We start from the raw sequence: 57,671 nt of genomic DNA on the forward strand, positions 1-57,671 counted from the left end.
ACCGCCTAAAAATAACAAAAAGACCTCCTATCATGGAGATCTTCCCGAATGATATATTTATTCTTCAACACCAGTTGACACAGACCCGGAATTGATAGTACCATCGTGAACACCGCCATGCCAGCCATTACCGCCGACCTGCACGGCATCGAACTGATCGGCTGGATCGTCGCCATTTTCCTGCTGGGCACCGCCGTCAGCACACCGCTCTGGAGCAAACTGGGTGAGCGTGCCGGTAATAAGTTTGCCTACCAGCTTGCCGCAATTTTCTTCGTTCTGGGGTCCTTCCTGCAGGGGATGGCGCCAAACATGGTGTTCCTGATTATTGCCCGGGCAATCGCCGGGATCGGTAACGGGGGGATGGTGTCACTGCCCTACATTATCTACGCGCAGCTCTACCGCAACCCCCGCAAGCGGATGCGGACGCTGGGCTTTGCTTCAGCCAGCTACGCCACCGCGACGATCATTGGGCCGCTGTTCGGGGGCTACATTGTGGACACCTTCAGCTGGCACTGGATTTTCTACATTAACGTGCCGATTGGTTTGCTGTCTGCGGTCCTCGTGCAGATTTTCTTCAAAAAGCCGCGGCTCGTCAAACGGCAGGCGCCGGTCGATTACCTTGGGGCAAGCTTGCTGGCAGTGGGGCTTATTCTCCTGCTTAGTGGGACAGAGCTGATTGGTAACGGCAGCGGTTGGTTGATTGCCGCGTTGATGCTTGCTGGGGTCGTGGTATTAGGTATCATGATGCGCTTCGAGAAATCCGCCAGTGACCCGATTATTCCGACCCGTTTATTCAAAAACACCAATTTGCTGGTCGATTTTGCCCTCTTCGCCATCATCTGGGGTGCCTTTATTGGGTTCGTTGTCTACGCGCCAATGTGGGCTCAAGGCCTGCTCGGGACCACTGCGCTGATTGGGGGTGCGACCCAGATTCCGGGCTCCGTGACGAACTTTGTCGGCTCGGGCCTCGTTGCGCCACTGCGCCGGGTATTGACACCACAAAAGGTGATTGCACTCGGAACTTGGACGCTCATTGTGACCTTTGTGATCATGGTGCTGCTCGGGGTCCACGGCGCTTACTGGCTGATTCTGATTGCCGCCGCGTTTGAGGGCTTCGGGAACGGGATGTGCTTCAACGAACTGCAGGTCAAGGTGCAAGAGGACGCGGAGCTGGAAGACTTGCCGGTCGCGACCTCCTTCAGCTTCTTGATCCGCATGCTGAGCCAGACCTTCACGACGGCTATCTTCAGTGTGATCATGAATCATTCGCTGCGGGCCGGCGTTCTACACAGCCACGGCCACATCAGCATGGGCATGCTCAACAAGTTGAGTGATTCGGGCACTGTCGGCAGCTTACCGCAGCACCTGTTGCCGGCAATGCGGGTAATTTTGCACCACGGACTGCACAACATTATGTTCATGGGGCTAATTTTGCTGCTGGTTGCGGCGGCGCTGAACCTCTGGGCGCTGCGGAAAGAGCGGCAAGCAAAAGTGGCCGCGAACTAGGCAAAATATCCTTACATCAAAAATGGTCTTGGCAATGCGGATTTGCTCCGCATTGCCAAGACCATTTTGCTATTTTTGTTGGTGAATCGTGACTGGCCAGGCCGCCGTACCCTTCAACATCAGGGCTTGCAGGCGGGTGAACAGAAGCAAGAGCCAGCCGAACGCGAGTACGAAGGCCTGAATTTCAAAGGAGGTCAGGGATGGGTAACGGAACCAGCGGAAACCGAAGTTCATGATTACAAGAATGGCAGCGATGATGTAAGATACGGCCAAAAACTCGGGGGTAACGTCTGGCAGCAACCATTTAATGCCCACAATCAGGGCGGCCAATAACAGCACTAGCATGCCCGCGGCCTGGTCGTGCAGGAAGTGTGACGCCGCGTTGTTAGGGAAAATACCGACTAGGCCGACATCAATGGCAACTAACGACAGCAAGATGCGAATGATCCATAGACGCCAGTTGCGGGGGTAACGCTCACTTAGGGCCACGAATAGGTAATCTATTAGGGCAATCATGAGTAGTGCCGTAACGATGAGGGTCATGTTGAACTGCCAAGCGTTACTGGCCATGTTGGTGCCTAGAAAACTGAGATTGTGTTGCCACCAGCGCCGGTTACCGTTGGAGGCCATGGCGATGATTGCCCCGGTGACGGTGACCGCTCCGAGCAGGTAGCTGAGCGTGGTGCTGTTGATGGTGATGGCGGCAGCGGTCATGAGCGCGTTAGCGATGAAAGTCAGGGTGAGGAAAATCAGGCTGGCCGTTAAAAAGTCAAAGGCAATGCCAGGAAACAGGGTCCCGAGCAGCCAGAACAAGCCTAACAGAGCGAGACCAAGCATCAGCGCAAAGGAAAACAAAATCACCGGAAAATTACGCCAGTAGATCCGTGGTGAGAAGCGCTCGGTATCTTCATTGCGACTCTTGATGAAGAAGCCCGCGAACAGGAGGGTACCAGAGACAACCCCGAAGCCGATCACAAAACTAGCAATCGATACGCTGCCAGTAAGGGGAATCGAGCGCAAGCGGATGTAATACCAGTAGATGACAGCAGCTAATGACTCCAGCAGTGCCGCACCCAGGGCCCAGACGAGGAATAAGCGCCGACTGCTCAAGCGCTCCGCCGGCCGGGGCTGGATGATCAGTTTGTCATTTTTGACAACCATTTGCATATCAGTTTTGTCATCGATGCCCAGCTGGGTGCAGACCTCTTCCGGTAGCTCAATGTGCATTGTCTTTGTTTCCTTAGCCACGGTGAACCTCCTTAGATAGTTATCTAATTACACTATAACGCTTGGCGGGAGGCGGGTCACGATAAATGGCCGTGGAATTTTATATCTGAAAAAGATAACGTGTGGTTTATTTGCTGCAACAAATAGCGATAGAAACGGTAAAAATCGTTTTAATCGCCATTAAAAATTGATTTGTCGGTAACTGGGTCTTATTCCAAACTTGTTTTGCTCTCGTGCCATAGTTCATATGGCGTGTAGACATCATTTCCGTTCAGAACCACTGTGCCGTCAGCATTGATTGGAGCTTGGCTGCCGAGCCAGATGTCTGTCCCGGTGGTCATTAGTAGCTTATGGTGGCCCTTACCGGTTTTGCCTTGAAAGGACTTAACAAGATCGCGGGCATAGTGCGACTTCAGGTATCTGACCGCACCATTGTCGAATGTTAATTGCAGAATGTTAGCAGCATTTTCAACCTTGGTGACATGTGGCAGAACATTATCCATAATTTCTCCTCCAGATTTTGTGAATACGTATTCAAAACAACGACCAAGTACATTCTATTCCTGAACCAACTATGTTTACAGCCAAATGTTCACTAACACAACTATTATTCAAGACAATTATATTGATGTGTCGATAAGTACCTCCTTTTTGGGCAAACGCGTCATTTTGCCCATTGTTTATCTCTGTAAACGCTTTTACGCTTAAGGCGATAGTTCACTAGAGCTAGTAATGCAAGGAGGTCATCGTGTATGTACTATTCAAATGGGAATTATGAGGCGTTTGCGAAGCCGCAAAAGCCGGCTGGTGTTGAACACAAGTCAGCTTATCTGGTTGGTTCCGGACTGGCGAGTCTGGCCGCGGCCGTATTCTTGATTCGGGACGGACAGATGCCCGGTAAAAACATCCACGTGCTCGAGGAGCTCAGTCTCCCCGGCGGCAGTATGGACGGGATTCTCAATGAGCGTGGCTACATCATTCGGGGCGGCCGCGAGATGGAGCCGCATTTTGAAACCTTGTGGGACTTGTTCCGGTCGATCCCGACGCTTGAAGATCCCAAGGTATCCGTGCTGGATGAGTTCTACTGGCTGAACAAGAAGGATCCTAGCAAGTCGGCGGCCCGGGTAATTGAAAACCGCGGCCACCGTTTGGCCAACGACGGCAAACTGACCTTGTCTAAGAAGGCCATCAACGAGATTATCAAATTGGCCCTGACGCCTGAGTCCCAGCTGAACAACGTCAAAATCAATGACGTCTTTGATGCCGAGTTCTTCCAGTCCAACTTCTGGTTGTACTGGTCCACCATGTTTGCCTTTGAACCATGGGCCAGCGCGATGGAAATGCGGCGTTACCTGCTCCGCTTCGTCCACCACGTTGCCACGCTGCAAGACATGAGCGCGCTGAAGTTCACCAAGTTTAACCAGTACGAATCCCTGGTCAAGCCAATGGTGAAGTACCTCAAGGATCGCGGCGTCAGCTTCCAGTTCGACACCAAGGTCAACAACATCAAGCTTAGCCATGACGATGGTTTGGTCGCCAAGGAGCTTGAATTAACTGTTGCTGGTAAGGAGCAGACCGTGCCCCTCACCACGGATGACCTGGTCTTCGTCACCAACGGTTCAATTACCGAGAGCACGCAGTATGGTGACAACGACCACCCAGCACCACAGAAGCACGAAGTCGGTAGTGCCTGGACGCTCTGGGAGAACCTGGCGGCACAAGAGCCTAGTCTCGGCCACCCAAGTAAGTTCTACAAGAATATTCCGGCGGCTAACTGGGTAATTTCCGCGACCGTGACGCTGAAGGATGACCGGGCTCTGCCATACATCCAGAAAATCACGGGCAAAGATCCGCACAGTGGCTCCATCGTCACCAGTGGTCCGTTGACCATTCGCGATTCCAACTGGCTCCTCGGTATCTCCATCAGCCGGCAACCACACTTCCAGCAGCAAAAGTCTAATGAAACCATCGTTTGGCTCTACGGACTGTTCTCCGACCAACCAGGCAACTACATTCACAAGAAGATCACTGAATGCACGGGTAAGGAAATTTGTGCCGAGTTCCTCTACCACATTGGGGTTCCCGAAGACCAGATTGATGCCATTGCCGCGGATGCGAACACAATTCCGCAGTACATGCCGTACATCACCAGTTACTTCCAGCCGCGCAGTGCCGGCGACCGGCCACTAGTTGTGCCGACCGGCTCCAAGAACCTGGCCTTCATCGGTAATTTTGCAGAGACTAAGCGCGACACGGTCTTCACCACTGAGTATTCAGTCCGGACCGCGATGGAGGCTGTTTACCAGCTGCTAGATGTTGACCGCGGGGTGCCAGAAGTCTTTGACTCCTCCTTCGATGTCCGCACCCTGATGAGCGCACTTTACTACCTGAATGACAAGAAATCACTGGCAGAGTTGCCACTCAATTCTGCAGAACGGCTGGGACTAGACGCCGTTTTGAAGAAGATCAAGGGCACCTATGTTGAAGAACTTTTGCACGACGCAAAATTAGTTTAATCGAGGAGGCAAACGTGATGGAACACAAAGGATTGTTATTGTTACCAGTTGTATTTGCGGTGGGGGCATACCTTGGTCACAAGTATGGTGATCAGGTGGAGCGCGCCTGCTGCAAGCCAGCCGCGACTGCCAAGACCGATGAAGCGGCGCAGCTTGCCAATCAGCCGGTCTATCTCCGGGAGACGCGGACAAACGGCGAAGGCTTGTAAGCAAATAATTCGTTGGAATCGTTAACGCAAAAGGGCGTTCAGACTGCACACAGAGTGCGGCCTGAACGCCTTTTTGTTATCGCCATTTCCCGGGCAATAATGTCATTCTTCAACGCGCTTCGGCCCCAGCCACTGCCCAACCAACTGGCGGTTCTTGAACAGTACGGGCACCAGTAGCAGTAGCGCCAAAATTCCGCAGGACGGGAAACCCCACAGTCCGGTTGCAATGTCCATGATGGCCCCAACGTAGAGGCTGCCAATTGGCGTGGTGCCTTGATTCAGCAGGACGTAGACGCTCATGACCCGGCCGCGCAACTCGCTGGGGATGTCGTACTGGAAGGATGAGTTGGACTGGTTCAGGAAGATCATGTTGCAAAAACCAATGGCGACCATCATCGCGATAGCAAGGTCATAGCTGCGGACGAAAATCATTGCCGCTTGCAGGGCGGCCGTGCCGACCGCCACCATCAGGTAGATGTTGCGTTGCAGGCCGAAGCGAGATAGGTAGCTCATTAGGAAGGCGGCGATGAGGGAGCCGATTCCGGTTGCAGAGAGCAGGTTGGCGTAGGTTTGGGCGCCGGAGTGGAGGACCGTTTTGGCGAAGATGGGGATGATAACGTTGTTGTTGAAGTTCAGGGTGGTGATGATCAGCATTAATTCCGCACTGAGCCGAATCTCCGCATTTTGCCAGACGTAGCGAATGCCGTCCTTGATGTCGCTCCAAACCCGCTGCGTGGAGGGGTGCGCGACCACGTGCTTTTGTTGGATCAGGAACAGGCCCAGCAGAACGGCCAGGTAGCTCACGGCGTCAACTAGGAAGCAGAAACCGACGCTGAACTTGACCATCAGCAGGCCAGCCAATGATGGCCCCGCGATTTTGGCGAGGTTGAAAATGGTCGAGTTCAGGGCGATGCCGTTCATCAGGTTCTTGTGGCCGACGAGCTCGACCACGAATGATTGCCGGGTCGGCGTGTCGAAGCTTTGCAGGACTCCGTAGCTGAGCGCGATGAGGAGGATTTGCCAGTACTGCACGATTTTGGCGTACACCAGGATGGTCATGATGACCCCCAAAACTAGGAAGCCGGCCTGGGTGATGATCAAAATGGTGCGCTTGGGATAGCGGTCAATCAAGGAGCCCGCGACCAGCGTCAGCAGCAAAATCGGCAGAAACTGCGCCGCTGACAGCACGCCCACGAGCAGGGCGGACTTGGTCATCTGGTAGACGAGCCAAGTCTGGGCGGTGCGCTGGACCCAGGTGCCCATGACGGAGACACACTGGCCGATCCAGAAGTAGCGGAAATTACGTGATTTTAGTGAAGCAAACATCGTGTTCAGTACTTGCATGGGGCGCGCCTTCCTTGTCAATGCGGTTACAACTTACTTTAGGTCAATACAATTTGGTATTCAATAGACGTAATTTAGCGCGTGTCGGGACGTTGGGGGTGCAGAGGCTGGTAATCAAAAAGCTCCGCCCCCACATCCTGCTGGATGCACGGGCGGAGCTGGGTTTTAAATCAGACCGTTTTAGTAGTCGCCTGCCGACATCTGGCGATTATCGATCAGGTCACTGTTTAAGAACCAGTGGCGGTGCCAATCGCCGGATAGGGCGGTGAAGGGAACGGGGTCCTGGCCGTTTGCGGCGACCTTTTCCAGCAGGTAGTTGCGCAGGATCCACGGGTCATTCAGGCTCTGCTGATCCAGGCTGAACAAGCGGTCCAATTTAGCCATGCTAATGTGGAGGTCACTTGCGACCTGTTCTTTGCTGAGACCGGTCCGCTCAAAATTGGCTTGCAATTCGTTGCGGGTATTTTGCATTTGTTGTGGGTTTAAACTCATTTGATCATTACTCCTTTACTTAAGGTTGAACAATTTCTCGGCGTTACCGTGGGCAATCAGCTCGCGCTGCTCGTTCGTGATTTTGACGTCACTGAGGAAACTACCAGAGTTTGCTGGGTGCTTGTACGGGTAGTCAATTGAGTAGAGCACGCGCTCGGCGCCGACTTCACTAAGCATGAACTGCAGCTGCGGCTCGGTCAGGATGCCACTCGGGGTGACGTAAACGTTGTGCTTGTAGTAGTAGGAGATCGGGTGCTGCAAGCCCGCGTACTTGGTCAGTTCGTCATCGAGGCGTTCCAGATAGAATGGGACCAGCTCGCCCCAGTGTCCGGAAATCAGCTGCAGGTTCGGCAGCTTGTCGAAGATGCCGGAGACGACCATGCGCAGGAACTGAACGCCGACATCCATGTGCCAGCCATAACCGGCGGAGCCGAGAATACCACTAACAACGTCGTTCCACTCACCCTTGTTGAAGTAGTGGTCGCTAATCGTTGCGGGGATGAATGATGGGTGGAAGTAGATCGGCACGTTCAGGTCGCTAGCCATTTTGAAAATGGGGAAGAAGAACGGGTCGTCGAAGAACTTGCCACCATAGTTACCCTTGAGCATCGCGCCACTGAGGTGCAGCTCGGTAACCACACGTTTCAATTCTTGAGCGGCAGCGTCTGGGTCACCGACTGGCAAAACTGCCAAGCCGGCGTACCGCCCAGGGTGTTTAGCCATGCGGGCGGCGATGTCGTCGTTAGCTAGTTTGCACAGGTCAACCGCGACTTTAGGATCCATGTTTTGCGGCTGGGAATTCCCGTAGGATAGGACCTGCATGTCGATGCCGTTATCATCCATGAACTTGATGCGCTGGTCATCGGTGTCCTGCATGATCTCTGGTGTTGGCAGGGTGTCGTGCATGTACTTTTTCATCTCATCGCTAACGTTCGGGACGAAGGGGTGCCCAACGGCTTTCAGCATTGCGGCATTAACCTTGGCGGATTCAAAATGCTCTTCAACTGCGATAGTTTTCATGGTAGTTGCTCCTTTCAAAGCGGCCTATTTAGCTTCGTTCAGCCAGGCTTCTGCTTCGGCGTAGACGCGCTTGATGTCGTCGGGCCGGTCGGTGCCGAGCAGGTCGTCACTGATCTGACCACCAGCCTTACACCGGGTGTAGCTGAGCCAGCGGTATGATGGCCGCAGACCCTTGAGATCCTCATCCTTGACGTGCAGGTCGGCACTCGGATTGACTGGGTGCAGCTCATCGTTCTCGTTGATGGAAATCATGCTGGCAATACGCCAAACGCCATCGCCGCGGTCTTCAACGCGGTAAATCAGGCGGCGGAAGGAAATGATTTCGGCCGTCACGCCGTTAACATCAAAGTACATCCGGGTCGTTGTTGGCAGCTCCACGTATGCCCGCTTGCCGTTTTGGTGAATAACGGGGGTGCTGGTGGAGCCCACGATTGCGGTGTCCTGCTTCACTTCGGTTGGCTGCGCGCCGAGGAAAGTGTCGATACTACCCTTTTGCCAGGATGTGGCAACGGTAGCGTCGGGGAAGTAGCAGTCGCGGATTTCAGGGTTGTGGCGAGCACGGAAGAGCCGCTCGCGGGCAACTAGTTGTTCGATTTCAGCAAAATTATTTTCAGTCATCTTAATATCCTCCAAGTTCAATACTGTTGCAATTACAACTACAGTCTAATCTGTATCGTAAAAGCTGTCAAGTATAACTGTTGCAAAATTAACTTTGTCTTTTAATTTGGACAATCAAGCGGAATTACTGCGTTGGGAACCCGGCTGCGGTAGAATAAGGGACAAGTCAGGCGGTACCTGTGGGGACGGTCAGGGCAGAAAAGAGGTAATCAATCATGCTTCAACAAGATGCAATTATCGCGGCAATGGGCATTTCCGCGGCCGACCCGATTCAGTCGGTGCAGACCGCATACCGGTTGCAGTTGATTAAGAACTGGAATTTGCAGCCGGGGATGAAGATCATGGAACTTGGCTGCGGGCAGGGCGATATGACCGCAGTATTAGCCGCAGCGGTCGGCAGTAGTGGTTTGGTGCAAGCCTACGACATCGCTCCTGAAGATTACGGGGCACCCGTAACAATCGGGGCGGCACAAGAACGGTTGCAGCAGTCGGTCTTGGGCAAGCAGACCAAGGTAGCGCTGCACACGGACGTGCGGACGGCGAGTCTGGATTTTCCCCCGCAGTTCTTTGACGCTCTAGTTATTACCCACGCCAGCTGGTACTTCAACTCACTAGATGAGCTACAGCAGACCCTGCAGGCCGTGCTGCCGTTTGTTAAGCGGGTTTACTTCACCGAGTGGGACCTGCATGTCCGCGAACTGACGCAGCTGGGCCACCAACTTGCGGCGCTCATTGAGTTCGAGTACGCCGGGATTCACGGTAATCCGGAGGCCAACGTCCGCACCCTCGTCACCGCCAGCAATGCGGGTCAGTTGCTTGCCGAGCTGGGCTTTACCCAGCAGCAGTGCAGCATCCAGCCAGCAGCCAAAATGCAGGACGGCCACTGGGAAATCGATTATGTTTGCAACGATTTAGCCAAAACGGTTGCTAGTGATTCGCACCTGACGGCCAGCGCGCGCGAGTACCTGCAGGCGGAGATTGAGTTGCTTCGGGATTATCAAGGTCGTCAGGAGCAAAGCCTCGATTCGTTTACCATCACTGCAGCTAGGAACTGACAGATGCCGAGGAGGCAAATAATGATTAGCAAAGAAGACCAACAGTTACTCGCAGATACTGAGGATGCACTGCGCGCGGATGGTGTGCTCGCGGATTTTGAACGCGAGAACGGACCGATTCACGCCCACATGGTGATCAACACGGCGACCGTTCCGGATGACGTAACCGCTGAGGTTGAACACGTCGATGGTGCGGTGGCGTTTGAAGCGACCATGGATTTTCTCGACTGCACGATTGGGGTGGTGCTCGAACCGCACTCCATGCACGTGTGTTCCAGTGTTTGGGCCACACCACAACGGGAGGACGCACCGGCCCCGAGCAGCGAGTGGGTGGACTTCTTCCTGCAGACGCTCAGTGGCAACATTGAGGAGGACGGATCATTCGGTGTCCCGATGTGCGTGTTTATGAGCGACAAGGCCAGCTTCACAACGATTCCAACGGCTGATCCGGACGATTCTGATAAATAGCAAAAAATTCCCGCCAGCATTGATAAACTTGCTGGCGGGAATTTTCGATTAGTAGTTGCTGTCAAAAGTTGCTGGCATGCGAGCCGACTTATTCGTCAGGAAGATGGACAGCAGGCCGAGAATTAACATTGCCGCGGCCATCCCGCCCTGACCGAGGAGCCCCGAGATGGATAGCAAGCTGCCGGCGATGATTGCCGCCATTGGCTTGACCGCGCTCGTTGCGCCAGAATAAGCGCCAATGCGCGCGGGATTCATGATGTTTGCCCGGAGCGTTTGGCTTGCGGGGACCGTAAACATCTCGCCAACAGTTAGCACGACCGCCGTAATGACTAGGGGCCAGAATGATTGCAGGAGGAAGGCGGCGGCGAAGCCAATCGTTTGCAGCCCCATGCCCAAGCTGTATTCCTGGCGTAGATTGAGGTGGCGGCCAATTGCCGTGAAGATGGACATTAAGAGCACGATCATGACGGTGTTGATGATTGCAAACAGAGAGAGCATCCGTTGCCCGTAAACTTCGATGCCGAGCATTTTGATGGTGGCGAATTTTTCTTGCAGGTGGACGGCTAGGTAGTAACTCGGCTGATTGGTGATGATCGATGATGCAACGTAGCCAGAAAGAAAGATGACGAAACGCTGGTCAGTCAGTACGCCAAAGTAGGCGTGGAGGGCACTCCACACTGACCCGGACTTGTCCGCAGCGCGCTTCAAGGTCTCATCCATCCCGAAGTTGATAATCATGAGGTTGATGGCGCCACCACAGACGAGCGCTAGCAGCAGCTGGAAGAGGTAGTCCCGGAAGAACCAGCCACCCAGCGCGGTGCCGATCATGACGCCAATATTGTTGACCCAGTAGAGCAAAGCAAACACGAACTGGCGGTTGCGCGGTGTTGAAACGTCGATCATCATGGCCTGTTGGGCCGGGTCGGCGAGCGCCCCACCCACACCGGCGATGAGAAAAGCGCAAAAGGTGATGGCGGGGGACTTGATTAGTTGGGAGTTCATGAGGGCGGCGAGGGCAAAGCCGCCCGTCAACATGCCGTTACCAAAAATCATTAGTGGTTTGCGGCCGTATGTATCCGCGAGGTGGCCGCCGTAGAGTCCGGCGATGAAACTAAGTATTGAAACGATCACTAGCAGCATCCCGGTGATTCCGGCACCAAAATAACGGGTGTAGTAAATGGTCATGTTGGGGAGCACCGAGCTGGTCAGCAGGGTGGAGATGAAGGTTGTAAGTGTCCGCAGCTTCAAGTTGCGGTCGAGGGCCATGAATTCGTTCATCGGATTTACTTAGGTCCCCCTTTCTATGATTGTCACATAATTATACAGCTATTAAAGAACAGCCGATAGCGTATAGTAAAAAGCCATTTTAGAGCGGAGCTGTGCGGAAATATAAAAACGCCACCGAATCTAAACTAGACTCGGTGGCGTGAATAAGCAATCTACTTACGTGGTTCCTGAAGCTTTTTGAAGATCCGCTGCATGTTACCTTCAATGTTATTGAGCTCGTCGGCGTAACTGTGTAGCTGCTGGCCGTATTTTGCGACCTCATCGGCGGGGACGTCGGTTTTGTAGCGTAACCGGTGTTCCAGGCTGGACCACATGTCCATGCCAACGGTGCGCAGCTGGATTTCGACCGGTGTCGCTACTGGGCCGGTACTGCGGAACACCGGCACGGAGACGACCAGGTGGAGGCTGCGGTAGCCACTCGCCTTGGGGTGCTTGATGTAGTCCTTGGCGCGGATCAGGGTGACATCATTTTGCTTGCTGAGTGCGTCGGCAACAGTGTACACATCGTCGAGGTAGTTGCAGACAACGCGGATGCCGCCGATGTCGAAGATGTGGTCTTTGATGCTGGCAAAAGTCCGCGGGTAACCTTTGCGGTCGAGTTTTTCGATTAGGCTGTGGACATCCTTGAGCCGCTCCTCCATGTGGTGGATCGGGTTGTAGTCGTAATTGAGTGAGTATTCGGCGTCAAGGTTCTCCAGCTTGGTGCCAAATTCGTTGGTGGCTGCACGGCAAAGCTGGTAGTAGTCCATTAACTCCTTGATCTGTGCTACGTCTTTGTTACCCAAAATCACGCTCAGCTCGGTAGTGGTTTGACTAAAATTGTGCAGATTGTTGCGTTCAAGTATCATTTTTTGGCTTTATTCCTCGTTTCCGACATGCTGCGATCATGCGTGGTTAATTGTAATTAAGGATACCGCAACGCCGGATTTTCGTCTGAATTCATGTGCAATTATTAGTAATATATCAACACATTTTTGCGTTAACAGGGCCGTGATTGCGAGCGATACTATCTAATAGTAATCAAGGGCTGTAAATGCATAAATGCTTAAAATGCCGTCAGAACGCGCTATAATCAGCATTTTGGACGGTTATAACGGCTCACAGTTAGCACTTCAGATTAAAAAGTGCTAAAAAAGTGCGCCACTTCTCGTGAATGAGACTACAATGAACTTGTTAAGAAAAGAAAACTATTATGGAGGTACCTATTATGACAGCAGAAGAAGCAGAAAAGACACGCCTGATTGATGAGCCTATGAACAAGGCTTTCGACTGGAGCGATGACGAGACACCAGTTCGTGATGCACTCTGGGACTACTACATGGAAAAGAACTCACACGACACCGACAAGACTGTTGTTGACATGAAGCCAACGCTCGACATGAGTGATGACCAGGTTAAGGACCTCGCAACCAAGCTTCTTAAGAAGTAATCTGATCCATCTAACTTAAAATATAGGCGACTCGCATCCGCAGCGGTAAACTGGGGGTGCGAGTTTTTGTGTATACAGAGCGAAAAAATACAGAGCGGAACGGGGCGGTTTGAAGCTGAGCATTAACGGACTCCAGGCAAAATGCCTGCACTTTGGCATTTGGACTGGAGTGTGTTAAGCGGAAGCTTCAGCCCCGTGGAGCTCGACTCGGCACCATAAGTTCGAAGCTCTGCTCCGCGCAGCTCGCCTCAACACCGTAGCCCATAAGCTTCAGCCCTGTAACCCAGACATCTAACGAAGGAGAACCTCATGATCAAACCAATTAACCGTGACCAAAAAAACTTAGCCATCAAGGCCGTTCCAGCCACCCCAGCGGACGCACAAGTGGTTACCGACCTGCTGGACACCCTCGCCGCCAACAGTGAGCGTTGCGTTGGCATGGCCGCCAACATGATCGGTGTAAACAAGGCGATTATCGTTGTGCAGATGGGCCCGTTTGCGGTGCCAATGCAGAATCCCAAGATTATTGCCAAAAGTAGTTCCTACGAAACGCAGGAAGGTTGCCTGGCCCTCGACGGTGAGCGCAATGCTACGCGTTACCAAAATATCGAAGTGACTTTCCAGGACCGAAATTTTAAGCCCCAGCGACAGGCTTTCAGCGGCTTCATCGCCCAGATCATTCAACACGAAATGGACCACTGCGCCGGGATTATCATCTAGCAGAAGCTTAATTTTGCCCCTGAAAGAGGTGAAGCACGCTCAAAGACATTTTACAAGTCTTGCAAGCGCTTCCGATTTTAACTACACTTGAAACAAGAAAGCATAAACCGCGAGCGGACCGTCCGGCGGCCCGCACCATACCAGCGCAATCCGCGGCGAAGGAGGTAGTTATCATGAGTAAGACCGAGACGCACACAAGCAGTGCCAGCACCACACAGCGCACAGAATTCCACAATTTAAACGCAATTATTCAGGCGCCACCGCTAGCTCTCACTAGAGGGTTGCACGAGCTGGAGTTGGACAATCCCTTCCTGAAGGTCAAGGACCCAGTAATCGTTAGTTCTGGGGCTAGCGACATGAACGAGGATTGGCTCAGCCGCAGTGGGGATGAGCACCAGACGCTCGACGATTACCTGCTCGAGCAGATCAACCTTGAGTTCCGCGACGTCCCGCTACGCAAGGTGCTGATTGACTTGGTCTCCTACCTCGATGAAGATGGCTACCTGCGGACACCGCTGGAAGAATTAGAAGCCAAAATGGATTGCAGCCACGAAATGGCAACGGACGCCCTGGCAATCCTGCAGACGCTTAGTCCGACCGGTGTGGGTGCACGGGATTTACGCGAATGCTTGTTGTTGCAGGCGGACGCGGCTGAGCACACCCCAGCGTTGGTGCACCAGATCATCAGTCGGGGCCTCAAGCTAGTTGCCGATAATGATCTTAAGGGTCTGTGCAGTCAGTTTGATGCGAGTCCAGAGGATGTGGTGGACGCGATTGCCCACATCAAACGCCTGTCACCGGCACCGGGCAGCTACTACTCGCAGCAACGGACCCGCGTGGCGGTGCCAGAACTAGTTGTTGAGCTAGTTGACGGCACGCCTACAGTTAGTCCCAAGAAGGGCAGCCGGGTGCACATCTCCTTCGATGAAGAGTACTATGCCGACATGCTCAAGCACCGTGATGGCAGTCTACGGCGTTTCCTCGCCCAGCAGCGGGCCGATTACGAGTGGCTCGACTACAGCTTGAAGAAACGGTACGAGACACTCCTCACGCTGGGTGAATTCATTGTTCAGCGGCAGCAGTCTTACTTCACCGATGGCATGAAATTACGGCCGTTGCTCGTGCGGGATGCCGTTGCGGCAACGCACCTGACTGCAGGCATCGTGAACCGGATGATTAATGGGCACTACCTGGAATGGCGCGGACAGCCCGTTGAATTGCGGCGCTTCTTCAGTTACCGCAAGCAAAACTAACTTTAATGAAACGATGCATATTAGCATTTAAGGACTCGTGAGGACGCTTGCGAGTCCTTGTTTTTATACATGGGGTCAATTATTTATTGGGACAAGTTACCAATCGCAAAATTTTGTGATGTTAACATACTACTTTTACCTAAGCACCTGTATTAACTAGCTGTTTGAAAGAAGTAATAATGTTTGTAGAAAAACATACCAACCATTTACGTGAATAATGTCGCTTTATTTGTTAATTGCTAGTAGAATTAGTGGTGATATGTGGCCACTTCTTTCATGGGGGGTGATTAGGTGAACGCACAGTTAATGAGCCTTGCTTTCATTAACGCTTTGACCAACAACGTGATTATTGCGCTTGGCGCCATCTCCGTTTTCAATTGGGTCAGTTTGACGGACCGGAATAGTTTTATTGCTAATCACCGTGCTGGTGTGCAAACGCTGATTGGCTTCTTGTACTTGGGCTACCTGTTTATCGAGTCCTTAGTCAACACCTATGTTGATCCCCGAACGACCGGCGTTTACTGGACGGCCCTGAACATGATCGTTATCGCAATGTTCGTTCTCAACCTCATGACTAAATCGTTTAGCCAGGTGATCATGTTTGCGGTACTCATGTGGTTGTACCTGATTTTGTTCGCCCGACCAGTGCGGATGGTTGGCTTGTTCGCCTACGTCTTGTTTGATGCTGAATTGATTTTCATGCAGCATTATCGCCATGGTATTATGGCGCACCGGCGTTTTGCGTATTCGACGATGCTCATCTTCGGTCTGACCTGTATGGTGCTGGTTGCCAGCATGGGCAACGCGGCAATCAACGATGGTTTGTTCTGGCTACGGCAGGTGAGTGCACTGATGATTCTTGGCTTCAGCGCTCTGGAGTATAACCGGGTGTTAACCAAGCGTGAACGGCGCGCCGTGGTGACCGCCGAAGAAGCGACGCATGACGGGATGACGGGCCTACGTAATTTTGCCTTCTTCAATAAGGACCTGAAGCGTGAGTTTGCGACCCACAAAAGTGATGGCCACGCGTATTCGCTTTGCGAGTTCGATATTGACCACTTCAAAGATATTAATGACACTTATGGCCATCCCAAAGGCAATGATGTGCTCCGGCGGGTCGCCTTTCGCCTTGCAGACGAGGCGGTCATGTTGCCATATCCAGCGCGGTCTTACCGCCTGGGCGGGGAAGAGTTCTGCCTAGTAATTGAGGGGCAACTCAATCCGGTCGAGGAGCACATGGTTGCTGACCGCGTGCGGAGCATGATCAGTCAACTCGACCTGAGTGGAGTTGCTTGTGGGCTTAAAATTACCGCATCTGTCGGGATCACGCACGTTGGCGATTCCGACAACAACTACCTGGACGTCTATACTGATGTCGATAAGTGCCTCTACAACTCAAAGCGTGCGGGCCGGAATTCAACTACCGTGCGGGCGTTAATGGACGCGGGCGAGAATTAACAATTAAAAAACTCCTTGGCAATTTAAAATTTGCAAGGGAGTTTTTTGATGCTTTTCAGATACCCAGAACGGTCAAGTAATTAGGCAAAATTGAGACGGTAATCGGCAATGTCGGTCCCGGATCGCCATCAACGCGGGTGTCGATGGTGTTGTTGTCCAGCGCGCGCAGCTTGACGGTCTGGGGCGTCAGGTAGGCAACACCGGTGCTGGTCGTGCCAATGGTCCCGGTCCACACGAAATGTAGGTATGGAAGTATCTGCGCGATTCCGATGTTGTGCAGCGCGCTCAGGTGCAAATGTGCTGGTGCCGCGGTTGTGTACTGTTTGCCGCCAATGTTGGGCGTGGTCGTGATGAGGGCCATCCAGGTGCGCATTGCACCAGGCTTTTCACCATCAATTTGGTATTCGATGTTGTAAGAGCGGTGCCGCCCGATTCGCCGCAGGGCCGTGCCAATGTAGGCCAATTTGCCGAAACGCTGCTTGTCCTGTTGGCGCACGTCGTTAGCGATATCAGCCAGACGGCCAAAAGTAAGGGAGCTGACGACTGCTTGGCGGTCATCAATAGCCGCGATGTCGACCGTGTCGCGCTTGCCATTCAGCATTAGTTCTGTGGCGGCGTTGACGTCCAGCGGGATCTGCAGGTGACTGGCAAAATTATTGATGGTTCCGCTGGGAATGATACCGAGGGGGATGGGGCAGTGCTCACTGATCATCGCGGAAACGGCGGTGTTCAGCGTTCCATCACCGCCCAAGACTACCAGCGCGTCAATTCTGTGGACGGCGCGCGCGAGTAGTGCACTAGCGGCAGCCTTGGTGGGTGCATTCAGCATTTGGCCCCGAATACCGTTTTGCTCCAAACCGCGCTTAACCACCGCGGCGTTGGCTGGGCCGGCACCATTACCGGCAGTTGGGTTGTAGAAGATTCCGTAGGTTTGCATGACTGACCCCCTCCGTCCAATTGTAATGGCTGATTGCCTAATCCAACAAGGCCCAGAAGTCTAAATGTGTGGTTTGCGGAGGTCTTAATAATCATTTATGTGGGCAGGACAGATGGGTGTTCAATGCGGTTTTTGCAGTGAGACCAAACAAGCGACCAGATAAACAAGATTGGTATGCCTGCATAAATCAGTTTGAATGATTGATGAAACAAAAGTTTTGGCAGAATTATGGGCAAGTGGTTCGGGCACTAACACTTAGGTCAAACAAATTAAGTTGATTAGGGTCAAAAAGTTTAGGTTCGCCGAATTTACCGTTATAATGTTCTTGTAGGTAAAGCTACATTTCAATGAAGGAGGGTCGCAAATAGGAAACGGACACTGAATAGAGTTTGGAGATGTGAAAAGTATGGATTTTGAAGAAAGCGCAACGAGTCTCAGCGCAATCGATGAGGAAATCGTTACTAATTATGCGCAGTTGAACTGGTACATCACGGACCTCAGGCGCAGGCTGGAGGCAGATGCGCTAGCGGGGACAACGCGGGGGCAGGGTAAGGTACTCGGCGTACTGCAACAGCACCCGCACATCAGTCAAAAGGAATTGGCGCGGATTTTGGATATTCGGGCGGCGTCAGTTTCAGAACTCATCAATAAGCTTAGCACCAAGGGTTTGGTGCGGAGGCAGACCGGTCATTCTGATCACCGGACAACAGTGATCAGCTTAACGCCGGCTGGGCGGGCAACGCTCAAGCATTACCGGCAATTCGGCGCGGCACTACTTGTCGATTTGACAGAGGAAGAACGCAATCAATTGGACCAGATAACACGCAAACTGGTTTCCTCTGTTAAGTCACAATATGCATTAACCGATTAGCAGCAAACGGTGGCGACAGCGCGCGCAGGCGTGACAGCGGCCACCGTGTATAGTAAAATAAGTATCTGTTATCACATCGTTAATGGCGTCCGTGGCACCGGCCACGGCCCGTCAGGCATTCAGGCACCCAATCGTAGGTATGGCTAAGGCCATAAGATGGGGGCAGGGATGCTATTTTTTTAGGATGCGCAGGCTTCTGCCCCGCGGAGCTCAACTCGGCACCGTAATCGAGAAGGCTGCCCCGCGGAGCTAACTCGGCACCGTAATCGAGAAATGCTGCGGGCCGGATCTCAGCTCAGCACCGTCGGCTAGAAAGTTAGCCCCGCGAATTTAAACTCGATTTTGTAGCTTAGAACATACATACTCGAACCGCCAACCATGACGGTCCGCACTCTTGGAGGAAGCTCATGTTAGCAGTATACCTGCGCGGAATGTTAATCAGTATCGCCCTTGTGTCGTCTATCGGCATGCAAAATTTATTTGTGTTCAACAACGCCCTTGATAACCCGTTACGGCGCTCGGTGCTCTACGCACTGTTCATCTGGATTGCAGACACGCTGCTCACGGTGGCCGCATTTTTGGGAATGGGTGCATTGATTAGTGCCAACCATCTGCTGCGCACCGCGGTGATGTTGATTGGTGGCGCCGTCGTTATCTGGATGGGTATCGGAACCATTCGGGGGGCGAATGCCAGCACAATCGGTGGTGGCCACGCCAGTTCCATTCGCCAGGCCTTCGTGGGTGCGTTCATCGTGACTTTTGCCAACCCGCAGGCCATTATTGATACCGGTTTGATGCTGGGCGCGCTGCGCGGCTCACTCGCTAACTGGCAGGTGCTGCCATTTATTCTCGGGGTGATTTCCTCAACCGCACTGTGGTTCTTTGGCATCACGCTACTGCTGGGTCTGCTGCGCAACCGGCTGCCGCGGCGGCTCATGTTGTGGGTGAACATCATCTCCGGGTTGATTGTGAGTGGTTATGGGGTGTCACTGGTCTACCAAGGCGTGATGGCACTGATTTAATTGTTGATACGCAAAATAAAATGCGTCTTCCCACTGCGGGAGGACGCATTTGTTAACTAGCTTATAAGTCCGGGTAATTCAGCTCATCTGGTGTCAGCAGGTACTTTTTGTCGAACTCTGGATCCTGACTGGTCAGGATTTTGGGACCATCATTGGTGATGGCCAGCGTGTGCTCGTACTGGCAGGAGAGGCTGTGATCAGCGCTGACGTAGTATTCCCAGCCGTTCGGCATGTACTTTGTCGCGATTTCCCAGGTGCCTTGGTTGACCATAGGTTCGATGGTGATGACCATGCCAGCCTTTAAACGGAAGCCCTCGTGCGGCGTGCCGTAGTGGTAAATGTCGGGCAATTCGTGGACTGAAGGGCCGATCCCGTGACCGATCAAATCACGGACGACGCCCATGCCGTGCTGGTTCTCGACGTAATCCTGGATGGCAAAGCCGATGTCCCCAACCCGGTTCCCAGGCACTGCCTGTTCGATACCGCGGTACATGGCTTCGTGGGTGATGTGCATCAGGTGGTCAATTTCGTGGTTGCTCTCGCCGATGACATAGCTCCAGGCGGAATCACTCTGGTAACCGTGCCAGTTAACGCACATGTCGACCTTGAGCAAGTCGTGGTTCTTCAGCTTCAGGCCCTTGCGCGGAACCGCGTGGGCAACCTCATCGTTAATGCTGATGCAAGTGGCATAGAGGTAGCCATCAACGCCCTTTTCGGAGGCGGTGGCACCATGGTCGGTGATGTACTTGTCGACCATCTTTTCGATGTCCCAAGTGTCCATCCCTACGTGTAACTTATTCCGCAACATGATGTGGACACCGGCCAAAATCGCGCCGGACTTGGCCATGCCCGCGATTTCGCGCGGCGACTTCAATGTAATCATAAATTAAACACTCTCTTTGCAGTTAATAAGACTAGTATAGCGCTAATTGAGCTGGGTGTTCTCCGCCGTGCTAGTGTCCGTTTTTGTTGGGCGCAGTAGCGCATCGTTTTGCACAAACCCTGCCTTGCCCAGCAGCGTGAGCAGGGACTTGAAGTCTGCGTTTAGCTTGCGCCGTTCCGCACTTGTCAGGACTGCGAACTGTTTGTCGACCTGGCTCTTAAAATACTGCATATGCTTTTCGGCCACGGCGTCACCAGTTGCGGTGCGCTGCACGTTCACGATGCGGCGATTATGCACGTTGTGTTCGCGGTGCACCAACTTGGCCGTTTCTAACTTACTGATTGTCCGGCTTAGCTGGGCGCTGGAGATGCCCACGTCTGCTGCCAAAGCGGACATCTTGATGCCAGGATTCGTGTAGACGGCCATTAGGACTAGCAATTGAATGTGAGTCAGCTTCAGGTGATCGTCACTAGTGTTGCGAAATGCTGTCTGTGCTAAGGTGACGAAAAGTTTACCCAAAAGCTCCGTGTTTTGCTCTTTTTCTTCCATAAATTATTACCCCTACTTATTCTCGCTAATAACATTAGCATAAGCGCAAAATTTTGCAATGGTTAATTGTTGACATTTGCTAAACGTCATGACTATACTGTGGACACAGTTAAAATCGAAAAAAGAAGAGGCAGCCAATGCTTGAACTAAAACACATTAAAAAGTATTACCACGTCGGTGACACGATCACTAAGGCGCAAGACGATGTTTCCGTCGCCTTCCGCAAGCAAGAATTCGTTGCCATTCTTGGGCCCAGTGGTTCCGGGAAGACCACCATGCTGAATATCATCGGTGGCTTGGACCGCTATGACTCCGGGGACCTGCTCATTAAGGGTAAGTCCACGAAGACATTCAAGGACGCCGATTGGGATGCCTACCGGAACAATTCGGTCGGCTTTATTTTCCAGTCCTACAACATCATCACGCACTTATCCATCATGGATAACGTGGAGATGGGGATGACGTTGTCCGGCGTGTCCGCTGCGGAGAAGAAGCAGCGGGCCCAAGACGCGCTGATCCGCGTGGGGCTCAAGGACCACATGCACAAGAAGCCGAGCCAGCTATCTGGTGGGCAAATGCAGCGGGTGGCGATTGCTCGCGCTATCGCCAACGACCCCGAAATTCTGCTGGCCGACGAACCGACTGGGGCACTAGATTCCCAGACCAGTGAGGAAATCATGCAGCTGATCCAGGACCTCTCCAAAGAGCGCCTGGTCATCATGGTCACCCACAACCCGGACCTTGCCCATCAGTATGCGGATCGGATCATCAACTTTGCGGACGGCAAAATCCAAAATGATTCTAACCCCCACGTTGAGGGGACCAAGAAGGAAGACTTCAAGCTCAAGCGCACCAAGATGAGCTACTTCACCGCGCTGCGGCTGTCGTACAACAACATCCGCACCAAGAAGGGCCGGACCTTCCTGACCATGTTCGCTTCTAGTATCGGGATTATTGGGATTGCCATTGTGCTGGCGCTGTCCAACGGGTTCCAGAAGCAGATAGACAAGACCCAATCGGAGACCCTGTCCGCGATGCCAGTCACCATCAGCCAGATTGGCACCGACACTGCCGCTGCGGTGAAGGCCGGGAGCGACAAGGGTCACAGCAAGGGGAACAAGGTGGTTGCGCAGACCAGTATTCAGGACAAGGCGCAACACATTAACAAGCTGGACAACAAGTACCTCAAGTACGTGAATGGTCTCAGCAAGGCCCGCGCTAAGAACATTGCGGTGACTTACGGGACGGGGATGAACCTGATCCGGAAAGTCGACGGCAAGTACAAGCCAGTTAAGTTCAGCACTACCAACCCGGACGCACAGGGCGGGCAGGATACCTCAGCGCTGCGGGTTCAGACCACCGGCGCTGGTGGCAGTGTTTACCCAGTCGACCGCAACGGTAAGCAAAGCTTCTTGAAGAAGAACTACAAGGTTTTGGCCGGGTCTTACCCGACTAAGGCAACGGATATCGTGGTGGTCGTTGACCGTGACAATCACATTAATATCAACGCCCTGAAGAACCTTGGTTTTAACGTCAAGGAAAATCAGAAGTACAACTTCAATAGCTTGGTTGGGACCACGGTTAAACTCGTTACCAATGACAACTACTACCAGCAGTTGCCGACCCGGAATTTTGTTCCAAGCAGTGACTACGCAGCAATGGCGGCCAAAAGCAGTACCAAGACGCTGCGGGTCAGCGCCGTCGTCCGGATCAAATCTAAGAACAGCGATGGCTTGCTGTCCGATGGGATTGCCTACAGCGACCGCCTCACCAAACAGGTGCTGGACGCCAATGACAACTCAGCCATCGTGAAGGCGCAAAAGGCTAGTCCAGCTAATGTTATGACCGGCGAAACAATGGACCCATCCACCCGGTCGACCCTGCTGACGATGCTAGGGGCCAACGAGAATCCAAGTATGATTCAAATCTACCCAACTAACTTCAAGGACAAGGACAAGGTGCTCGACTACCTCGACAAGTTCAACAAGGGCAAGAGCAGCAAGGACAAGGTCATCTACACCGACATGGCGGGCACGGTTTCCAGCCTGACCGGGGGCCTGATGGATGCGATCACCTACGTCCTGATTGCGTTTGCCGCGATCTCGCTGGTTACCAGCATGATCATGATTGCGATCATCACCTACACCTCAGTGCTCGAACGCACCAAGGAAATTGGGGTCCTCAAGGCACTTGGGGCCCGGAAGAAGGACATCACGCGGGTCTTCGATGCCGAGACCGCGATTCTCGGGGTCGGGGCCGGAATCCTGGGCGTCATCATCGCCTGGGCTGCGACCTTCCCAATCAATGTCGTATTGGAGAAGATGACTGATCTATCAGGAGTTGCGGTGCTGAACCCAATGCACGCGGTAGTCTTGGTCATCATTTCCACTGTCCTTACTATCTTGGGTGGTCACATCCCAGCCCGGATGGCCGCGCGGAAGGATGCAGCAATCGCGCTGCGAGCAGAATAAAAACAGAGCGGAGCCAGGCGGTTAGAAGCTGGTTTGGGCTCATTGAAACCTCCAGAACTCATAAAAATTAAGTGCCGTCCCACAGCGTTGGTGGGACGGCACTTTTTTGCTTTAGCCGAACCGGTTAGCACGCTGCTTTTTTGTAGATAAACTTTGCTTGCCGCCCAAAAAAGGTTGCATATCCGTAAAAAAGCTACCTAAGCACTTTGTAATCGCAGCTAACGCCATACTATGTCGCTTGGTGCGTGTAAATTAAAGGTAACGATAAAAGAATGGGGGAATTGAGGCTGATGGCAACTAAAGTCGGTCCAAGTAGTGGGCAACGCGTCTTATTAGCTTTTTTGACGATGCTCGATGGGGGCACATTAACAAAACAAAAATGGTCTGAACTGGCTGAAAAACCTGAGCCTTTTGATGAGAGCAGCAGTCGCACGTACGGGCGGGATGTGACCTTCATTCGGCGGGCGCTGGCTGAATCTGGCGATCCGCACCAGGTCGTGACCGGGCCAGAGATGTCTTACAGCTTAACGAGTGAACGCAAGACAAGAAAATTGTTGCCGGCAGTTGAAATGGCGGAGATTGTGCTGGCCGCGCGGGCGTTGCCCAGGAAAAATGTCGAGTATTTGTTGCAGCAGCTCCGTAGTGAATTGGCGGCCACTGAGCAGAAGGAGTTCGATGACGACATCAAACTCAGCTGGGCAAGTTACCAGCCAATTAATCAAGCTGAGCAAGTGCCGACGATGGTTCAGGAGATTACCGCTGCGATCGACAAGCAGCAGATGTTGAGTTTCCGCTACACGCCTAGCAACGCCGTCAAGCCTAAGCCTTACCGGGGGCAGCCCTTCGCCATGTTCTTTGAGACGCATTACTTTTACACGGTGATGCGGATGGAGAAGACGGACGCGGTCAAAATGTTCCGGCTGGATCGGATTCAGGGCGTTGATTTCCACGACCGGGGCCGAGCCATTCCGCATAACGCGTTTTCAGTGCAGGAGCACCGCCAATATACCGCGACGCTGGCGATGGGCCGGCAGGAAACCGTGACTTTCAACACTGATTTGGCAATCGATACGATTCAGGATCATTTTCAAACCACTGAGTTGGAGCACCCGCACCAGCCGCTACCAGTAGGATGGCAACAGATCAAGGTGACCGCCTACATTCAGGGCACGCTGCTATGGTTGCGTAGTCAGGGCGCCCACGTTAAAGTCATCGACCCGCCGAGCGTGGTTGAACAACTGCGGCAAGACGCACAGGCCGCGCTGGAATTGTATCCGGAACAGTAACGCTCACTAAGCGGTCCCGCTAGCAAACATTGACTTGCTAGCGGGACCGCTTTTTACGGATAGGGCTTGACCCCGCTACTACCTAGTCTTATTATGTAGCAGTACCTAGTAATGCAATGGAGGACGCAATGAAGGGATTAAGCGAGTTATTAAAGGGCGTGCTGGAAGGCATCGTGCTGCAGCACATCGCGGCTGGGGAGACCTATGGCTACGAAATCACCCAGTACCTCACCCAGCTGGGCTTCGAGGATATCGTTGAGGGCACCGTGTACACGGTGCTACTGCGACTAGAGAAGAAGGGTCTGCTAGACGTTGAGCGGCGCAAGTCCAGCGTGGGGCCGATGCGCAAGTTTTACACTTTGAATGCTGCGGGGCGCGCATATTTGGCCGCATTTTGGCAAAAGTGGGACTTTCTAGCGGCGAAATTGGCGCAGCTGGAAGAAACAGGAGGCGTGAAATGAGCAATTTCTGGGAACTAGTTACCGGCAGTGATATGGACAAAGAATTGGCAGCACTAACTGCACGGGTGGCTGTCTTGCCGGCGGACTATCAGGATGCTTGGCAGGTGATCACGACCACGCTTTGGGGCGGCGGCGTGGATGCGGAACACAGTGTACGCGGCGGCTTTAGTGGACGCAAGCTGTTTCCCGTTATGCAGGGGATCGTTGAACTAATGGAGGAGACGGCTGCCGAGCACTTGCCCGTCCAGGCGGCGCTAGGGGAGGACATTCAGGGTTTCGCCGTCGCGGCGGCCCGGGAGTCGGGCACGGAGACGCTGGCTGACCGCTGGCACGCCAAGTTGAACGCAGATGTGCACCGGGAACTAGGGAGGTAATTAGCATGAACATTTTGGATAGCAAGGCCCAGTGGCGGGCGCACATGGCAGCTGTGCACGCATTGCCGGCTGATTACCAGAAGGTGTACAAGTTGATTCAGAATTACCTGTTCAAAGCCGGCGTTAGCCGCAGTCAGGCCGCTACAGCCACCGCGCTGAGCACCCTGCTGGAATTGTTCCAGGCGGGGGCGGCGCGGCAGGCAGATGTTCTGGCCGTGACTGGGGATGATGTCGCCGCCTTCGCAGATGGCTTGCTGCAGGCGTAAAGGCGGAAATCAAAAAGAGCGCTTGTCGCCGCGGCGGCAATGCGCTAGACTGTTGGCAACGCGAATATGACCACTGTCAATAAATAAAGGAGTGCAGAGATGCTCAATTTAAGGACACAAATTGGTAACTACGAATTTACCAACCCACTGATGAACGCCAGCGGGGTGAACTGTTTTGATAAGAAGGACCTGGACGAGCTCAGCAATAGTGTAGCCGGTTCCCTGATCACCAAGAGCGCGACCGTTAAGCCGCGCCAGGGGAATCCGGAACCACGCTATGCTGATTTAACGCTCGGCAGCATTAATTCCATGGGTTTGCCGAACTTGGGCATTGATTACTACCTGGAATATGTCCACAACTATCAGCAGCAACACCCCACTGACGCTATTTTTATGTCCATCGTTGGGACGACTTTTGAAGAAAACATCGCCGTGGCGCACAAAATTCAGGACAGCGACTTCAACGGTCTAACCGAAATCAACCTGAGCTGCCCGAACGTTCCGGGGGAGCCGCAGACTGCTTACGACCCCAAGCAGACCGTCAAAATTCTGGACGCACTCTTTGCATTCTTCACCAAACCGCTCGGGGTGAAATTGCCTCCGTTCTTCGACCTAGCGCAGTTCGATCAGATGGCCAAAATTTTGAACAAATACCCACTGACCTTCATTAACACCATGAACAGCCTGGGTAATGGATTGATGATCGACGCCAACACCGACACGGCCCTGGTCAAGCCCAAGGGTGGCTTTGGCGGTATCGGTGGTGCTTACGCCAAACCGATCTCGCTGGCCAACGTGCGCGCGTTCCGGCAGCGGCTGCGGCCCGAGATCAACATCATCGGGACCGGTGGTGTGCGGACTGGCCGTGATGTTTACGAGCTGATCCTCTGCGGCGCCGACATGGTGCAGGTGGGCACTACGCTGCATAAGGAGGGTGTGGATGTCTTTGCCCGGCTGCTGGATGAGCTGAAGACGGAGCTGCGCGCGAAGGGGCACGAGCAGCTCAGCGATTTCCGCGGGCAGCTGCGGACTCTGTAAATGATTTAGCGCTTGTGCTGGCCGTGATATGGAAATAGTTGCTCGAGTTCAATGCCCTGACTCGCTAGTGCGGCGCTGCTCATGGTGGTCACGGTTGCCGCCAGTAGTTCCGGAGTGACGCTCTGGTCCTGTGGTTCGCGCAGCCAGTTCATGACCACCCCGATGTGGGCGCTCACGACGTAGCTGCCAATTAGGTAGGCGCGCTGTTTAGGTAGACCCATCTGCTGCAAGGAATCGGTGTAGATGCCAATACCGATTTGGTACAGTTCGTAGTTGAACTGGGGCCAGATGGAACTATTATTGAACGTGCGGAAGTAGACGGCATTAGCGTTAATATAGCTAAAATAGTGCCGATAGAATTGCAGCGGCGAGGTGTCTTTGGCTTGAACAGCCATTGATAGGCCGTCCATGTAGTAGTTGAGCACCCAGGAATAGAACTCCTCCTTGGTTGCCCAATAACGGTAGAAGGTGGAGTGGCTGACTTGCGCCGCCGTTAATAGATCCGTGATGCGGACGTCCTCAATCGCGGTGTAACTCAATAATTTTGCTAAGGCGGAGAGTAAGCGCTGCTTGCTCTGCGCTATTTTTGTCTTTTGCATGCGCTTTGGTACAGAATCCAAAATTCTGTACCTGTCGCCTCCCAACTTTTGCCCGTATAGTTGGTACCATCATAACAAATAACAACAACGCCAAAGAAAATAGAGGACAAATACATGCATAAAATCGACTTCCACACCCACTATATTGCACCAACATACCGCCAGTACTTGGCAGACAAGTTCAACGGTCGCGGCGATGGTGTTGCCACCCCTGACTGGGACATCGAAACCCACCGCGCGATGATGCAGGATTTGGACATTATTAAGTCCATCATCTCCGTATCCAGCCCGCACACCAGCGTTGGTACTGATACGACTGAAGCAAACCAGCAGCTAGTGCAGAGCATCAACCAGTACGCTTTTGAATGCGTGCAGAAGTATCCAGACGAGTTCGGCTTCATGGCCTCACTGCCACTACCAGATGCTCAGGCCAGTGCCCAGGCAGTTAAGGACATCCGCCGCGATTTCAACCCAACTGGTTTCACCCTGCCAACTAACGCGAATGGTGTCTACATCGGTGACAAGAGTCTCGACCCCGTGATGGCCGCACTGGATGCTGACCACGCGATTGTCTCCATTCACCCCAACGAACCCCAGAAGCAGGACATCAAGGCCAACGAACACGTGAAGACGCCACTGGTTGAATTCTTCTTCGACACCACGCGGACGCTTGTTAACATGGCCCAGGCCAGCATCTTCTCCCGTTACCCGAACATTACCTGGATCATCCCGCACGCCGGCGCCTTGTTGCCAGTAATTGCCCAGCGGGTCGAAGCTGGTAGCAAGTTCCTCGCTGACGGCGGGGAGCCCGCCACCGATAGCCTCCTCGCAGCAATGCCGCACCTGTACTACGATATGGCCGGCATGGTCTTGCCGTACCAATTGCCGCAGTTGCTGCAGATTGTTAACCCGGACCACTTCCTCTACGGTGCGGATTACCCATACACGCCAGAGCCAGTGATCCAGAAGCTGGCCGACCAGCTCGAGACCACCGACGTTCTCACTGTTGACCAGAAGGAAGCCATGTTCCACGGCAACGCGGAAAAGCTGCTGGCAAAGTAAAGTTAATAGATACTGCGGAAGTCATCACAAAATGTTGTGGTGGCTTTTTGGGTGGGTCTGAGCGCCCACCGCTCTACATAAGCTTTCTGCGATTTCATTCACCTAGTGTAATCAACAAATCCACGCAGCTTTGCCTAAAACGATACCTATGTTATGAAGTGCCCCTCCAAGGCTCATTGCCTCTCCACTGGCACTCGATTATGAATAAACTAGTCGCTGAACTATAGCTTGAGAAAAGATGTACAATGTGGTTGTAACCGTTTACAAGAAGGGGAGAATAAATATGGAGGATGTAAATACCCGCACTGCTGCAAAGCTTGATGAACTGTCAAAGCAAAAGGTATATTTTGTCGATTATATGGGCGCATTGGTCGCGGGATTCGACCGGACGGGTTTCGGCCTTGCGCCAACCTTTAGTACATTTACTGAGAAGCCCCAGATAGAAGCGGATTTTGCTGCAATTCAGAAACGCTTTCCTGATTTGGATTGGGAAATGCTCACAATGGCGCAATTACAAAAACAGTTTCCAGCTGGTAGCAAACCGTTGATTGTGGTCGGCAGTTTGGGTAAGGGTGCCTTTAAAGTCATTAAGTCGCGATATCCTGAAGCTAAAGTGCTGCAGTGGTATTAACGAATCTCAACACTGTCCGTTTGGCTGTTCATAAACACTGACATTAACTGTATTGGGTTCCTCGGGTGACTCGGGGAACTTTTTTATTAGTATCCATTAACCAATGTGGGATTTGGTCTGCCCAATTAGTTAATGATCCGGGCATAATTGCCACTGATAATTGGTGGTGTGGGTGGTTGCCGCTTAGTAAAATGAACTTGTTTCTAACGGATAAGGAGGCTGGATAATGAATTTAGGGCAAAACTTAGCTGCAGCGCGGCGCAAGGCGGGGCTATCACAAGAGACGGTTGCGGCTGATCTGGGTGTGAGTCGGCAGACGATTTCTAAGTGGGAGACGGGTGAGACCTTACCGGATATTTACCAGTCGAAGAAGTTGGCCAGCTTGTATGAGCTCACTTTAGACAAGCTGGTCAGCTTTGACGGAGACATCGACAAAATCGAGCACGCCATCATGCACACTCCCCAAGCGGTCGAGCAGAAGATTGATTGGACCGCAATGTGGGCAAAAAAGTACCCCGTGCTGACGAGTTATTCGCAGCGGGTGACCGTTGAAAAATATGCTAGTGAGTTGCGCCAGCAGATTGCCGAACTGCAGCGCGACTACGGCTATAGCCGCCAAGATGCGTTTCTGGTGCTTAAGGATATTCTGGCGAAGCAGCTGAAGCAGCTGAAGCAGTGAAACACACGTGTGCGTATGATTGTGATCCATTAGAGAGCCCCGTTTTCTGAGGTTCTTTTTTAATTGTTCAAAATCTGTATGGTCAACATATTGTCGTTGAGTAAACTTTTTGTTATCTAGCCGATAAAACGAGTGTAGCCGGGAGGGGTGCCGCTGCGTAACGGAGTATATGCCGCGTAAAGCCCAAACTGTTGTTAAGCAGTGGGCTTCTGCTTAACAACAGGGGGTGAAAATGAGACCGCGTTGAGCGCAGCGATGCGGGCTCATTTTTAAGCGGAAGACTCGCGTAGCTAGTCTGTAGCTGGCCCCGGGCTGTTCCACGCGAAAGCATATACGCAGTGGAGCAGCGGCACTCCTCCCCGCGGTAGCTTTGAATCACACAAAAATAGCGCCGACATGATATGCGCGACGCTCATTTGCCTGCAGATTGTGCAGATATATTGCGTGTGGTACGTACTGCTTAACGGTCCCGTTCCGCTTCATAGTCGAGCTCCACGGGACTGAAGCTTCCGCTTAACACACTCAAGCCCAAATGCTTAAAACCAAGCATTTAGTCTTGAGTACGTTAATGCTCAGCTTCAAACCGTCCCGTTCCGCTCTGTTACACATTAATAATTCGCTTCTCGCTGCTGATCATCAGCGTGAAGTTCCCACGCAGCTCCAGCCGGCTAACGGTTGCCGGGATGATGAAGTTGTCCGCAAAGCGCACCGTGTGGCCGTTCACGCGGCCGGTACCCTTGACGACGGTGCAGAGCCAGTAGGACTGTTTGCGCATGCGGGCGTGGCCGTGGACGGTCATGGAGCTCAGGTAGAACTCGCTGCTGCCGATGTACTCGTGGGCGGTGAAGGAATCCTTCTTCAGGATGTCGCTGCCGTCTGGGTGGACGTAGCGCAGTGTTGTGTTGTACTCTTCGGGGGCGCTGTTGATGCTATCAACCGCGTCACGAATGGCGGTCGGCCGCTTGCTGCCGTCGACCTCGCTGCGGCCGTAGTCATAGATGCGGTAGCTGTGGTCGCTGACTTGCTGGATCTGGTAGGCGATGTTGCCCGCACCGAGACCGTGAATGGTGCCGTCGGGGATGTAGATGGCGTCTCCCGTGTGGACGGGGATCTCCCGGAAGAGCCCGGCAAAATCTTCTTTGGTGATCCGGTCCGTCGTGGTCTTCACGTCGGAATTGCTGCCATAGATGAGTTTGCCATCTTCAGGGGCCTGCAGGATTACCCACGCCTCACTTTTGCCGTGTGGGAAGCCCTTTGCCTGGGCCACCGCGTCGGTAGGGTGGACCTGGACGCTGCGCTGTTCAGCGGGCGCGACTAGCGACACGACGAAGGGGAAGTGCTCGTACTTGCTCCGGAACAGTTCGGGCGCCATGTCCCAGATTTTGGCGAGGGTTTGGCCCCGGTAGTCACCGTTTTGGCAGACATTGGTGAAGTCCTTGTGCGCGGAAAAGACCCACGCCTGCCCGGTCTGGGCGGGGACGTTGTAGCCAAAATAATTGTGCATGATCGGGCCGCCCCAGATTGCGTGGCGGGGAATGATGCGGAAAAACATTAATTCAGTATGCATGTGGTCACCTCATTTTTCATGTTCCTAAGTGACGGTGAACGAATGGTGAAACGCTTTCATATCTATTATACGACACCACAGCGCTTGGTAAAGGTGGTTAGGCTTACGAAAAGGTAATGTTCGCGATAACTTGCTAGTATTGGGGCGCTTTTCTTAAATTTTGCGCCGCTTAGCGTGTGCGGTGGCCAGCAAGCAAGCTGACAATCTGGATTCACGCGAATTGATTTGCCGCTTGAACGATACAGGAGGCCGATTGCGGGTTAAAATGTGGGGTAACACTTAACGGATTTTGGATACGGAGGAACATAATGGCACAATTTTCCTTGCTCATCGTCTTGGTCGCTGCGCTCGTCACACCGCTCGTGATGGCCCGCTTCAAAATTAGCTTCATTCCCACTGCGGTCGCCGAGATTATTGTCGGCGTCATCATCGGTACGACCGGCTTCAATTTGGTGCGGACCACGCCGGACCTGACTTTCCTGTCGAGTCTGGGCGTGATCATCCTGATTTTCCTGTCCGGGATGGAAATCGATTTTGACCTCTTTAGCAAAAAGCCGGCTGGCAATAAGAAGGCGAGTGGGCCGAACCCAACGACCTTGGCGGCTACGGCGTTTGCGGGGGTGCTGATTGTGGCCTTGATCCTAGCGCTGCTCCTCAAGTTTACGGGGCTGTTCAGCGACGTGCTGCTGGCGACGATTTTGTTCAGCACCATCGCTCTGGGAATCGTGATTGCTGCGCTCAAGGAAAAAGAACTGCTCAGCAAGCCGTTTGGGCAGACGGTGCTGCTGACGGCGGTGCTGGGTGAAGTCGTGCCGATGCTGGCGCTGACCGTTTACTCGTCGATTAACGGGGGTCACGCGGGGCGCATCTGGTTTATCTTGATTATCTTTGTGGTCGCAATTGTTTTGCTGCGGCGCTTCAAAAGTATTTACCGCTTTTTTGCAAACGTTGATAAATCAACCACACAGCTGGATATTCGGCTGGCCTTTTTCCTGATTTTCGTGCTGGTGACTGTGGCCGAGCAGGTGGGGGCCGAGAATATCCTCGGGGCCTTCCTTGCCGGCATGGTTATGAAATTGCTCAACCCGAGTGAGCTAACGCGGGACAAGTTGACATCGATTGGTTACGGCTTCTTCATCCCGATTTTCTTCATCACGACCGGGGCCAAGCTGGACTTGCGCAGCATGATGACCAGTCCCAGCACGTTGATCCTCATCCCGCTGTTCTTCGCTTGTTTCCTCATCGCCAAAATGGTGCCCTTTTTCGTGTTCCGGCGGCGCTTCACGCGGGGGAACGCGCTTGCGGGGGCATCGCTCAGTGCCACGACCATCACGTTGGTGCTGCCGACCCTGCAGGTGGCGCGCAACTTGCACGCGATCACGGACCAGCAGTCTGGTGCCTTCACCCTGGCGGCGGTTCTGACCTGCATCGTCGCACCAATCATCTTCAACCGCTTCTACAAGCCGGAACCAGAGGACTTGCGGAAGACGCAAGTTCAGTTCGTGGGCACCAACCTGCTCACGATTCCAGTAGCGCAAAAGCTGCCCGCAACGCTCTACGACATTCACATGGTTACTGACTCCGAGAAGAATTACCGGACGTACAACAGCCAAGCGGCCGACGTGCGGCTGGTGCAGGACATGAGCGCGGAGACCTTGGCCGCAGCGGGCGTGTTCGACACGGACTTGCTGGTGCTCGGTTACCGGCAGAGTGATATCAACTATGACCTGGCCGTTGCGGCGGTGTCCCGGCACGTGCCGCGGATCATCGCACGCTTTGATACCGAGATCCAGTCTGAGCGCCTGGATGAGCTGGAGCAAGCGGGCGTGGAGATTTTCAACAGCTTCAACGTCAACATTTCGCTGTTGCGGGGGCTGATTGAGACACCATCAACACTCAAACTGCTCACGGATACCGAGGCCGGTATTTATGAAGCGGAAGTTCGCAACCGCCGTTACACCGGGATCGCGTTGTCCAGCCTGCCGAACATTGCTGGGGTAACCATCAGTCGTATTTACCGCAACAAACACTTCGTGGCGCCGCATGGGGATACCCTGATCGAACCGGGCGACCACCTCATCTATACCGGAGACAAGACCGCTGCCCGGCAGCTGCAGCAGGAACTGACTAAGGAAAATTAATTAATGTTTCTACAGGCACCCCGTCATTGGTGAATGGCGGGGTGCTTTGTGTACTGGCAGGAAAATTAACTAAAATTTCCGGACAAAAGTGCTAGTCAAGCGTGCGCTAGCTTGGTATGATAGCGGTAACATTTAGTAAAACTAGTGATTATATTTACTAAAAGGGGGCCAATTGATGGCAACGATTAAGGATATTGCTGCGGCCGCTGGTGTGTCCAGTGCCACCGTGTCGCGGGTGCTGAATGCCGATAGTAGCCTGCAGGTGGGCAAGGACACCCGGCAGCGGATTTTTGCCGCCGCGGAGCAGCTGAATTACAAAAAGCGCAAGTCCGCGGCCACGACCAAGCGCGGGCGCGTCAGCGTGTTGCAATGGTATTCGGCGGCCGGGGAGATGAGCGACCTGTATTACCGGACCATCCGTTTCGGGGTGGAGACGGCACTAACCGCGCAGGGCTTTGCGGTCGAGCGGAACTTTGCCGCCGCGGACCTGCCGGATAAACGGGGGCTGAGTGGCATCATCGCGATTGGCAAGTACAGTGCCGCGCAGCTCCGCAAGCTGGCCGGTCTGAGCAAACCGCTGGTGGTGGTCGATCAGGACACGCTGGATCTGGGTATTTCCTGTGTCACCACTGATTTTCAGCACGCGGTGGCGACCATCATCGAGCACTTCTTGGCGGGTGGTTACCAGCAGATTGGCATGATTGCTGGCGCGGAGGAGACGCGGGACGGGCAGCCGCTGGTCGACGAACGGGCGCGGGTGTTCCGCGAGTACATGCGCACTCGGGACCGCTTGGACGAGCGGCTGATCTTCACCGGCCCCTTCACGATTGAGAGCGGCTACCAGCTGATGCAGCAGGCAATCACCAAATTGGGGACCAAGTTGCCGCACGCATTCTTCGCCGCCAACGATTCACTCGCCATCGGGGCAATCAAGGCGCTGCAGGAAAGCGGTCGCCAGGTGCCGGCAGATGTTGCCGTCATTGGCTTCAATGATATTGCGGTCAGCCGCTACATGAGCCCCAGCCTGAGTACGGTCCACGTCGCGACTGAGGAAATGGGGATGTCAGCGGTGGACCTGTTGCAGCACATCCAAAAGGGTGGTTTGCAGACGCCAGTGAACGTCACCGTTGCTAGTGAGTTGATTTTGCGGGAAAGTTCCCGCCGTTAACAGGAGGAATAATTATGGAAATCACTGAGTTGACCCAAGGCTTCACCGCACAGTTTCACGCCACGCCCGAGCAATACTTCTTTGCCCCGGGTCGCATCAACCTGATCGGCGAACACACCGATTATAACGGGGGTCACGTCTTCCCCTGTGCGATCAGCCTGGGGACTTACGCGGCAGTGCGGTCAAATGGTAGTGCTAGTTTTAACTTTTACTCCGCTAATTTCCCCGCGGACGGAATTTTGCGGGTGCCGCTGAGTGATTTAGACCGGCCGCGGGTCCACAAGTGGGTTGATTACGCCGTGGGGATGTTGCAAGTGCTGGCACAAAATGGGGCCACTTTTGGCCAGGGCCTGGACGTGTACATTCAGGGCGATCTGCCGGATGGGGCCGGTTTATCCAGTTCCGCGTCGCTCGAGATGTTGATTGGTGAAATTGCGAACGATATGTACGGGCTGGACGTGCCGATGCTGACGCGGGTGCATTACGGGCAGACGGTTGAGAATGACTACATTGGTGTCAACTCCGGGATTATGGACCAGTTTGCGATTGGCATGGGCCAGGCTAACAGCGCCACCTTGCTGGACACGAACACGATGGAATACGAGCGCCTGCCACTGGACCTGGGTGAAAATGAAATCCTAATCATGAACACCAAGAAGCAGCGGCAACTGACCGATTCGAAGTACAACGAGCGCCGCAGTGAGTGCGACAGCGCGCTCGCAAAATTGCAGACGGAGCTGGATATCACCAGTCTCGGCGACTTGGATGCCAGCAAGTTCGATGAGTACAGCTACTTGATTGGCGACGGCACCTTGCTGAAGCGCGCCCGCCACGCGGTGCTGGAGAACCAGCGGACGATCCGTGCTGCAGCAGCACTCAAGAGCGGCGACCTCGCCACTTTTGGTCACTTAGTCAGCGCATCTGGCGTGTCGCTGCAATACGACTATGAAGTGACCGGTCTGGAGCTCGACACGCTCGTGCACAGCGCCCTGCAGCAAAAGGGTGTCCTAGGTGCACGCATGATCGGTGCCGGTTTTGGGGGCTGCGCGATTGCGCTAGTTGACCGCACGCAGGTCGCCGCGGTGATTGCGGCGGTCGGCAAGGAATACGCGGCGGTAGTTGGCCACCCGGCGGAGTTCTACCGGGCTGAAATTGCGGATGGTCCGCGGGCATTGGGGGCGCAAGCGTAGTGAATGCGATTGATAGTTTTGGCCAATTTTGTCTAAAATTAAATCCAGCCTATACAGAGCTGGACCGGATTTACCTGCGCAACCGCGTGTACGCGCTGGTTGGCGACACGGCGCAGGCACCGCAGGCCGGTGCGGACGACTTAAGCAACTTGGACGTGCTGCTGGATTTGGCCGTTGCTAACGGCGCGGTGGCGGGTACGGCGAGTGCGCGGGCCATCTTGGGCGCTGAGCTGATGAGCTTAGCAACGCCCCTGCCGTCACAGGTCAATCAGCGCTTCTGGGCTTTGTACAAGCAGGCACCGCGGCAGGCCACGGATTATTTCTATAATTTGAGCCGGGCGAATAATTATATTCAGACGCGGGCAATCGCCAAAAACGAGGCCTTTACCGCGGCGACTGAGTATGGCGACATGGAGATCACCGTGAACCTGTCCAAGCCGGAGAAAGATCCTCGGGACATCGCCGCGGCTGCCAAGCGGCAGAGCAGCGGCTACCCCCTGTGCCAGCTCTGCATGGAAAATGAGGGTTACCAGGGCCGGCCGGACTATCCCGCCCGCGCTAACCACCGCATCGTCCGCTTCGAACTGGCGGGCCGGCAGTGGGGCTTCCAGTATTCGCCCTACGCCTACTTCAACGAGCACGCCATTTTTCTGGATTCCGTGCACGAACCGATGCACATCAGCGCCCAGACCTTCACGAACCTGTTCAAAATCGTGACGCTCTTCCCGCACTATTTTGTCGGGAGCAACGCTGACCTGCCCATCGTTGGCGGCTCCATGCTCGCCCACGAGCACTACCAGGGCGGACGGCACACCTTTGCGATGGCTAAAGCGCAGGTTGAAACGCCAATCACCGTGGCCGGCTTTAGCGACGTGGCCGCGGGCATCGTCAAGTGGCCGATGAGCGTCATTCGCCTAAGTGGTAGTGATCAGGCGCGGGTTGCTGCGGCCGCGGAACAAGTGCGCGCCGCGTGGGCAGCCTATAGTGATCCCACGGTGAACATCAAGGCAACGGATGCTGCCGGCACCCGCCACCACACGGTCACCCCGATTGCTCGGCGCGTTGGTAATGATTATCAGCTCGACATCGTCCTGCGGGATAATAACACTAGTGCCACGTACCCGGACGGAATTTTCCACCCCCACGCGGACGTGCAACACATCAAGCGCGAGAACATCGGGCTGATCGAAGTCATGGGCCTCGCCATTTTGCCAGCCCGGCTCAAGGGCGAGTTGGCCGAGGTGCGCAAGTTCCTACTCGGGCAGCCTAATGCCATGGCGGAGATACACCGGCCGTGGGCAGAAGCCCTGGCGACTAAGTGTAACTGGACGGAAGCAAACGCCACGGCGCAGCTGCAGCAGGCGGTTGGGCGTGTGTTCACCCGCGTTCTCGAAGATGCCGGCGTCTTTAAGCGAGATGCAGCCGGTCGGGCGGCGTTCGCTCGCTTCTGTGCGCAGTTAGTTTAAAAATACTGCTAGTAATCAAAAAAATGGTCCGGACAATTTCGCCCGGACCATTTTTCTGCTGACCATTTAATTTTTAATTGCGTGCTTTGCTGCGTTTTTATCTGGCTTGATCCAGAAGTCTTGCTCGGTCAGGCCAAATTCAACGTGGTAGTTCTGTTCGGCCATGGTTTCGCCGTCGATTTGGGCGAACTGCTTGGTCGGGGTGCTGATCTCGATGTGGTCACTCTTGAAGTGGTGCCGCGCCGTACTCTTACCGACTGGCCGGCCCGCGATGGACTGCAAGGCCTGGGACGCAAAGGCGAAGAGGTTCGGGCGGTCAACGACGATCAGGTCGAGCAGACCATCATCCGGCCGTGCTTCCGGCAGGATGCGGACCCCGCCCCCGAAGTAGGGATGGTTGGTCGTGGTGCAGAGGTAGGCATCCTTGATGGTTTCGGTCTTACCGTTCGCCGTCACGGTGATGGTGAATGAGCGCCGTCTAGCCAGCACGTGCACCACCTGCGCGATGTATGCCAGTGCGCCCATGTGCACGTGGTTCAGTAGGTGTTTAGAGGCGGCGGCGTTGGCGGCGGTAACCACTGCGGCATCGAAGCCAATGCCAAAGTTGTTGACGAAGTACCCGCGTTTACCACTGACTAGTTCGGTGTACGTACCCACGTCTAGGTGCAGGGGTTCGGTTGCCTCGAGTACTTGCTTGAGCGCCACCAGGGGTTTTTGTGATAGCCCGATGCCCCGAGCAAAATCATTCCCGGAACCGGCGGGGATGTAGGCGACTGGCAGGTGCTGCGGGTTACCACTCAGGTGCAGGCCGGTGATGGCCTCATTGAGGGTGCCATCACCGCCCATGACGAGCAGGACCGAGTTGGGCTTTAATTCACCAAGCGCAATCTGTTGGGCGAGTTGGACCGTGTGCCGGGGGTACTGGGATTCATAAATCTCGTAAGCCACACCCTGTTCAGCCAGGGCGGCACTGACGATTTTCCAAACCGCGCGTGCGGTCCCCGAGCCCGCAACCGGGTTATAAATGACGTAAAAATATTTAGACTCCATAATTTACCTCGTAAGGTTTAAGTTAACCTCAATATCATAGCGCATTTTGCGGCAATAACCGCAAAAAATATGCGTAAACGTTACAGATGCTATGGGTAGAAATAACTGCGGGTATGGCTAGTTCACGGTAACCAGTGTTGTGAATGCGGCCTAGGTGCGTAACAAAGGCACCGGTCGCAAATGTTTGGCTTCGGCATAATAACAGTTAACATATAGTCATATTATGTCTAAATCCACCATGCTGTACCATTTTATCTTTCGTTAATTAACATTAGCCACTTTTTCACCCTATTAATTTCACGCTGCACAATCATCTGCGCTATAATGTCAATGTAATAAGTGCACCAAAAAATTCGGGGGAATTTTTAAGAGGGACTAGCTATGGACAAAATTGATAAAGTACGGGCACTGCTCGCCACAACGGCTGATGTTGATGTTGCGGCGTACACTGGTATTTCTGTACGCGCCATCGCCCAGTTGCGCAGTAACCAGCACCAACTCGCGGGGGCTGACACGCAGATTGTGACGGCACTCAGCGGGATGTATGATGATCAGCACCGCGGCACTCAGATTACTGAGCGGGTGATGACGATTATTAAGGACTCACCGGACATTCCCGTTTATAAAGCAGTTGACCGGGCAACAGAAGAGTGGGAAATTGAGCACGCCGAATTGGTACCTGCGCGGATACCAGCAGATGCCGCCGGTCAGGATACTAAGGATACCAAGGTACTCTTAATCGGAACGGACCGCTTAGCTTACCACCATGGCAAGTCAGGTGAGATTCTGGGCCGGACGCGCTGCAAAATCGGCAGTGCGCGCCCGAACACTACTTGTGTGTGGATCTACCGCGGCGATAGGCAACCACTCGAGTTCACCCGCTTCGGTGATGACGCTGGGGTCAAACTAGCATCTGGCAACTGAATAATTAACTGATGATATCAAAAAAGGACGCTAATTTTTGTTGGCGTCCTTTTTGAATTGCTTTTATTCAGAATCAGGGTTTTCCAGTACCATTGGGTGATCTTCACGGCCCTTGATCGTGATGCCGTGCACGGTGACTGCATCTCGGCCAATGCGCTTGGAACTGTAGAGGTACTTATCGGCCCGATTGTACAGGTCGAGGTAGTTTTGATCATCCTTCAGGGCCCGATCTTGGCCCATTGAGACGGTGATATTGAAGGTGTCGCCCTTGCTGGTAGTAAACTGCAGCTTACTGAGTTCAGTTTGTACGTGGAGTGAGAAGCGGCGGGCATACTCGTAGTCCTCTTGAATGTTAAAGAGGATGAAGCTGAACTCCTCGCCCCCTGTGCGGTAACTTTTCGCCGGAAAGTCGATATTTTTGGTCAACTCGCGCAGCCGTTTAGAGACCGCCTGCAAAACTTGGTTCCCAACTAAATGCCCGTAGTGATCATTGATCTGCTTAAAGTGGTCAATATCAAAGGTGTACAGGGCGTAAAGCTCGTCGTCCACTTGGAACCGCGTGTATGCGGCCTGCAGGTCCTCGTTGAAGACCCGGAAATTGTGCAGTTGGGTCAGCTCGTCGATCCGCGCTTCACGCATTAGTTTAGCTTGCTTGCGCCGCTGAATTTGCAAGCGGTGCTGTACCGTCCATGTTGCCAGTTCCAAAATGAGCAGCGTGCCGATTTGCCATGGCCAGCCGACGTCGATTCCGTTCAGTGAGCAGAAGTTGGCGTAGAGGTACGGCAGGGCAAACAGAAAGCCACCGAGGAAAAAGAGAAAGGTGTTGTCGGCTAGTCGCTGGCCGAAGCGCTGAACCAAGTACATAGCGAGTAGTGAGATGATTGCGGTCGGTAGCCAGTAGTTGTCGAAATTGGGTAACCACCAGTACCAGACGCCGATCAATGCGGCCAAAGTGAACAGTAGTGAGCGCTTGTTCGAAACTTGAACCGCGAAAAAGACGGTGATCAACTGAAAGTTGAGGTAGGTCCAACCATAACCGGCGGCCCCTTTTTCCTGCATAATGTTCAGAATCGAAGAGAAGTGAAATAAAATCAGAAAAGCGCAGGTCAAAATGATACTGAGGGGAGTGCGGTAACGGGCCCATGGCGTGTGGCCTAGTTTGGCATTTTGCAACCAACTAAAGAGAAGTGCGAAACCAATCAGCACTAGCGTATTGGTTATAAAAGTTGTGATTCGCAAACCCAATAAGATGATTATCAACACCCCCTCGGCGTTTCATACTTACAATTAAATAATATAGCATAGATGGCGTCTTTACAGTTAATAAACGTTTAGATGGTATGTGTTTATTTTGCCAAATAATCCAGTATGACTGAGGTTAATTCAACTAGCAGCCACTACAAATGAACGACACCTGCATTTCTAATAGTAGTTCATTAATTAGTCGGTCTCAACGCAAAAGTGCGGGTATCCTCAAGTGGAGGACACCCGCACTTATTTCAAGCGATTATTTGTGATTTAACTTTGCGAATGATTAGTCGTTAGCACTTGCTGCAGCAACCATTTTACGACTGTGGACCTTGTAAAGGTGGAAGCCAACTCCGAGCACCATTCCAACGAGTGCGGGAACGAGCCAGCCGAGGCCCATGCCGGCAAAAGGCAGAACGGCATGTTGCAGTGAAACAACTGCCTTACCGAATGCGCTGGCACTGACAACTGGTGGGAATGCGGCAACCATGTCCATGAGTGCGGGGATGGTTGTGAAACCAACGACGAACTTGTAGACAACTGGGTCGCGGTCAAACAATGGGCTCGCAACGGACAGCAGGATCAGAACCATGGCGAATGGGTAGAGGAACATCAGCATTGGTGTTGACCACTCGATGATGGTGTCGAGGCCGAAGTTAGCGGTGCAGAAGGACAGGAAGCTCATGAGGCCGAGCCACTGCCGGTATGACAGGACTGGGAAGTGCTTGTGGAAGTCCTGAGCAAAAGCGGCAATGAGACCGATAGCAGTGGTCAGGCAGGTGACGGTGATCATGACGGCCAGAAGCGCGTGGCCGGCAGCACCGAAGAAGTGACTAACAACTTGGTTGAAGGCAACCCCACCATCAGCGGATACCTTGAAGAAGGACAGGGATGTGGAACCGAGAACGATCAGACCAAGGTAAACCAACCCAATGAGACTGGTTGCCATGACCCCGGACTTAGCGGTAACAGAGGCAACCTGGCTGTCGCGGCGCAGACCGAAACTGCGGACCGCGGTGACAACGGTGACCCCGAAGGCCAGACCAGCGAGGGCATCCATCGTGTTGTAACCCTGCAGGAAACCGTTCATGAAGGAAGCGTGCTGGTAAGCTGCGGTGACGGGCTGGCGCATTGCGTTACCCATTGGGTGCAAGAAACCAACGAAGAAGATAACTGCCAGTAGAACCAGGAACAGGGGGTTCAGGACTTTACCAACTGCGTCCGTGATTTTGCTTTCCCGGTATGCAAAGAGGAAGGCCAAACCGAAGAATACAGCGGAGAAGACGAGCAGGCCGACGTGCTGCATGGACTTGCTGAGCATTGGTGCGACCCCAACGGTGAAGGGCACGGTCGCGGTCCGGGGTGTCCCGAACAGCGGGCCGATGGTTGCGTGAATCAGAACCATGAACAGCAGGGCGAACCAGCCACCGAGTGGTTTGCCGACATCGTAGACCCCTTCAGAGTGCGTAACGGCGATGGCGAGAACCGCCAGTAGTGGCAAAACAACTGCGGTAACTAGGAAGCCGAGTGCGGCTGTGACCCAGTGGCCGCCGGCGAGTTGGCCGAGGTGCAGGGGGAAAATCAGGTTACCGGCACCAAAGAAGAGCCCGAACAACATTGATGCGACGACGATGTAATTTTTAGTGCCAAAGTGACGTTTGCTTTCCATTATGTGAATCCTCCATATGTTTACTACCGCTTAATGATCAAGCTTTAGAAACTGGTGGGTCTAAGCGGTAGGTACGACTGATTGAATATGCGTGGTTGCCGGTACGATAATTGCTGAAGCTGCGAATGTTAATAATGCCGCCGTCCATGGCTGACCACCTCGATTAATTGTTGGATTAATTACTATATTAAGTGCTGCATGCTGCTATTTATGTCTGGTGCGATATGTGTTGGTGCTATGTGTCCCCCTGCAGAGGGTAATTAGTGCAATATGTTGAATAAGTAAACAAAAAAGGCGCCCCTAGATTCGAAATAAACATTCGAATCCAAGGACGCCTTAACGCGGTACCACCTTGTTTTGCTTCACCATCACTGCTGAAGCCTCAACGCGTGCGGTTAGCAGTAATCTAGAAACGTACAGCTAACGATACGCCGGCATGATAATGGCTGCCTCACCATGACATCTTACTGTTGTTCGGTGTCCCGCTCGAAAGGGATTTTCGTTGCGCCGGTTCCTGCTTCCTCACACCTAACGAAGCTCGCTGTTGGCCTTGCGTAACTACTCAACTTTCTCGTTGCAATTACTTATTGACTATGAGTTTATGAGCATCGCCTGCGTTTGTCAACCGCTTTTCGCAAAATAATTTAAGAATTTCGCCATAATTATGCCATCTTTTTGCGGAATCAGTGGTAGATTTAAGACATTCAGGTCGAAACAAATGGGGGCTAATAATGAGCAACTTGCGAATCGAAGCAATCACCAGCACGACGGAGCGCCGGAAACTAAGTATTCCCTTCAAAACGGCACAGCACACCGTGACCACCATGGATGCGGTGCTTGTAACCGTGCGCCTCAGTGATGGGAGCACGGGGGTGGGCGCGGCAACGCCAAACGCGGTCGTGACGGGTGATACATTGACCAGCCTGCACGCCGTGATTGATGAGGTTCTAACTCCAGCGCTGCTACATGCGGATTTTGCCCGCTGGGAGGATCTCTTGGCTAGCTTAGATCACGCCATTCATGGTAACTCGGCGGCGAAGGCCGGAGTGGAAATTGCGCTTTGGGATTTACGTGCGCAGCAGCTGGGCGTGCCGCTGTATGAGCTACTAGGCGGGGATGCAGATTACATGGTCACCGACTGGACGGTAGGTATTGCTGATGAGGACGTTATGCGCACGCAAGCTCAGCGTATCGCGGCAGCCGGGTTTAATGCTGTCAAAATCAAGGTCGGTGGGGCTGACCTCGCCACCGATTTAGACCACATCCAGGCCATCGCGGCCGCGGTTGGGCCCAAGGTCAAACTGCGGTTGGATGCTAACCAGGGGTGGACCGTGCGCCAGGCACAGCGCGCAATCCAAGCGATTGCGGCCCTGCACTTACCAGTCGAATTCGTGGAGCAACCCGTGCTTGCCAGCGACCGGGCGGGGCTTGCCGCGGTGACTGCTAGCAGCCCGCTACCCATTATGGCCGATGAGGCGCTATTTAGTCCGGCTGACGCGCAGGAATTGCTACGCATGCACGCCTGCGATTACCTGAACATCAAGCTGATGAAGACGGGTGGCCTGGCCGGTGCGGAGCGGATCAACGCCATCGCTGAACTAAACGGAGTACAGTGCATGATTGGCTGCATGATCGAATCGCGAATCGGCATCGCGGCCGCAGTGGCGTTTGCCGCCGCGCACCGGAACGTTGTGTTTGCTGATCTCGATGCGGCCTTCATGCTGAAAGAACCGGAAACGGGCGGCTTCACCCAACAGCAGAACGCATTACACTGCCTGCACGTACCCGGACTGGGCTTTGAGAGGATCAAGTCATGAAGACTGCATTGCTATTAGCTGACCTGCACCGGCTGTTTGCGGACGTTGATCCCGCTAGTTATGCGCTTTACGTGCACAGCAGCACCGGCTACACCTATGGTCAGGCCGAACACACACCCATGCCTGCCGCTAGCCTGATCAAGCTGGCCATTGCGGCCTACATCGAGACCCAGGTCCAACTAGATGAGTCCTTGTTGCAGCGGCAGCTGACCGTGCCTGCTGATCCGGTTGCCGGTGCGGGGGTCACTTATCACCTCAGCCAGCGGACCTGGGCGGTACAGGACCTTGTCGACCTGATGCTCAGCGTTTCGGATAACAATGCCAGCAACATGCTACTGGCCGAATTTGGCCTGCAAAATGTTGCCGCTTGGGCCGCGATTCACTATCCAGACGCAATTTTGCACCGGCGCCTGATGCACCCCGAGGATGGGCCCAAGCAAAATATCATTACCGCCGCCGGGGCAGAGGCACTGCTTGCCCACTTCTTCAGCGCCGATACGCCTTACCAGCGGCTAGTTCGCCGGGCGCTCGCGGCGCAGACTAATCGCGGCAAATTGCTTGCGCTTGCGGATGAGGATGACCCAACGCTGCGCACCTACGCCAAGAGCGGAGAGCTTAGCGACTGCGAACACGACTGCGCTCGCTTTGAACGCGGGGATGAGTGGATCGACTGTGCTCTGCTGCTGCACTTTAGTGACAATAAGCAGCAGGTTCTCACTTTGCAGCAGAGTGTTGGAGCCGCAATTTTGGTCTCCTTGGACGATTGAGCCTTGAATATGTCTTACAATTAGTAAGTGCTATAATGAGGTCAGATTAAATTGGCAAAATTTAGAGGAGGCTGCATTATGGTAGAGACAAAGTTGGACCTTAGTTATGGCGACTTACCAGCGCAGGTCACCGACCTGTACTTTCCAGATGGCAAGGCCAGCGGTGCGGTGATTGTGATTCACGGGGGCGGCTGGTTCCGCGGTGACAAGAGCAAGGATGCAGATTTGGGGGCAATGTTTGCGGAGCAGGGCTACCTCGCCGTGGTTGCAAACTACCGGATCGGTGACGAGGGCCATTACCCAGCGCCACTAACAGACATGGATCAGCTGTACACATGGCTCAAGGCCAGTGACTTGGACTTTCCGCGGGAACACGTGGCGGTCTTTGGTTCCTCAGTCGGTGGCAACATGTCTGCCGAAATGGCCATCAAGTATGGTCTGCCCGCAGTGTCATTGTCCGGGATTTTTGACATCGCGGATTGGCTTGAGCAACACCCTGACGTTGCCGGTTCGCTGGACCACAAAAATAATTTTGGTGGGCCCAGTTCCGAAATCAACCAGGATGGTGCGGACGACCCATTTTACAAGGGCTTCGTGGAGAACTACTTTGGCGGCAGGACTGACCAGTACGTCGCCGCGACCCCAAGCCACCGGGTGAGCGCGACGACGGGGCCGATGTACCTCGCCAACTCTCTGAACGAGTTCGTGCCGAACAGTGGGGTCCTGATGATGGCCGCTGCACTCGCCAGCAAGGGTGTGCCGTTCACGCTGCGGTTGGTGCCGGGGACGCACCACGCGAAAGGCTACCTCGATGTCGTCCGCGGTGATGTCCTGCGCTTTGTGGCTGATAATATCTAGTTTCTCGATTACAGTGAGTGCTACAAAAATGCGTCCGTCATTTACTTTGGCGGGCGCTTTTAATGTGGCTCCTTGGCTGCCGGGCGGTGGGTGTCTCCGCTACCGCTTCGCCCCGGGGGTGGTCCATGCACAGGGTCGCGTTCAAGCCTCAACCAAATTCGGGTTAAGTCTTGCCGCTCAGCTCGGGCCAACGCTCCCTGCGGTCACCTGTTGGTCCTGCGCTGCCCCCAATTACTGACGGCAAGCCACTTGCAAAAAGCGCAAGCGTCTAGCAGTCAATAATTGCGATGGCATGGACCACCCCCTGGGCTACCGCTCCCGCGAAGACACCCACCGTCCTACATTGATGTTATCAACTACTCCGCGAATACGAGCAGTTTCAATACCTACTCAGAAGGCCGGGATGATGGCGGGTCTTCATCTGTGGCCGGTTAACCGACAGAGTAGGGCTGGGGGCGCCTCTTCCGGAATGAAGCTGTTGGGGGTGACCATGCTGTCGCGATAATCAGCGTGGTTTTCGCTGATTATCGGGGAGAACGGAGAGACCGCTGGGAAGATATAAAAATTCCGTAGAGTTATCGTGAATGTTTCGACAGCACGGCGGGCTCATAGTTCAGGGGCAAGACTCGGTGCACTTCCGAGGCTTGAACCCGGCCCCAGCATGACTGTTGTCACCCCCAATAGCGAAATGGAGGAAGATGCGCCCCCAGCCCGGCAGTCCAAACCATCCCCCAGGTACGTGCACATCCACACTAACTAATTATTAGATAATACTCATATTGTGAACTGATGTGTGTGGCACATGAACTGATACCATCGAGACAAAAAAATATTTATCCGCCGCAAACGCAGCCAAAAGCCTATAGCAACGCGCATTTGGGACAATGTGGATGCATTGAAATTGGAAAAAAGTTTGAAATGGCGTTGACAATTATTAGATGACTGGGTAAACTAGCACCATCAATTAAATTTTGGAAAGGAGATACACATTATGCTTAGTCAATTCACATATCAGCCCGTTGTATCTTCATCTTCATTCCAAAATGTAAACGTAGCCTTGTTGTTGAGCGTAAAGGACCCGACTGGTAATTAGCGATTTGCTAATTGATTAAGTTGAGCCCTTATTCACGTTTGGCAATGAGGGCTCAGCACGTACGGGTGAGGCCTCATTGAGATAATCAATGGGCCTTTTCTTTTGGCCGAAGGAGGAACTGCTGATGGCACGATTGCAAAGCTTTTAATTCGTCTCTTGCAAGCATCAACAACACATATTAAACACATATCGGGCGTTCGCCCACACCGCCACGTTTTCGCTGGCGACACATATTGCACCAAACATATAGAAATACAAAGTACCACATAATCTGATCGCAATTATTTTGGCAGAACATAGAGGAGTTTAACAATGAAAAAGACAACAATTAAGAAAATGTCAGCTGCCGCCGCAGCCGTTGCAGCAATGTTCGTGATGGCAGGCTGCAGCACCGCTGCTAACAGCGCTAAGAAGGGTAATAGCGCATCTGGCAGCACCATTAAAATCGGGGTCAACATGGAACTTTCTGGCGCCGCTGCTGGTTATGGTGAACAGGAAAAGCAGGGGATCGAGCTTGCCGTTTCCCAAATCAACGCTAAGGGCGGGATCAAGGTCGATGGCAAGAAGTACAAGATCAAGCCGGTATACCGCGATAACAAGACCAGCACCAGTGGTTCCGCCTCTGCGGTTGCACAACTGGTCAACAACGACAAGGTTTCCGCAGTCGTGGGCCCTGCAACTACTAACGACGCCACTGCTTCAATTCCTAACGTCACCAAGGCTAACGTTGCCCAGATCAGTCCATCCGCGACTGACCCTGGTTACACCCTCGACAAGAACGGGAAGGTGCAAACCTACGTCTTCCGTTCATGTTTCGAGAACAACTTCCAAGGGCAGACCGCAGCACATTTTGCTAACAACACTCTGAAGGCCAAGAAAGTTGCGATCATTGCCGACAACTCCACTGACTACGGAACTGGGCTTGCTAAGGCCTTCAAGAACGAGTTCAAGGGCAGCGTCGTTTCCACCCAGTACTTCCAGGAAGGTGACAAGGACTTCAACGCTATCCTCACCGCCATCAAGAACAAGGGCTTCGATGCTATTTACGCCCCAGGTTACTACTCCGAAATTGGGCTGATCGTTAAGCAGGCCCGCCAGATGGGTATCAAGAGCCCAATCGTTGGTTCCGACGGGATGGCTGATCCAAAGCTGGCCAAAATCGCTGGTGCTAACAACGCTAATGACGTTTACTACACCACACCATTCTCCACGAAGAGTGCTGACACTGATGCAACGGTCCGCAGCTTCATGACCGCCTTCAAGAACAAGTTCCACGCCGAAGCGCCTACCTTCTCCGCACTTGCCTACGACTCCGTATACATGGTCAAGCAGGCCGCTGAAGATGCTAAGTCAACTAACTCCGTTGACATTGCTAAGGCAATTGCCAAGATCAAGGGCATGAAGGGTGCTACTGGTGAAATGACAATTGACGCTAAGCACAACCCAGAAAAGCCAATTGCTATTGAACAGATGACGAAGGGTAAGGTCGTTAAGGCTTACACCGTCAAGTAATTAGTTAATATCATTCCAAGGGCGGCCACGGAAACGTGTACCGCCTTTTGGAATACAGAGCGGAGGCCCGCGGTCAGAAGCTGAGGATTAACGGACTCTGGGCAAAATGCCTGGGCTTTAGGCATTTGGACCAGAGTGTGTTAACCGCAAGCTTCTGCGGGCCGCAGCTCGACTACGAAACAGAGCGGAGCAAGACGGGTTGCAGCTGAGCATTAACAGGCTCCACAAAAAATGCCAGGTTTTAGGCATTTCTTGTGGAGCAGGTTAAGCGGAAGCTGCAGTCTTGCGCAGCTCGACTAGATCACAGAGCAAGGCCCGCGAGCCGTAGCTCTTCTATAGAATCAATCATCGAGTTTGGAGGTCAACCAATTGCACACCATCATTCAACAACTAATCAATGGCCTATCGCTCGGGAGTATTTACGCGCTGCTGGCATTAGGTTACACAATGGTTTACGGGGTTATTAAGCTGATCAACTTCGCGCACGGGGACATTTACATGCTTGGGGCTTTCTGGGGCTATTACGTCCTGAAGTTCTGGCACCTGAACTTCTTTGTCGCGCTGCTGACAGCCATGGTGTTCTGCGCCATCCTTGGCGTGGTCATCGAGTTCCTCGCGTACCGGCCACTGCGGCACGCACCGCGGATCACCGCGCTGATCACCGCGATTGGGGTCTCCTACCTGCTAGAAAACGGCATGTCTTACCTATTTGGGGCGAGCGCGCGGAACTTCCCGCAAGCAATCGAGCAGCAAAACTACCACATTGGCGGTTTTGCAATCTCTAACATTCAGGTGCTGATCCTGGTCACCGCCATTGTCCTCATGCTGGCGCTACAACTGGTTATCAAGCGCAGCAAAATGGGTAAGGCGATGCGTGCCGTCGCCGTTGATCAAGATGCCGCTGAACTGATGGGTATCAACCCGAACCACGTCATTTCCTTCACCTTTGCGCTCGGTTCCGCACTGGCCGGGGCTGCTGGGGTGCTGATCGGTCTGTACTACAACACCATTGACCCACTCATGGGCATGACGCCCGGAATCAAAGCCTTTGTTGCCGCGGTTGTCGGCGGGATTGGTTCGATCCCTGGTGCCTCACTCGGGGGCTTCCTGATCGGGATTCTGGAGACCATCGTCCAAGCGGTCGGACTGTCCGCATACAAGGATGCGGCGGTGTACATCGTACTGATTATCATCTTACTGGTCATGCCTTCCGGGATTTTCGGCAAGCGGACCAAGGAAAAGGTTTAGGAGGTGGCTGCCTTGAAAAGAAATATTCGTTCGAACGCAATTTGGCTCGCAATTATGATTGCTGGTTTTGTAATCATGGATGGGCTTGAAGCGGCTGGTCTCATCAACACCTTTATTGAAAATGCCATTGTGACCGTGGGTATCAACATCATCCTGGCCACGGGGCTGAACCTCATCATCGGGTTTGCGGGGCAGTTCTCGCTGGGCCACGCTGGCTTTATGGCAATCGGTGCCTACGCAACAGGAATCATCACCCAGCAGATTGCCAGCCCGCTAGGCTTTTGGCTATCGATGGGCATTGGGATTATCATCGCCATTATCGCCGCAATCATCATCGGCGTGCCAACCCTGCGGCTGCGGGGTGACTACCTCGCCATCGCGACGATGGGTGCGTCCGAAATCATCCGGGTCATCATTAATAACCTCAAAATCACGAACGGGCCAGCAGGGATGTTCAACATTCCCCAGTACGCGACCTGGCCGGTGGTTTACGTCATGGTCTGCATCACGACCATCATGATTGCTAACTTCGTGCACAGTCGCGCCGGTCGCGCGGTGATGTCCGTGCGTGAAGACGACATCGCCGCTGAAGCGATGGGTATCAACACCACCAAGTGGAAGCTGGCCGCCTTTGTCTTCGGCGCTGCCACCGCTGCTATTGGGGGCACGCTCCACGCTTCATACATTCAGACCATTGCGCCTGGTGATTTTGGCATCATGAACTCCATTTCCATTCTGATCATCGTTGTTCTAGGCGGTAGTGGTAGTCTGACCGGGACGATCCTGGCCGCTGGAGTGCTGGGTATCATTGATACTGTTCTCCAAAACTTCGGGACGCTGCGCATGGTTATCTACGCGCTCGCGCTGATCTTACTGATGGTCTTCAAGCCGGGTGGTCTGCTCGGCCGCTGGGAACTGTCATTCAAGAAGGTTAACAAGAAGAAGGGGGCCCCGGCAGAATGAGTTTGCTCAATGTGGAACACGTTACCCAACAGTTCGGCGGCCTGACCGCCGTTGATGACGTCTCAATGCAGATCGAAAAGGGTGAACTGATCGCCCTGATCGGACCGAACGGGGCCGGCAAAACGACTCTCTTCAACATGTTAACGGGTGTGAACACGCCGACTAGCGGCAAAATCACGATGGAAACTGCGAAGGGGACCGTCGATATTGCTGGTAAGCGGACGGACCAAGTTGCCGCGCTCGGCATGAGTCGGACCTTCCAGAACATCCGGCTGTTTTCTGAAATGACTGTTTTGGACAACATTAAAATCGCCATGACGCACAAAAGTCACGAGAATTTCATCGAGACCATGCTGCGGCTGCCGTCCTTTTACAAGACCGAAGACGCCATTGATAGTAAGTCACGGGCCCTACTGAAAGACTTTAACTTGGATCCATACGTGCGCTCAACTGCGGGCAGCCTGCCATACGGGCTGCAGCGGCGGGTCGAAATTGTCCGCGCACTGGCCACCAAGCCGCAACTGCTGTTCTTGGACGAACCAGCCGCGGGGATGAACCCTGAGGAAACTGCTGACTTATCAGCTGTGATTCAGCGGATTCGGAACGAATACGGCGTCACCATTATCCTGATCGAACACGATATGTCGCTGGTCATGAAACTCGCCCAGCGGATCTACGTGCTGGACCACGGCAGCATGATTGCTGAAGGCACACCAGCCGAGATCAGTCAGAACGCAGAAGTCGTGAGCGCATACCTTGGGGGTGAAGTCGTTGCTGAAGGTAAGTAATTTATACATTAACTACGGCGGCATCCAGGCGGTCCGCGACGTTAGTTTTGAAGTCCACACCGGTGAAATCGTCACCCTGATTGGGGCCAACGGGGCGGGGAAGTCGACCATTCTGAAGACGATTTCCGGCTTGATGCGGCCCAAATCGGGGCTGATCACCTACGAAGATCAGCCCATTCAAAATGCCAGTTCTGCTACCATCGTGGGTGCTGGCATTTCCCAGGTTCCAGAAGGCCGCCACATTTTTGCCGGCATGACGGTTCAGGAAAACCTCGAGATGGGGGCTTTCCTCAAGAAACGTGGGACCGATATGTCTTCAACCTTTAAGGATATTTTTGCCCGGTTCCCAGTTCTGGCTGAACGTAAGAACCAGGACGCCGCGACCCTGTCTGGTGGTGAACAGCAAATGCTCGCCATGGCCCGCGCCCTGATGGCCAAGCCGAAGCTATTGCTGCTTGACGAGCCATCAATGGGGCTGTCACCAATTTACATTCAGAAGATTTTTGATATTATTCAGTCGATCAACGAGCAAGGAACGACCATTCTACTGATTGAGCAGAACGCGAAGCAGGCACTCAGCATTGCGACGCGCGGTTATGTCATTGCTAGTGGTGAAATCAAGCTTGAAGGCACCGGCAAGGAGTTGCTTGGCAACAAGCAAGTCCAGTCGGCATACTTGGGTGGTTAATCTACAAAAGGGGGCGCGTTACTTCACTGGGAGTAGCGCGCTTTTTGTACGGCCTTATTGCTGTGGCTAATTGATGTCTTGAACGTGGGGTTGATGTTCTGGTATTTAACTTATCTGATTATGAATCAATGCATTCATAACTATTAGGTCGCTATTGAATAGACTTTTTCTGACACAATCTGTTCATTTGCAGATTCGTTGTAATTCTAATTGCTATAGGTAAATGTTATAATTACCGGTAATTAATGCCCGTGTCTGAGCTGATTAAAATGGACGGAGGACAAGTACAAAAAATGGGAATGAGTATGAACTTACACCTCCTGAGCTTACCAACGTGGTTTGCCCAATTGTTGATTGCCATCTTTTTTGCGTCTGGTTTTGTCAGCTTTTACCAGAAGCTTTGGTGGGAGGCGTTTCGGAAGGAAGGCCTCAGTGAGCAGCGCAAAATTGCTTTTCGGGTGGCACTGATGGTCCTCTCGTTTGGGGTAGCTATTTGTCTGCATCTGGTGGGTTATGAAGTGCATCTGAACGGAGTGCTGTTTCACAACTTGGGCCTGTTCATCCTGGCCTTTCCACTGCTCGATCAGCGGATCAGCCGTGGTGAGTACGCCCTGCGCGTGGTTGGCCTCTTAATTGCGTGGTCACTGCATCACGTCGGTTATTTTGGCCAGTTCCAGTTCTGGCTGTCCCTCGTGTTGCTCGGACTTGTGATTGCCGTGATTTACATTTATAGCAAACGGATCCGTTACAGCGTGCTACTGAGTATTGGGACGTTTACGATTATCGCGCTAGTTTTCTGGATATCATTACCCAACATCACGGCTGGTTCCTACAGTAGCATGCTGATTGCTTGGCAGGCGGTTCTGATGTACATGGCGATGGCTTGTGTGGCGACGGTCTTTTGGATCCAGGAGCACAATCAGGAAGAACATACCGCTGAGATGACGCAGCTGGCCAACTACGATACGCTCACCAATACCAAGACCTACTCACTGTACCAGCGTGATATTAGTGCCATGTTTGATGCAGCAAAAGCTAATGGTGAGGCACTCACGCTCGTTGCCATTGATATCGACCACTTCAAGCAGATCAACGACCATTATGGCCACCTTGCTGGCAACGCAATTTTGCTAGGAATCGCCAACACACTTGATGAAGTGTTGCACAAGTATGGTGATGACCACCAGGTGTACCGGACCGGCGGCGAGGAGTTTAACATTCTTTTCCCCCAAATGACGCCCCCGGAAGTGTTGCCGGTAGTTCAGGAGTGCTGGCGCACCGTGCGCAGTACTCGCTTCAACTATGAGAACTTTGACGTGCGCGCGACCCTGTCCATTGGGGTGACCGCCCTGCGCGCTGAGGATCGCAGCATTGACAGCCTGTACAAGCGCGCGGACGATAACCTTTACCAGAGCAAACGCAACGGTCGGGACGCGATCACGGTGGAGGGGGAGACCCGCGACGCCGATACCGGCAAACCGGTTTACGCGACCTACACCTTCTTCACCCAGCGCATCGTGGACCTGGATTCTGCGAACGGAGCGACCATGTCCAACGAGTTGCTGCTGCGTTGCTACGACTATGAGCATGACCGCTGGGTAACACCACCGCACTTCGACATTTCCGTGGAGATGCAAATTGACCTGATGAAGCAGATCATGCCGCACATTGCCAGTCCACGCTTGTCACTCAACCTGACCAATCCGCAGTTTCTTGATTCACGGACGGTAGGCCTCCTCAGCGACTACATGCGCACTCCGGGTTCTCCGGAAACGTTGATTGTTGAACTGACTTCACTGCCGGCGCTGGACAAGGTCAAACAGGCGGCACCACTATACCAGGCTGCGGGTATCAAAATTTTCATTGATGATGTTGGTAGCGATAATCAGTTTGATGAACTTGAGCCACTCTTGCCATTCGTCAACGGCATGAAGTATGCCATTCAGAACATGCGGGCCAGCTCTGACACGGATAACCTGGACCAGCGGCTGGACTTCTGGACGCGGGTTGCGCGGCAGTACAACTTGATGTTCGTGGTTGAAGGCATTGAGAGCACCAAGGACATTCAGTTTGCGCACGATAAGTACCACGCGCGCTACCTGCAGGGCTACTACTTCGACCGGCCGGAATTGCCGCGGCTGGCATAATGTCGATAAGCCAAAATAGCGTCCGTCGTTTACGCGGCGGACGCTATTATTGTGGAGTCTTTGGGCTATGGTGGATGGCGCATTTTTCTCCGTTTCGTCTGCGGGAGTGACAGACATGCTGGAGCCGGGTTTCAGCCTTGACGAAAACCATGTCAAGGCTGAACCCTGAACTGCGAGCCCGCTGTGTTGCTCCACAGCCTGATGTGAACTAAACCAAGTGCTTATATCTTCTTAGCGGTCTCTCCGTTCTCTCCGATAAGAAACCCTGATAGCCAAAATCGGGCTATCAAGGTTTCTTATCGCGACAGCATGGTCACTCCCGCTGACTACACTACGAAAAAGGCACCATCCACCGTACTGCAGACTTCTAAACTGCAATCGTTTGCCATCTCAGATTTGCTAATTTGTACCCAAATCACACGTATCTAACGAATTATGCCAAGCATAGGCATTGTTAACATCGTTGGCTTAATAATCTGTAAACAACCTGCTTAAATGCTGCAATTGGCACATCTAAATTGGTATACACAGATTAATCAGCCTGATATCTAACTATCAATGTAGGGCTGTGGGCGCCTTTTCCGGGAACGAAGCTGGCGGTAGTGACCATGCTGAAACGAATATTGCAGGTAGTAGCCTTGCGGACTTTGCAAGGCTACTACCTGCAATATTCGGGGATAGCGGAGAGACCGCGGATGATGATAAAAGCATTACTGTACGTGTACCGTTGTTGTTGCGAAAACACGGCGGGCTCGGAGATAAGGCGGAAGACTTGGCGTGAATTTCGCCAAGCCTGGAGCCGTGCCCCAGCATTGCCTGTCTGTCACTGCTGCCAGTGTAGTGGGAGGAAAAGGCGCACACAGCCCGGCAACGAAGTATCTAACACGGCAGGTAATCCCGATGCAGGTTATAATGGATGCAAATAAGTACAATGGGAGGTCGCCATGGGATTTCTAGGCCATAGCAACAAGCAAGCATTCAAAGCTGACAAGAAAGACAGTTACCTCGAATTAGACTCCAAGCGTTTGCTCCTGCGTCTCCACGTTGGCGCCTTGCAGAAGGTGATCGTTCCAGTCGCCAAACTGCGCGGCTACCGCCTGTTGCAGGACGACGAGGTGATTCTGGAGGCCCAAGAGCACAAACAGGGCTACTCGAAGGACAACCTGCTGCCCGTCATCACGCAGTTCAGTCAACCGGATGATGGCAGTGAGTGGCCGACCGAGTTGTACCATCTGGACCTGGATGTGCTGACGAGTGACGAGACCTACCGCTTGCGTCTGATCGACACGCGCACGCCCATTAAGTCGATGACCTATAGTGACGCGGTGTTAGATGCTGAGCGCGCAATTTTGGCGCTGGACGGATTACTGGACGAATAATTACAGAGTGAAAGTGTGGAGTAGTGGCATATTTATATTTAGTACGGCATGGGGAAACGGTAATTAACGCCGAGGAACGCTTCAACGGCGGTGGGGTTGACAGTCCGCTCACTGCGAAAGGTCGCGCTGGGGCAGTCGCGTTGGGCAAAATGCTCGCTGGGGTGCCTTTTGACCGCGTCTTTGTTTCGCCCCTCCCGCGGGCAATGACCACGGCGGCGTTAGTGACTGGCGGCAAGCGGGCGCTAACCATTGATCCGCGCCTGCGAGAGATGGCGCTGGGTGATTGGGACGGTACACCGCTGGCCGACTGGGCGGGAAAGCCCGAGTTCATCAACTACCGGCACCATTTGGCCCACTGGGATTACCGACACTTTCACGCCGAGGGTTATCCGCACATGATCACCCGCGCGACCGCGGCGTTCAACGATGCAGCCGCCGCGGTGGGTCCGGATGGGCGGGCGCTGATTGTCAGTCATGGCATCGTGCTGACGGTGCTTGCTAATGTGCTCACCGGTGTGCCGCTGGATGCCGCCCGCGATTCAGGGCAGGTAGCTAACAGCAGCGTTACCGTCCTGCGCGGCCACGCGGGGGCTTGGCAGAAGGTCGCCTGGAACGTGACTCCTGCCACCCTTGCCACGCTGCCGGTGAAGGAACGCGCCTTGTTCCAAAAGTAGGCTAGAGGGCGTACTTCTGCAGGGCCTCCGCCACGCCGGCGTGGTCGCTGTCCGCAACCATGGTGCCGATTTCTGCCCGTACGCGCGGTAGAGCGTTACCCATCGCGACGCCGAGGCCGGCCGTTTCCATCATCGGCAGGTCATTTTCGCCGTCTCCGATGGCCATCGTGGCGGCAATGGGGATGTTGAGCAGGTCCGCTAGGTGCAGCAGGGCGCTGCTTTTGGAGACGCCGGCAGCGGTAATTTCAAGATAAGTGAGTTTGGAGCGGCTGGTGGCGATGTGCAAGTCGGGTACCGTCTTCAGGGCCGCATCCAGCACATCAATTGCCTGCGGATCGCCCATGCAGAGGATTTTGTGGATTTTGCGCTCGCTATTGAGCAGGGCGGTGAGGTCCGTGGTTTCGGGCGTGAAGCCAACGATGGCGGCCTCCTGCTCGCTCCATTTGTCCGGCCGGGCAACGTACCAGTGGGTGCCGGCGTGGATGTTGACGCTGATGGCCAGGCCGTGTGCGTGGATCAGTTGGTAGATGCGGCGGGCACTCCCGGCGGCTAGGGGCTGCTCGAAGAGGGTCGTAAACTCTTGCGGCGTTGCCAAATGGTTCTGCACGATTAGGGCGCCATTCAGTGAAACGATTGGCAATTCTAGCTGCAGTTGTTGCGCCAGATTCACCATTCCCAAGGCGGGGCGGGCTGAGGCCAGGACAAAGTGGCCCCCAGCTTTGGAGTAGGCGGTGATCGCCGTGATCACCGCGGGGGTCAGCTGGTGCTGGCTGTTCAAAATGGTGCCATCAATATCGCTCAAAACTAGTTGTCGTTTCATAATTAACCTCCCTAAATTGCGTCCGCCTTTAGTATACTGGGAGTTGGTACCGCTGCCAAATGTCCGGTGGTAATATTTGCTCAGGCTGGCTAAAGTGCTTAAAATTTTGCCAACTTTGAGGAGGTCAAAATGAAGAAACGCCAAAAATACATAGTTATCAGTACCGCCGCGCTTGTGGCTCTGTTTATGCTGGGTTTGATCGTGTGGCAATACTGGCCGATCATCAAGCCCTTTCTGCGTAGTGGTTGGAACCGGCGTGCATTTATCAATCAGTTTCGCGGGCACGGCGGGCGGACGATTGCCCCCTTTATTGCACTACTGGTGGTGGTGACCATGATTCCCGGGGCCCCGGTCTCGGTGTTCGCAATCCTGAGCGGGGTTTGTTTTGGCGGACCGCTGGGCTTCGTGATCAACGTGGTTGGGCTGACAGTCGGGAACAACTTGGCCGCCTTGCTCACGGCGCGGGTAGAAGACCTGAGTCGCAGCCACCGGGAGTCCCAATTACTCCAGGACCTCCTGCACACGCGGCATCCGCGGGTGGGACTGACGATTGGCTACAGTGTGCCCTTTGTTCCGAACGTCCTGGTGAACCTCGCCGCGGCCAAGCTCAAGGTGGACCGGCAGAAACTGGCGGTGATTATTTTCATTGCTAGTTTTCCCAGCGCGTTGTTCTATGCCTTCGGTGGGGATGCCATTTTGAACGTCAACTTGCGGCGGCTGCTCGTTTTGGTGCTACTGGTTGCGGCGTCAGCGGTGCTCATCG

54 protein-coding genes (1 of these 54 running past the window's edge) are annotated in these 57,671 nt (G+C 53.6%); 37 read left to right on the forward strand and 17 right to left on the reverse strand.

Annotated elements, in window-relative coordinates:
• The first annotated feature begins 90 nt into the window (after positions 1–90).
• Positions 91–1,506, forward strand: coding sequence for an MFS transporter (locus GN107_RS07755; protein ID WP_269057690.1), 1,416 nt, complete (start codon positions 91–93; stop codon positions 1,504–1,506).
• A gap of 69 nt (positions 1,507–1,575) precedes the next feature.
• Here the strand turns inward: GN107_RS07755 and GN107_RS07760 are convergent, their stop codons facing one another.
• Positions 1,576–2,754, reverse strand: coding sequence for a DUF998 domain-containing protein (locus GN107_RS07760; protein WP_230678587.1), 1,179 nt, complete (start codon positions 2,752–2,754; stop codon positions 1,576–1,578).
• Positions 2,755–2,942: 188 nt separating this feature from the next.
• Positions 2,943–3,236 carry a hypothetical protein gene (locus GN107_RS07765; RefSeq protein ID WP_155287298.1) on the reverse strand — a complete coding sequence of 98 codons (294 nt, stop codon included), beginning with the start codon at positions 3,234–3,236 and terminating at the stop codon, positions 2,943–2,945.
• A 249-nt stretch (positions 3,237–3,485) separates the two neighbouring features.
• Here GN107_RS07765 and GN107_RS07770 point away from each other — a divergent pair, with 249 nt between their 5' ends.
• Positions 3,486–5,249, forward strand: coding sequence for an oleate hydratase (locus tag GN107_RS07770; RefSeq protein ID WP_155287297.1), 1,764 nt, complete (start codon positions 3,486–3,488; stop codon positions 5,247–5,249).
• Positions 5,250–5,266: 17 nt separating this feature from the next.
• Positions 5,267–5,458, forward strand: a complete 192-nt coding sequence (locus GN107_RS07775) for a hypothetical protein (protein ID WP_155287296.1) — start codon at positions 5,267–5,269, stop codon at positions 5,456–5,458.
• Between the two features lie 102 nt (positions 5,459–5,560).
• Here GN107_RS07775 and GN107_RS07780 read toward each other — a convergent pair whose 3' ends face one another.
• The 4 genes from GN107_RS07780 to GN107_RS11310 form a co-directional block, all read right to left on the reverse strand.
• Entirely contained in the window at positions 5,561–6,802 is a 1,242-nt protein-coding gene (locus GN107_RS07780) for an MFS transporter (RefSeq protein WP_155287295.1), read from the reverse strand.
• Between the two features lie 180 nt (positions 6,803–6,982).
• The gene (locus tag GN107_RS07785; RefSeq protein ID WP_155287294.1) at positions 6,983–7,294 is read right to left on the reverse strand and encodes a DUF2316 family protein; all 312 of its coding nucleotides are present in this window, start codon (positions 7,292–7,294) and stop codon (positions 6,983–6,985) included.
• A 15-nt stretch (positions 7,295–7,309) separates the two neighbouring features.
• Positions 7,310–8,314, reverse strand: a complete 1,005-nt coding sequence (locus GN107_RS07790; RefSeq protein WP_155287293.1) for an amidohydrolase family protein — start codon at positions 8,312–8,314, stop codon at positions 7,310–7,312.
• Between the two features lie 24 nt (positions 8,315–8,338).
• Positions 8,339–8,932 carry a hypothetical protein gene (locus GN107_RS11310; RefSeq protein WP_196246291.1) on the reverse strand — a complete coding sequence of 198 codons (594 nt, stop codon included), beginning with the start codon at positions 8,930–8,932 and terminating at the stop codon, positions 8,339–8,341.
• A gap of 215 nt (positions 8,933–9,147) precedes the next feature.
• On the opposite strand from GN107_RS11310, the gene GN107_RS07800 reads away from it, so the two are divergent.
• Together GN107_RS07800 and GN107_RS07805 are read left to right on the forward strand one after the other, a co-directional pair.
• The gene (locus tag GN107_RS07800) at positions 9,148–9,987 is read left to right on the forward strand and encodes a class I SAM-dependent methyltransferase (protein WP_155287292.1); all 840 of its coding nucleotides are present in this window, start codon (positions 9,148–9,150) and stop codon (positions 9,985–9,987) included.
• 21 nt (positions 9,988–10,008) lie between these two features.
• Positions 10,009–10,455, forward strand: coding sequence for a hypothetical protein (locus tag GN107_RS07805; RefSeq protein ID WP_155287291.1), 447 nt, complete (start codon positions 10,009–10,011; stop codon positions 10,453–10,455).
• Between the two features lie 48 nt (positions 10,456–10,503).
• On the opposite strand, the gene GN107_RS07810 is transcribed toward GN107_RS07805, so the two are convergent.
• Positions 10,504–11,733 carry an MFS transporter gene (locus tag GN107_RS07810; RefSeq protein WP_155287290.1) on the reverse strand — a complete coding sequence of 410 codons (1,230 nt, stop codon included), beginning with the start codon at positions 11,731–11,733 and terminating at the stop codon, positions 10,504–10,506.
• 161 nt (positions 11,734–11,894) lie between these two features.
• Positions 11,895–12,590, reverse strand: coding sequence for a GTP pyrophosphokinase (locus GN107_RS07815; protein WP_155287289.1), 696 nt, complete (start codon positions 12,588–12,590; stop codon positions 11,895–11,897).
• 359 nt (positions 12,591–12,949) lie between these two features.
• On the opposite strand from GN107_RS07815, the gene GN107_RS07820 reads away from it, so the two are divergent.
• The 4 genes from GN107_RS07820 (at position 12,950) to GN107_RS07835 (ending at position 16,602) form a co-directional block, all read left to right on the forward strand.
• Positions 12,950–13,171, forward strand: a complete 222-nt coding sequence (locus GN107_RS07820) for a P8 family protein (protein ID WP_155287288.1) — start codon at positions 12,950–12,952, stop codon at positions 13,169–13,171.
• Positions 13,172–13,480: 309 nt separating this feature from the next.
• On the forward strand, positions 13,481–13,891 hold the full coding sequence (locus GN107_RS07825) for a peptide deformylase (protein ID WP_155287287.1): 411 nt from the start codon (positions 13,481–13,483) through the stop codon (positions 13,889–13,891).
• A gap of 173 nt (positions 13,892–14,064) precedes the next feature.
• The gene (locus tag GN107_RS07830; RefSeq protein WP_155287286.1) at positions 14,065–15,144 is read left to right on the forward strand and encodes an RNA polymerase factor sigma-54; all 1,080 of its coding nucleotides are present in this window, start codon (positions 14,065–14,067) and stop codon (positions 15,142–15,144) included.
• Positions 15,145–15,435: 291 nt separating this feature from the next.
• Positions 15,436–16,602, forward strand: coding sequence for a GGDEF domain-containing protein (locus GN107_RS07835; RefSeq protein WP_155287285.1), 1,167 nt, complete (start codon positions 15,436–15,438; stop codon positions 16,600–16,602).
• 55 nt (positions 16,603–16,657) lie between these two features.
• Here the strand turns inward: GN107_RS07835 and GN107_RS07840 are convergent, their stop codons facing one another.
• The gene (locus tag GN107_RS07840; RefSeq protein WP_155287284.1) at positions 16,658–17,539 is read right to left on the reverse strand and encodes a diacylglycerol/lipid kinase family protein; all 882 of its coding nucleotides are present in this window, start codon (positions 17,537–17,539) and stop codon (positions 16,658–16,660) included.
• 406 nt (positions 17,540–17,945) lie between these two features.
• On the opposite strand from GN107_RS07840, the gene GN107_RS07845 reads away from it, so the two are divergent.
• Positions 17,946–18,410 (forward strand): MarR family winged helix-turn-helix transcriptional regulator, encoded by a 465-nt coding sequence (locus GN107_RS07845; protein ID WP_155287283.1) that lies wholly within the window; start codon positions 17,946–17,948, stop codon positions 18,408–18,410.
• A 407-nt stretch (positions 18,411–18,817) separates the two neighbouring features.
• Positions 18,818–19,432, forward strand: a complete 615-nt coding sequence (locus GN107_RS07850; protein WP_155287282.1) for a LysE/ArgO family amino acid transporter — start codon at positions 18,818–18,820, stop codon at positions 19,430–19,432.
• 61 nt (positions 19,433–19,493) lie between these two features.
• On the opposite strand, the gene map is transcribed toward GN107_RS07850, so the two are convergent.
• Positions 19,494–20,315 carry a type I methionyl aminopeptidase gene (map, locus tag GN107_RS07855; RefSeq protein WP_155287281.1) on the reverse strand — a complete coding sequence of 274 codons (822 nt, stop codon included), beginning with the start codon at positions 20,313–20,315 and terminating at the stop codon, positions 19,494–19,496.
• Between the two features lie 42 nt (positions 20,316–20,357).
• Positions 20,358–20,864: a MarR family winged helix-turn-helix transcriptional regulator gene (locus GN107_RS07860; protein ID WP_155287280.1), complete on the reverse strand. Its 507-nt coding sequence runs from the start codon at positions 20,862–20,864 to the stop codon at positions 20,358–20,360.
• A 137-nt stretch (positions 20,865–21,001) separates the two neighbouring features.
• Here GN107_RS07860 and GN107_RS07865 point away from each other — a divergent pair, with 137 nt between their 5' ends.
• The 6 genes from GN107_RS07865 to GN107_RS07890 all read left to right on the forward strand — a co-directional run bounded on the left by GN107_RS07865 (position 21,002) and on the right by GN107_RS07890 (position 26,760).
• Positions 21,002–23,335 (forward strand): ABC transporter ATP-binding protein/permease, encoded by a 2,334-nt coding sequence (locus GN107_RS07865; protein WP_155287279.1) that lies wholly within the window; start codon positions 21,002–21,004, stop codon positions 23,333–23,335.
• Between the two features lie 290 nt (positions 23,336–23,625).
• The gene (locus tag GN107_RS07870) at positions 23,626–24,621 is read left to right on the forward strand and encodes a helix-turn-helix transcriptional regulator (protein ID WP_196246290.1); all 996 of its coding nucleotides are present in this window, start codon (positions 23,626–23,628) and stop codon (positions 24,619–24,621) included.
• 128 nt (positions 24,622–24,749) lie between these two features.
• Entirely contained in the window at positions 24,750–25,082 is a 333-nt protein-coding gene (locus tag GN107_RS07875; protein ID WP_155287277.1) for a PadR family transcriptional regulator, read from the forward strand.
• Positions 25,079–25,456, forward strand: coding sequence for a DUF1048 domain-containing protein (locus tag GN107_RS07880; RefSeq protein ID WP_155287276.1), 378 nt, complete (start codon positions 25,079–25,081; stop codon positions 25,454–25,456). Before GN107_RS07875 ends, GN107_RS07880 begins: the two co-directional genes overlap by 4 nt.
• A gap of 5 nt (positions 25,457–25,461) precedes the next feature.
• A complete protein-coding gene (locus GN107_RS07885) occupies positions 25,462–25,722 on the forward strand; it encodes a DUF1048 domain-containing protein (RefSeq protein ID WP_155287275.1) in 261 nt (86 codons plus the stop codon).
• Positions 25,723–25,821: 99 nt separating this feature from the next.
• Positions 25,822–26,760, forward strand: coding sequence for a dihydroorotate oxidase (locus GN107_RS07890; RefSeq protein WP_155287274.1), 939 nt, complete (start codon positions 25,822–25,824; stop codon positions 26,758–26,760).
• Between the two features lie 5 nt (positions 26,761–26,765).
• Here the strand turns inward: GN107_RS07890 and GN107_RS07895 are convergent, their stop codons facing one another.
• Positions 26,766–27,359: a TetR/AcrR family transcriptional regulator gene (locus GN107_RS07895; RefSeq protein ID WP_155287273.1), complete on the reverse strand. Its 594-nt coding sequence runs from the start codon at positions 27,357–27,359 to the stop codon at positions 26,766–26,768.
• Between the two features lie 114 nt (positions 27,360–27,473).
• Here GN107_RS07895 and GN107_RS07900 point away from each other — a divergent pair, with 114 nt between their 5' ends.
• From GN107_RS07900 to GN107_RS07910, 3 genes are all read left to right on the forward strand, one after another.
• The gene (locus GN107_RS07900) at positions 27,474–28,421 is read left to right on the forward strand and encodes an amidohydrolase family protein (protein ID WP_155287272.1); all 948 of its coding nucleotides are present in this window, start codon (positions 27,474–27,476) and stop codon (positions 28,419–28,421) included.
• 283 nt (positions 28,422–28,704) lie between these two features.
• On the forward strand, positions 28,705–29,052 hold the full coding sequence (locus GN107_RS07905) for a hypothetical protein (protein WP_155287271.1): 348 nt from the start codon (positions 28,705–28,707) through the stop codon (positions 29,050–29,052).
• Between the two features lie 226 nt (positions 29,053–29,278).
• Positions 29,279–29,731 carry a helix-turn-helix domain-containing protein gene (locus GN107_RS07910; RefSeq protein ID WP_155287270.1) on the forward strand — a complete coding sequence of 151 codons (453 nt, stop codon included), beginning with the start codon at positions 29,279–29,281 and terminating at the stop codon, positions 29,729–29,731.
• Positions 29,732–30,332: 601 nt separating this feature from the next.
• Here the strand turns inward: GN107_RS07910 and GN107_RS07915 are convergent.
• A complete protein-coding gene (locus tag GN107_RS07915) occupies positions 30,333–31,298 on the reverse strand; it encodes a type I phosphomannose isomerase catalytic subunit (protein WP_155287269.1) in 966 nt (321 codons plus the stop codon).
• A 308-nt stretch (positions 31,299–31,606) separates the two neighbouring features.
• Here GN107_RS07915 and GN107_RS07920 point away from each other — a divergent pair, with 308 nt between their 5' ends.
• From GN107_RS07920 to GN107_RS07935, 4 genes are all read left to right on the forward strand, one after another.
• Positions 31,607–33,439, forward strand: a complete 1,833-nt coding sequence (locus GN107_RS07920; protein WP_155287268.1) for a cation:proton antiporter family protein — start codon at positions 31,607–31,609, stop codon at positions 33,437–33,439.
• 175 nt (positions 33,440–33,614) lie between these two features.
• On the forward strand, positions 33,615–34,607 hold the full coding sequence (locus GN107_RS07925; protein WP_155287267.1) for a LacI family DNA-binding transcriptional regulator: 993 nt from the start codon (positions 33,615–33,617) through the stop codon (positions 34,605–34,607).
• 14 nt (positions 34,608–34,621) lie between these two features.
• Positions 34,622–35,797: a galactokinase gene (locus GN107_RS07930; protein ID WP_155287266.1), complete on the forward strand. Its 1,176-nt coding sequence runs from the start codon at positions 34,622–34,624 to the stop codon at positions 35,795–35,797.
• On the forward strand, positions 35,797–37,263 hold the full coding sequence (locus GN107_RS07935; RefSeq protein WP_155287265.1) for a UDP-glucose--hexose-1-phosphate uridylyltransferase: 1,467 nt from the start codon (positions 35,797–35,799) through the stop codon (positions 37,261–37,263). Before GN107_RS07930 ends, GN107_RS07935 begins: the two co-directional genes overlap by 1 nt.
• Before the next feature lie 66 nt (positions 37,264–37,329).
• Here GN107_RS07935 and GN107_RS07940 read toward each other — a convergent pair whose 3' ends face one another.
• Positions 37,330–38,313, reverse strand: a complete 984-nt coding sequence (locus GN107_RS07940) for a diacylglycerol/lipid kinase family protein (RefSeq protein WP_155287264.1) — start codon at positions 38,311–38,313, stop codon at positions 37,330–37,332.
• A 381-nt stretch (positions 38,314–38,694) separates the two neighbouring features.
• On the opposite strand from GN107_RS07940, the gene GN107_RS07945 reads away from it, so the two are divergent.
• Entirely contained in the window at positions 38,695–39,237 is a 543-nt protein-coding gene (locus GN107_RS07945; RefSeq protein ID WP_155287263.1) for a hypothetical protein, read from the forward strand.
• A 63-nt stretch (positions 39,238–39,300) separates the two neighbouring features.
• Here the strand turns inward: GN107_RS07945 and GN107_RS07950 are convergent, their stop codons facing one another.
• Positions 39,301–40,497 carry a GGDEF domain-containing protein gene (locus GN107_RS07950; protein ID WP_155287262.1) on the reverse strand — a complete coding sequence of 399 codons (1,197 nt, stop codon included), beginning with the start codon at positions 40,495–40,497 and terminating at the stop codon, positions 39,301–39,303.
• A 274-nt stretch (positions 40,498–40,771) separates the two neighbouring features.
• The gene (gene brnQ / locus GN107_RS07955; protein ID WP_155287261.1) at positions 40,772–42,154 is read right to left on the reverse strand and encodes a branched-chain amino acid transport system II carrier protein; all 1,383 of its coding nucleotides are present in this window, start codon (positions 42,152–42,154) and stop codon (positions 40,772–40,774) included.
• A gap of 731 nt (positions 42,155–42,885) precedes the next feature.
• Between brnQ and GN107_RS07960 the strand changes: the two genes are divergently transcribed.
• The 11 genes from GN107_RS07960 to GN107_RS08010 all read left to right on the forward strand — a co-directional run bounded on the left by GN107_RS07960 (position 42,886) and on the right by GN107_RS08010 (position 56,088).
• Complete coding sequence (locus tag GN107_RS07960; protein ID WP_155287260.1) at positions 42,886–43,971, forward strand: dipeptide epimerase; 1,086 nt, start codon at positions 42,886–42,888, stop codon at positions 43,969–43,971.
• Entirely contained in the window at positions 43,968–44,738 is a 771-nt protein-coding gene (locus GN107_RS07965) for a serine hydrolase (RefSeq protein ID WP_155287259.1), read from the forward strand. Before GN107_RS07960 ends, GN107_RS07965 begins: the two co-directional genes overlap by 4 nt.
• 78 nt (positions 44,739–44,816) lie before the next feature.
• Positions 44,817–45,596: an alpha/beta hydrolase gene (locus tag GN107_RS07970; protein ID WP_155287258.1), complete on the forward strand. Its 780-nt coding sequence runs from the start codon at positions 44,817–44,819 to the stop codon at positions 45,594–45,596.
• Between the two features lie 1,405 nt (positions 45,597–47,001).
• Positions 47,002–48,201, forward strand: a complete 1,200-nt coding sequence (locus GN107_RS07975; RefSeq protein WP_155287257.1) for an ABC transporter substrate-binding protein — start codon at positions 47,002–47,004, stop codon at positions 48,199–48,201.
• A gap of 369 nt (positions 48,202–48,570) precedes the next feature.
• Entirely contained in the window at positions 48,571–49,449 is an 879-nt protein-coding gene (locus GN107_RS07980) for a branched-chain amino acid ABC transporter permease (protein ID WP_155287256.1), read from the forward strand.
• A gap of 12 nt (positions 49,450–49,461) precedes the next feature.
• Entirely contained in the window at positions 49,462–50,412 is a 951-nt protein-coding gene (locus GN107_RS07985; protein ID WP_155287255.1) for a branched-chain amino acid ABC transporter permease, read from the forward strand.
• On the forward strand, positions 50,409–51,200 hold the full coding sequence (locus tag GN107_RS07990) for an ABC transporter ATP-binding protein (RefSeq protein ID WP_155287254.1): 792 nt from the start codon (positions 50,409–50,411) through the stop codon (positions 51,198–51,200). The genes GN107_RS07985 and GN107_RS07990 overlap by 4 nt, the downstream gene beginning before the upstream one ends.
• Positions 51,184–51,888: an ABC transporter ATP-binding protein gene (locus GN107_RS07995; protein ID WP_155287253.1), complete on the forward strand. Its 705-nt coding sequence runs from the start codon at positions 51,184–51,186 to the stop codon at positions 51,886–51,888. Before GN107_RS07990 ends, GN107_RS07995 begins: the two co-directional genes overlap by 17 nt.
• Positions 51,889–52,181: 293 nt before the next feature.
• Positions 52,182–54,035, forward strand: a complete 1,854-nt coding sequence (locus tag GN107_RS08000) for a sensor domain-containing diguanylate cyclase (protein WP_196246289.1) — start codon at positions 52,182–52,184, stop codon at positions 54,033–54,035.
• A 944-nt stretch (positions 54,036–54,979) separates the two neighbouring features.
• Positions 54,980–55,414: a hypothetical protein gene (locus GN107_RS08005; protein WP_155287251.1), complete on the forward strand. Its 435-nt coding sequence runs from the start codon at positions 54,980–54,982 to the stop codon at positions 55,412–55,414.
• Between the two features lie 23 nt (positions 55,415–55,437).
• Positions 55,438–56,088, forward strand: coding sequence for a histidine phosphatase family protein (locus tag GN107_RS08010; protein WP_155287250.1), 651 nt, complete (start codon positions 55,438–55,440; stop codon positions 56,086–56,088).
• Between the two features lies 1 nt (position 56,089).
• On the opposite strand, the gene GN107_RS08015 is transcribed toward GN107_RS08010, so the two are convergent.
• The gene (locus GN107_RS08015; RefSeq protein WP_155287249.1) at positions 56,090–56,908 is read right to left on the reverse strand and encodes a Cof-type HAD-IIB family hydrolase; all 819 of its coding nucleotides are present in this window, start codon (positions 56,906–56,908) and stop codon (positions 56,090–56,092) included.
• A 129-nt stretch (positions 56,909–57,037) separates the two neighbouring features.
• On the opposite strand from GN107_RS08015, the gene GN107_RS08020 reads away from it, so the two are divergent.
• On the forward strand, positions 57,038–57,671 hold the 5' portion of the coding sequence (locus GN107_RS08020; protein ID WP_155287248.1) for a TVP38/TMEM64 family protein. Its footprint extends 38 nt past the window's final position; 634 of the gene's 672 nt are visible here — the first part of the coding sequence; the start codon lies at positions 57,038–57,040; its stop codon lies off the right edge, out of view.

Source organism: Lacticaseibacillus zhaodongensis, assembly GCF_009687905.1.
GTDB classification, from domain to species: Bacteria; Bacillota; Bacilli; order Lactobacillales; family Lactobacillaceae; genus Lacticaseibacillus; species Lacticaseibacillus zhaodongensis.

What these genes read in the sequence shown, in the direction of transcription:
- GN107_RS07890 (WP_155287274.1), top strand. Translation starts at nt 25,822, where the DNA reads ATGCTCAATTTAAGGACACAAATTGGTAACTACGAATTTACCAACCCA.
- GN107_RS07885 (WP_155287275.1), top strand. Translation starts at nt 25,462, where the DNA reads ATGAACATTTTGGATAGCAAGGCCCAGTGGCGGGCGCACATGGCAGCT.
- GN107_RS07860 (WP_155287280.1), bottom strand. Translation starts at nt 20,864, where the DNA reads ATGGAAGAAAAAGAGCAAAACACGGAGCTTTTGGGTAAACTTTTCGTC.
- GN107_RS08015 (WP_155287249.1), bottom strand. Translation starts at nt 56,908, where the DNA reads ATGAAACGACAACTAGTTTTGAGCGATATTGATGGCACCATTTTGAAC.
- GN107_RS07830 (WP_155287286.1), top strand. Translation starts at nt 14,065, where the DNA reads ATGAGTAAGACCGAGACGCACACAAGCAGTGCCAGCACCACACAGCGC.
- GN107_RS07920 (WP_155287268.1), top strand. Translation starts at nt 31,607, where the DNA reads ATGGCACAATTTTCCTTGCTCATCGTCTTGGTCGCTGCGCTCGTCACA.
- GN107_RS07765 (WP_155287298.1), bottom strand. Translation starts at nt 3,236, where the DNA reads ATGGATAATGTTCTGCCACATGTCACCAAGGTTGAAAATGCTGCTAAC.
- GN107_RS11310 (WP_196246291.1), bottom strand. Translation starts at nt 8,932, where the DNA reads ATGACTGAAAATAATTTTGCTGAAATCGAACAACTAGTTGCCCGCGAG.
- GN107_RS07960 (WP_155287260.1), top strand. Translation starts at nt 42,886, where the DNA reads ATGAGCAACTTGCGAATCGAAGCAATCACCAGCACGACGGAGCGCCGG.
- GN107_RS07990 (WP_155287254.1), top strand. Translation starts at nt 50,409, where the DNA reads ATGAGTTTGCTCAATGTGGAACACGTTACCCAACAGTTCGGCGGCCTG.
- GN107_RS07865 (WP_155287279.1), top strand. Translation starts at nt 21,002, where the DNA reads ATGCTTGAACTAAAACACATTAAAAAGTATTACCACGTCGGTGACACG.
- GN107_RS07775 (WP_155287296.1), top strand. Translation starts at nt 5,267, where the DNA reads ATGGAACACAAAGGATTGTTATTGTTACCAGTTGTATTTGCGGTGGGG.
- map (WP_155287281.1), bottom strand. Translation starts at nt 20,315, where the DNA reads ATGATTACATTGAAGTCGCCGCGCGAAATCGCGGGCATGGCCAAGTCC.
- GN107_RS08000 (WP_196246289.1), top strand. Translation starts at nt 52,182, where the DNA reads ATGGGAATGAGTATGAACTTACACCTCCTGAGCTTACCAACGTGGTTT.
- GN107_RS07945 (WP_155287263.1), top strand. Translation starts at nt 38,695, where the DNA reads ATGGACAAAATTGATAAAGTACGGGCACTGCTCGCCACAACGGCTGAT.
- GN107_RS07825 (WP_155287287.1), top strand. Translation starts at nt 13,481, where the DNA reads ATGATCAAACCAATTAACCGTGACCAAAAAAACTTAGCCATCAAGGCC.
- GN107_RS07770 (WP_155287297.1), top strand. Translation starts at nt 3,486, where the DNA reads ATGTACTATTCAAATGGGAATTATGAGGCGTTTGCGAAGCCGCAAAAG.
- GN107_RS07940 (WP_155287264.1), bottom strand. Translation starts at nt 38,313, where the DNA reads ATGGAGTCTAAATATTTTTACGTCATTTATAACCCGGTTGCGGGCTCG.
- GN107_RS07815 (WP_155287289.1), bottom strand. Translation starts at nt 12,590, where the DNA reads ATGATACTTGAACGCAACAATCTGCACAATTTTAGTCAAACCACTACC.
- GN107_RS08005 (WP_155287251.1), top strand. Translation starts at nt 54,980, where the DNA reads ATGGGATTTCTAGGCCATAGCAACAAGCAAGCATTCAAAGCTGACAAG.
- GN107_RS07975 (WP_155287257.1), top strand. Translation starts at nt 47,002, where the DNA reads ATGAAAAAGACAACAATTAAGAAAATGTCAGCTGCCGCCGCAGCCGTT.
- GN107_RS07850 (WP_155287282.1), top strand. Translation starts at nt 18,818, where the DNA reads ATGTTAGCAGTATACCTGCGCGGAATGTTAATCAGTATCGCCCTTGTG.
- GN107_RS07810 (WP_155287290.1), bottom strand. Translation starts at nt 11,733, where the DNA reads ATGAACGAATTCATGGCCCTCGACCGCAACTTGAAGCTGCGGACACTT.
- GN107_RS07785 (WP_155287294.1), bottom strand. Translation starts at nt 7,294, where the DNA reads ATGAGTTTAAACCCACAACAAATGCAAAATACCCGCAACGAATTGCAA.
- GN107_RS07905 (WP_155287271.1), top strand. Translation starts at nt 28,705, where the DNA reads ATGGAGGATGTAAATACCCGCACTGCTGCAAAGCTTGATGAACTGTCA.
- GN107_RS07840 (WP_155287284.1), bottom strand. Translation starts at nt 17,539, where the DNA reads ATGCAAACCTACGGAATCTTCTACAACCCAACTGCCGGTAATGGTGCC.
- GN107_RS07870 (WP_196246290.1), top strand. Translation starts at nt 23,626, where the DNA reads ATGGCAACTAAAGTCGGTCCAAGTAGTGGGCAACGCGTCTTATTAGCT.
- GN107_RS07880 (WP_155287276.1), top strand. Translation starts at nt 25,079, where the DNA reads ATGAGCAATTTCTGGGAACTAGTTACCGGCAGTGATATGGACAAAGAA.
- GN107_RS07780 (WP_155287295.1), bottom strand. Translation starts at nt 6,802, where the DNA reads ATGCAAGTACTGAACACGATGTTTGCTTCACTAAAATCACGTAATTTC.
- GN107_RS07930 (WP_155287266.1), top strand. Translation starts at nt 34,622, where the DNA reads ATGGAAATCACTGAGTTGACCCAAGGCTTCACCGCACAGTTTCACGCC.
- GN107_RS07875 (WP_155287277.1), top strand. Translation starts at nt 24,750, where the DNA reads ATGAAGGGATTAAGCGAGTTATTAAAGGGCGTGCTGGAAGGCATCGTG.
- GN107_RS07910 (WP_155287270.1), top strand. Translation starts at nt 29,279, where the DNA reads ATGAATTTAGGGCAAAACTTAGCTGCAGCGCGGCGCAAGGCGGGGCTA.
- GN107_RS07805 (WP_155287291.1), top strand. Translation starts at nt 10,009, where the DNA reads ATGATTAGCAAAGAAGACCAACAGTTACTCGCAGATACTGAGGATGCA.
- brnQ (WP_155287261.1), bottom strand. Translation starts at nt 42,154, where the DNA reads ATGGAAAGCAAACGTCACTTTGGCACTAAAAATTACATCGTCGTCGCA.
- GN107_RS07790 (WP_155287293.1), bottom strand. Translation starts at nt 8,314, where the DNA reads ATGAAAACTATCGCAGTTGAAGAGCATTTTGAATCCGCCAAGGTTAAT.
- GN107_RS07965 (WP_155287259.1), top strand. Translation starts at nt 43,968, where the DNA reads ATGAAGACTGCATTGCTATTAGCTGACCTGCACCGGCTGTTTGCGGAC.
- GN107_RS07925 (WP_155287267.1), top strand. Translation starts at nt 33,615, where the DNA reads ATGGCAACGATTAAGGATATTGCTGCGGCCGCTGGTGTGTCCAGTGCC.
- GN107_RS07845 (WP_155287283.1), top strand. Translation starts at nt 17,946, where the DNA reads ATGGATTTTGAAGAAAGCGCAACGAGTCTCAGCGCAATCGATGAGGAA.
- GN107_RS07970 (WP_155287258.1), top strand. Translation starts at nt 44,817, where the DNA reads ATGGTAGAGACAAAGTTGGACCTTAGTTATGGCGACTTACCAGCGCAG.
- GN107_RS07800 (WP_155287292.1), top strand. Translation starts at nt 9,148, where the DNA reads ATGCTTCAACAAGATGCAATTATCGCGGCAATGGGCATTTCCGCGGCC.
- GN107_RS07820 (WP_155287288.1), top strand. Translation starts at nt 12,950, where the DNA reads ATGACAGCAGAAGAAGCAGAAAAGACACGCCTGATTGATGAGCCTATG.
- GN107_RS07900 (WP_155287272.1), top strand. Translation starts at nt 27,474, where the DNA reads ATGCATAAAATCGACTTCCACACCCACTATATTGCACCAACATACCGC.
- GN107_RS07915 (WP_155287269.1), bottom strand. Translation starts at nt 31,298, where the DNA reads ATGCATACTGAATTAATGTTTTTCCGCATCATTCCCCGCCACGCAATC.
- GN107_RS07895 (WP_155287273.1), bottom strand. Translation starts at nt 27,359, where the DNA reads ATGCAAAAGACAAAAATAGCGCAGAGCAAGCAGCGCTTACTCTCCGCC.